Annotated in this window: 52 protein-coding genes and 10 pseudogenes (1 of these 62 only partly in view); 16 read left to right on the top strand and 46 right to left on the bottom strand. The window is 67.4% G+C overall.

Translation table 11 applies throughout. The features are described from left to right. Window positions 1–190 precede the first annotated feature (190 nt). The gene (locus ABFB10_RS17440; protein WP_347167468.1) at window positions 191–475 is read left to right on the top strand and encodes a DUF6477 family protein; all 285 of its coding nucleotides are present in this window, start codon (window positions 191–193) and stop codon (window positions 473–475) included. A gap of 84 nt (window positions 476–559) precedes the next feature. Here the strand turns inward: ABFB10_RS17440 and ABFB10_RS17435 are convergent, their stop codons facing one another. Next, a complete protein-coding gene (locus ABFB10_RS17435; RefSeq protein ID WP_347167467.1) occupies window positions 560–2,104 on the bottom strand; it encodes a trimethylamine methyltransferase family protein in 1,545 nt (514 codons plus the stop codon). 189 nt (window positions 2,105–2,293) lie between these two features. On the opposite strand from ABFB10_RS17435, the gene ABFB10_RS17430 reads away from it, so the two are divergent. The 11 genes and pseudogenes from ABFB10_RS17430 to ABFB10_RS17385 all read left to right on the top strand — a co-directional run bounded on the left by ABFB10_RS17430 (window position 2,294) and on the right by ABFB10_RS17385 (window position 10,754). Continuing rightward, window positions 2,294–2,965 carry a DUF2270 domain-containing protein gene (locus tag ABFB10_RS17430; protein WP_347167466.1) on the top strand — a complete coding sequence of 224 codons (672 nt, stop codon included), beginning with the start codon at window positions 2,294–2,296 and terminating at the stop codon, window positions 2,963–2,965. A 278-nt stretch (window positions 2,966–3,243) separates the two neighbouring features. Continuing rightward, window positions 3,244–3,507: a hypothetical protein gene (locus tag ABFB10_RS17425; protein WP_347167465.1), complete on the top strand. Its 264-nt coding sequence runs from the start codon at window positions 3,244–3,246 to the stop codon at window positions 3,505–3,507. A 136-nt stretch (window positions 3,508–3,643) separates the two neighbouring features. Next, window positions 3,644–5,206, top strand: coding sequence for a glutamine-hydrolyzing GMP synthase (guaA, locus tag ABFB10_RS17420; protein WP_347167464.1), 1,563 nt, complete (start codon window positions 3,644–3,646; stop codon window positions 5,204–5,206). Continuing rightward, a pseudogene (locus ABFB10_RS24250) lies at window positions 5,197–5,508 on the top strand (ElyC/SanA/YdcF family protein); the annotation flags it as partial. The gene guaA and the pseudogene ABFB10_RS24250, both read left to right, overlap by 10 nt. 70 nt (window positions 5,509–5,578) lie before the next feature. Further along, window positions 5,579–5,836 carry a YdcF family protein gene (locus ABFB10_RS24245; protein WP_430523029.1) on the top strand — a complete coding sequence of 86 codons (258 nt, stop codon included), beginning with the start codon at window positions 5,579–5,581 and terminating at the stop codon, window positions 5,834–5,836. A gap of 5 nt (window positions 5,837–5,841) precedes the next feature. After that, on the top strand, window positions 5,842–6,153 hold the full coding sequence (locus ABFB10_RS17410) for a putative quinol monooxygenase (RefSeq protein WP_347167462.1): 312 nt from the start codon (window positions 5,842–5,844) through the stop codon (window positions 6,151–6,153). 72 nt (window positions 6,154–6,225) lie between these two features. After that, entirely contained in the window at window positions 6,226–7,242 is a 1,017-nt protein-coding gene (gene bmt, locus ABFB10_RS17405; protein WP_347167461.1) for a betaine--homocysteine S-methyltransferase, read from the top strand. 46 nt (window positions 7,243–7,288) lie between these two features. Next, a complete protein-coding gene (locus ABFB10_RS17400) occupies window positions 7,289–7,519 on the top strand; it encodes an N-(5'-phosphoribosyl)anthranilate isomerase (protein WP_347167460.1) in 231 nt (76 codons plus the stop codon). A 411-nt stretch (window positions 7,520–7,930) separates the two neighbouring features. Continuing rightward, a pseudogene (locus tag ABFB10_RS17395) lies at window positions 7,931–9,150 on the top strand (NAD-dependent epimerase/dehydratase family protein). Beyond that, window positions 9,147–9,941 (top strand): glycosyltransferase, encoded by a 795-nt coding sequence (locus ABFB10_RS17390; RefSeq protein WP_347167459.1) that lies wholly within the window; start codon window positions 9,147–9,149, stop codon window positions 9,939–9,941. The pseudogene ABFB10_RS17395 and the gene ABFB10_RS17390 overlap by 4 nt, the downstream one beginning before the upstream one ends. Before the next feature lie 156 nt (window positions 9,942–10,097). Further along, a complete protein-coding gene (locus ABFB10_RS17385; RefSeq protein WP_347168052.1) occupies window positions 10,098–10,754 on the top strand; it encodes an NAD-dependent epimerase/dehydratase family protein in 657 nt (218 codons plus the stop codon). Between the two features lie 446 nt (window positions 10,755–11,200). Here ABFB10_RS17385 and tgt read toward each other — a convergent pair. Further along, a pseudogene (tgt, locus tag ABFB10_RS17380) lies at window positions 11,201–12,236 on the bottom strand (tRNA guanosine(34) transglycosylase Tgt); the annotation flags it as partial. Window positions 12,237–12,406: 170 nt separating this feature from the next. On the opposite strand from tgt, the gene ABFB10_RS17375 reads away from it, so the two are divergent. The 3 genes from ABFB10_RS17375 (at window position 12,407) to ABFB10_RS17365 (ending at window position 16,712) form a co-directional block, all read left to right on the top strand. Continuing rightward, window positions 12,407–14,149: a glycosyltransferase family 2 protein gene (locus ABFB10_RS17375; protein ID WP_347167458.1), complete on the top strand. Its 1,743-nt coding sequence runs from the start codon at window positions 12,407–12,409 to the stop codon at window positions 14,147–14,149. Continuing rightward, window positions 14,146–15,120: a glycosyltransferase family 2 protein gene (locus tag ABFB10_RS17370; protein ID WP_347167457.1), complete on the top strand. Its 975-nt coding sequence runs from the start codon at window positions 14,146–14,148 to the stop codon at window positions 15,118–15,120. Before ABFB10_RS17375 ends, ABFB10_RS17370 begins: the two co-directional genes overlap by 4 nt. A gap of 161 nt (window positions 15,121–15,281) precedes the next feature. Continuing rightward, window positions 15,282–16,712, top strand: coding sequence for a DEAD/DEAH box helicase (locus tag ABFB10_RS17365; protein WP_347167456.1), 1,431 nt, complete (start codon window positions 15,282–15,284; stop codon window positions 16,710–16,712). 104 nt (window positions 16,713–16,816) lie between these two features. Here the strand turns inward: ABFB10_RS17365 and ABFB10_RS17360 are convergent, their stop codons facing one another. From ABFB10_RS17360 to ABFB10_RS17210, 31 genes and pseudogenes are all read right to left on the bottom strand, one after another. Continuing rightward, window positions 16,817–17,242, bottom strand: a complete 426-nt coding sequence (locus ABFB10_RS17360) for an OsmC family protein (RefSeq protein ID WP_347167455.1) — start codon at window positions 17,240–17,242, stop codon at window positions 16,817–16,819. Between the two features lie 461 nt (window positions 17,243–17,703). Beyond that, window positions 17,704–19,372 (bottom strand): annotated as a pseudogene (locus ABFB10_RS17355) (ribonuclease J). A 5-nt stretch (window positions 19,373–19,377) separates the two neighbouring features. Next, window positions 19,378–20,152, bottom strand: a pseudogene (locus ABFB10_RS17350) (type III pantothenate kinase). A 26-nt stretch (window positions 20,153–20,178) separates the two neighbouring features. Next, entirely contained in the window at window positions 20,179–20,913 is a 735-nt protein-coding gene (locus tag ABFB10_RS17345; protein ID WP_347167454.1) for a biotin--[acetyl-CoA-carboxylase] ligase, read from the bottom strand. A gap of 75 nt (window positions 20,914–20,988) precedes the next feature. Continuing rightward, window positions 20,989–22,431: an NADH-quinone oxidoreductase subunit NuoN gene (gene nuoN, locus ABFB10_RS17340; protein ID WP_347167453.1), complete on the bottom strand. Its 1,443-nt coding sequence runs from the start codon at window positions 22,429–22,431 to the stop codon at window positions 20,989–20,991. Window positions 22,432–22,443: 12 nt separating this feature from the next. Further along, a pseudogene (locus tag ABFB10_RS17335) lies at window positions 22,444–24,022 on the bottom strand (NADH-quinone oxidoreductase subunit M). A gap of 69 nt (window positions 24,023–24,091) precedes the next feature. Beyond that, a pseudogene (nuoL, locus tag ABFB10_RS17330) lies at window positions 24,092–26,179 on the bottom strand (NADH-quinone oxidoreductase subunit L); the annotation flags it as partial. 12 nt (window positions 26,180–26,191) lie between these two features. After that, entirely contained in the window at window positions 26,192–26,338 is a 147-nt protein-coding gene (locus ABFB10_RS17325; RefSeq protein WP_347167452.1) for a hypothetical protein, read from the bottom strand. Between the two features lie 4 nt (window positions 26,339–26,342). Further along, window positions 26,343–26,648: an NADH-quinone oxidoreductase subunit NuoK gene (gene nuoK / locus ABFB10_RS17320; RefSeq protein WP_023849383.1), complete on the bottom strand. Its 306-nt coding sequence runs from the start codon at window positions 26,646–26,648 to the stop codon at window positions 26,343–26,345. Between the two features lie 182 nt (window positions 26,649–26,830). Then, window positions 26,831–27,022, bottom strand: a complete 192-nt coding sequence (locus ABFB10_RS17315; RefSeq protein ID WP_347167451.1) for a hypothetical protein — start codon at window positions 27,020–27,022, stop codon at window positions 26,831–26,833. After that, the gene (locus ABFB10_RS17310) at window positions 27,019–27,621 is read right to left on the bottom strand and encodes an NADH-quinone oxidoreductase subunit J (RefSeq protein WP_023849385.1); all 603 of its coding nucleotides are present in this window, start codon (window positions 27,619–27,621) and stop codon (window positions 27,019–27,021) included. Before ABFB10_RS17310 ends, ABFB10_RS17315 begins: the two co-directional genes overlap by 4 nt. Continuing rightward, window positions 27,618–28,025 (bottom strand): carboxymuconolactone decarboxylase family protein, encoded by a 408-nt coding sequence (locus ABFB10_RS17305; RefSeq protein WP_206564876.1) that lies wholly within the window; start codon window positions 28,023–28,025, stop codon window positions 27,618–27,620. The genes ABFB10_RS17310 and ABFB10_RS17305 overlap by 4 nt, the downstream gene beginning before the upstream one ends. A 69-nt stretch (window positions 28,026–28,094) precedes the next feature. Continuing rightward, a complete protein-coding gene (nuoI, locus tag ABFB10_RS17300) occupies window positions 28,095–28,589 on the bottom strand; it encodes an NADH-quinone oxidoreductase subunit NuoI (RefSeq protein WP_347167450.1) in 495 nt (164 codons plus the stop codon). Next, entirely contained in the window at window positions 28,589–28,954 is a 366-nt protein-coding gene (locus ABFB10_RS17295; protein ID WP_347167449.1) for a hypothetical protein, read from the bottom strand. Before ABFB10_RS17295 ends, nuoI begins: the two co-directional genes overlap by 1 nt. A gap of 137 nt (window positions 28,955–29,091) precedes the next feature. Then, window positions 29,092–30,129 (bottom strand): NADH-quinone oxidoreductase subunit NuoH, encoded by a 1,038-nt coding sequence (gene nuoH / locus ABFB10_RS17290; RefSeq protein ID WP_347167448.1) that lies wholly within the window; start codon window positions 30,127–30,129, stop codon window positions 29,092–29,094. Between the two features lie 7 nt (window positions 30,130–30,136). Continuing rightward, on the bottom strand, window positions 30,137–30,490 hold the full coding sequence (locus tag ABFB10_RS17285; RefSeq protein ID WP_347168051.1) for a hypothetical protein: 354 nt from the start codon (window positions 30,488–30,490) through the stop codon (window positions 30,137–30,139). Between the two features lie 48 nt (window positions 30,491–30,538). Next, window positions 30,539–32,564, bottom strand: a pseudogene (nuoG, locus tag ABFB10_RS17280) (NADH-quinone oxidoreductase subunit NuoG). A 219-nt stretch (window positions 32,565–32,783) separates the two neighbouring features. After that, window positions 32,784–33,176, bottom strand: coding sequence for a DUF5333 domain-containing protein (locus ABFB10_RS17275; protein WP_347167447.1), 393 nt, complete (start codon window positions 33,174–33,176; stop codon window positions 32,784–32,786). Window positions 33,177–33,280: 104 nt separating this feature from the next. Next, window positions 33,281–33,628: a hypothetical protein gene (locus tag ABFB10_RS17270; protein WP_347167446.1), complete on the bottom strand. Its 348-nt coding sequence runs from the start codon at window positions 33,626–33,628 to the stop codon at window positions 33,281–33,283. Window positions 33,629–33,970: 342 nt separating this feature from the next. Beyond that, window positions 33,971–34,396, bottom strand: coding sequence for a hypothetical protein (locus tag ABFB10_RS17265; protein WP_347167445.1), 426 nt, complete (start codon window positions 34,394–34,396; stop codon window positions 33,971–33,973). 376 nt (window positions 34,397–34,772) lie between these two features. Next, window positions 34,773–36,071: an NADH-quinone oxidoreductase subunit NuoF gene (gene nuoF / locus ABFB10_RS17260; protein ID WP_347167444.1), complete on the bottom strand. Its 1,299-nt coding sequence runs from the start codon at window positions 36,069–36,071 to the stop codon at window positions 34,773–34,775. A 3-nt stretch (window positions 36,072–36,074) separates the two neighbouring features. Further along, window positions 36,075–36,293, bottom strand: a complete 219-nt coding sequence (locus tag ABFB10_RS17255) for a DUF5337 domain-containing protein (RefSeq protein WP_347167443.1) — start codon at window positions 36,291–36,293, stop codon at window positions 36,075–36,077. A gap of 14 nt (window positions 36,294–36,307) precedes the next feature. Continuing rightward, on the bottom strand, window positions 36,308–37,135 hold the full coding sequence (locus ABFB10_RS17250) for a hypothetical protein (protein WP_488175603.1): 828 nt from the start codon (window positions 37,133–37,135) through the stop codon (window positions 36,308–36,310). Between the two features lie 140 nt (window positions 37,136–37,275). Continuing rightward, entirely contained in the window at window positions 37,276–38,355 is a 1,080-nt protein-coding gene (locus tag ABFB10_RS17245; RefSeq protein ID WP_347167441.1) for an NADH-quinone oxidoreductase subunit E, read from the bottom strand. Window positions 38,356–38,428: 73 nt separating this feature from the next. After that, a pseudogene (locus tag ABFB10_RS17240) lies at window positions 38,429–39,575 on the bottom strand (NADH-quinone oxidoreductase subunit E). 305 nt (window positions 39,576–39,880) lie between these two features. After that, window positions 39,881–40,198, bottom strand: coding sequence for a hypothetical protein (locus ABFB10_RS17235; RefSeq protein ID WP_347167440.1), 318 nt, complete (start codon window positions 40,196–40,198; stop codon window positions 39,881–39,883). Between the two features lie 59 nt (window positions 40,199–40,257). Beyond that, complete coding sequence (locus ABFB10_RS17230; protein ID WP_347167439.1) at window positions 40,258–40,656, bottom strand: hypothetical protein; 399 nt, start codon at window positions 40,654–40,656, stop codon at window positions 40,258–40,260. Window positions 40,657–40,821: 165 nt separating this feature from the next. After that, on the bottom strand, window positions 40,822–42,042 hold the full coding sequence (locus tag ABFB10_RS17225) for an NADH-quinone oxidoreductase subunit D (protein ID WP_347167438.1): 1,221 nt from the start codon (window positions 42,040–42,042) through the stop codon (window positions 40,822–40,824). Window positions 42,043–42,159: 117 nt separating this feature from the next. Further along, a complete protein-coding gene (locus ABFB10_RS17220; protein WP_206564859.1) occupies window positions 42,160–42,768 on the bottom strand; it encodes an NADH-quinone oxidoreductase subunit C in 609 nt (202 codons plus the stop codon). A gap of 21 nt (window positions 42,769–42,789) precedes the next feature. After that, window positions 42,790–43,407, bottom strand: a complete 618-nt coding sequence (locus ABFB10_RS17215; RefSeq protein ID WP_347167437.1) for a NuoB/complex I 20 kDa subunit family protein — start codon at window positions 43,405–43,407, stop codon at window positions 42,790–42,792. Further along, window positions 43,398–43,763: an NADH-quinone oxidoreductase subunit A gene (locus tag ABFB10_RS17210; protein WP_206564858.1), complete on the bottom strand. Its 366-nt coding sequence runs from the start codon at window positions 43,761–43,763 to the stop codon at window positions 43,398–43,400. The genes ABFB10_RS17215 and ABFB10_RS17210 overlap by 10 nt, the downstream gene beginning before the upstream one ends. 183 nt (window positions 43,764–43,946) lie before the next feature. On the opposite strand from ABFB10_RS17210, the gene ABFB10_RS17205 reads away from it, so the two are divergent. Beyond that, the gene (locus ABFB10_RS17205; RefSeq protein ID WP_347167436.1) at window positions 43,947–44,726 is read left to right on the top strand and encodes a MauE/DoxX family redox-associated membrane protein; all 780 of its coding nucleotides are present in this window, start codon (window positions 43,947–43,949) and stop codon (window positions 44,724–44,726) included. A 5-nt stretch (window positions 44,727–44,731) separates the two neighbouring features. Here ABFB10_RS17205 and ABFB10_RS17200 read toward each other — a convergent pair whose 3' ends face one another. The 13 genes and pseudogenes from ABFB10_RS17200 to ABFB10_RS17140 all read right to left on the bottom strand — a co-directional run. After that, on the bottom strand, window positions 44,732–45,517 hold the full coding sequence (locus tag ABFB10_RS17200; protein WP_347167435.1) for a crotonase/enoyl-CoA hydratase family protein: 786 nt from the start codon (window positions 45,515–45,517) through the stop codon (window positions 44,732–44,734). A 1-nt stretch (window position 45,518) separates the two neighbouring features. Continuing rightward, the gene (locus tag ABFB10_RS17195; RefSeq protein ID WP_347167434.1) at window positions 45,519–46,034 is read right to left on the bottom strand and encodes a P-loop nucleotide/nucleoside kinase family protein; all 516 of its coding nucleotides are present in this window, start codon (window positions 46,032–46,034) and stop codon (window positions 45,519–45,521) included. Beyond that, the gene (locus tag ABFB10_RS17190; RefSeq protein ID WP_347167433.1) at window positions 46,031–46,492 is read right to left on the bottom strand and encodes a DUF6653 family protein; all 462 of its coding nucleotides are present in this window, start codon (window positions 46,490–46,492) and stop codon (window positions 46,031–46,033) included. Before ABFB10_RS17190 ends, ABFB10_RS17195 begins: the two co-directional genes overlap by 4 nt. Before the next feature lie 292 nt (window positions 46,493–46,784). Continuing rightward, window positions 46,785–47,639, bottom strand: coding sequence for a hydroxymethylglutaryl-CoA lyase (locus tag ABFB10_RS17185; RefSeq protein ID WP_347167432.1), 855 nt, complete (start codon window positions 47,637–47,639; stop codon window positions 46,785–46,787). A gap of 142 nt (window positions 47,640–47,781) precedes the next feature. Beyond that, on the bottom strand, window positions 47,782–48,489 hold the full coding sequence (locus ABFB10_RS17180; protein ID WP_347167431.1) for a glutathione S-transferase family protein: 708 nt from the start codon (window positions 48,487–48,489) through the stop codon (window positions 47,782–47,784). A 25-nt stretch (window positions 48,490–48,514) separates the two neighbouring features. Next, window positions 48,515–50,465 (bottom strand): annotated as a pseudogene (locus ABFB10_RS17175) (acetyl/propionyl/methylcrotonyl-CoA carboxylase subunit alpha). Window positions 50,466–50,639: 174 nt separating this feature from the next. Next, window positions 50,640–52,265: a carboxyl transferase domain-containing protein gene (locus tag ABFB10_RS17170; protein WP_347167430.1), complete on the bottom strand. Its 1,626-nt coding sequence runs from the start codon at window positions 52,263–52,265 to the stop codon at window positions 50,640–50,642. Then, window positions 52,262–52,753 (bottom strand): hypothetical protein, encoded by a 492-nt coding sequence (locus tag ABFB10_RS17165; protein ID WP_347167429.1) that lies wholly within the window; start codon window positions 52,751–52,753, stop codon window positions 52,262–52,264. Before ABFB10_RS17165 ends, ABFB10_RS17170 begins: the two co-directional genes overlap by 4 nt. A 178-nt stretch (window positions 52,754–52,931) precedes the next feature. Beyond that, window positions 52,932–53,531 carry a hypothetical protein gene (locus ABFB10_RS17160; RefSeq protein ID WP_347167428.1) on the bottom strand — a complete coding sequence of 200 codons (600 nt, stop codon included), beginning with the start codon at window positions 53,529–53,531 and terminating at the stop codon, window positions 52,932–52,934. Beyond that, entirely contained in the window at window positions 53,528–55,078 is a 1,551-nt protein-coding gene (locus tag ABFB10_RS17155; RefSeq protein WP_347167427.1) for an AMP-binding protein, read from the bottom strand. The genes ABFB10_RS17160 and ABFB10_RS17155 overlap by 4 nt, the downstream gene beginning before the upstream one ends. After that, complete coding sequence (locus ABFB10_RS17150; protein ID WP_347167426.1) at window positions 55,078–55,554, bottom strand: lysozyme inhibitor LprI family protein; 477 nt, start codon at window positions 55,552–55,554, stop codon at window positions 55,078–55,080. The genes ABFB10_RS17155 and ABFB10_RS17150 overlap by 1 nt, the downstream gene beginning before the upstream one ends. Further along, entirely contained in the window at window positions 55,551–55,865 is a 315-nt protein-coding gene (locus ABFB10_RS17145) for a hypothetical protein (RefSeq protein ID WP_347167425.1), read from the bottom strand. The genes ABFB10_RS17150 and ABFB10_RS17145 overlap by 4 nt, the downstream gene beginning before the upstream one ends. A 138-nt stretch (window positions 55,866–56,003) precedes the next feature. After that, window positions 56,004–56,164: the end of an isovaleryl-CoA dehydrogenase gene (locus ABFB10_RS17140; protein ID WP_347167424.1), read on the bottom strand. It continues 1,003 nt past the right edge of the window; the window shows 161 of its 1,164 coding nt (coding positions 1,004–1,164); the start codon falls outside the window, past its right edge; the stop codon is at window positions 56,004–56,006.

The following is a 56,164-nucleotide window of genomic DNA, read 5'->3' as shown; positions in this document are numbered from 1 at the left end:
GCGGGACGCAACCTTCGCGTGTGCCAGTTACCTATTCGTTAACAAAGACCCCTTAAAACGCGTCATTGTTGACGAAACCTAAGAAAGAATAACGATTCCTGAATCGCTCGCGCGCGGTGTCGGCGCCTGCGCAACACCCGCTTCGGATGTGCCTAAGCTTGACCCATCCGCCTAACGAGAGGGTTCCCCCATGAAGGATGTTCTGGGACTGTTGACCGAAATGCGCCGCCCGCGACTGTTGATCCGCGCCGCCCGCATCGGGGCCGAGGACTACCGGCGCACCCCGCAGCTGCACCGCCTGCTCGGGCAGGGATCCCTGCCCCGCCCCGGTGCCGCGCTGATGAAGCTGATCGAGATCGAGGCCCTGCTCGACGACTGCCGCCGGGGCGATGATGCCGCCTATTCGGTCAGCCGCCATGTCGAGGTTCTGACCGCCATGATGGGCGAGGCCCGCATCCTGAGCGACGCTGGCTGAGCGCCGGACAGCCAGATACCGCGCCGGACGGCCGTCCAAACCCGCGCGGGTCGTCGGCCCGGGACGAATGCCCCGGGCGAGGGGTCAGGCGAAGGCGTCCGGAAGCTCTTCCTTGCGCTTCGCCACATAGGCCTGAAGCGCCTCTGCGGTGGCCGGGTCCATGGCCGGCTGCTGGTAGCTGTCCAGAAGCTTCGCGACCCGCGCCTGCGCCAGCACGACGGTATCGCGGCCACCGTCTTCCGCCCATGTCTCGAAGGGCTTGTAGTCCAGCAGGTCCGAGCGCCAGAAGGCCGTCTTGAAATTGGCCTGCGTATGCGCGCAGCCAAGGTAGTGGCCGCCCGGACCGACCTCGCGGATCGCGTCCATCGCCAGCGTGTCGGCGTCGACGCGCACACCCTCGGCCATCTTGTGCAGCGCGCCAAGCTGGTCGGCGTCCATCACAAACTTCTCGAAAGAAGCCACAAGGCCCCCTTCCAGCCAGCCGCAGGCGTGCAGCATGAAGTTGACGCCCGACAGAAGGCCCATGTTCAGCGAATTCGCAGTCTCGTAGGCGGCCTGCGCGTCCGGCAGCTTCGATCCGCAGAACGATCCCGCCGAGCGGAAGGGCAGCCCCAGTCGCCGCGCCAGTTGCCCGGCGCCATAGGTGATCTGGCTGGCCTCGGGGGTGCCGAAAGTGGGCGCGCCCGAGTTCATGTCGATCGAGGTCACGAAGGCGCCGAAGATCACCGGCGCGCCGGGCCGCACAAGCTGCGAATAGGCCACGCCCGCCAGCACCTCGGCCAGCACCTGCACCAGCGTCCCCGCCACCGAGACCGGCGCCATGGCGCCGCCGACGATGAAGGGCGAGACGATGCAGGCCTGCATGTTCGCGGCATAGACTTCCAGCGCGCCCATCATCACGTCGTCGAAGGTCAGCGGCGAGTTGATGTTGATGAGCGAGGTCATCACCGTGTTGTCGCGCACGAAGTCCTGCCCGAACAGCACCCCGCACATGTCGACGCTGTCCTGCGCCCGGCTGGGTTCGGTGACCGAGCCCATGAAGGGCTTGTCCGACAGGGTCATATGGGCGTGCAGCATGTCGAGGTGGCGCTTGGACACCGGGATGTCGGTGGGTTCGCAGACCGTGCCGCCGGAATGGTGCAGCCACTTGGACATCTGCCCCAGCTTCACGAACTTGCGGAAATCCTCGATGGTGGCATAGCGCCGCCCGCCGTCGAGATCGCGCACGAAGGGCGGGCCGTAGACCGGTGCCAGAACCAGGTTGCGCCCGCCGATCTCGACGTTGCGCGCCGGGTTGCGGGCGTGCTGGGTGAAGGTCGCGGGGGCCGTGGCACAAAGCTGCCGCGCAAGACCGCGCGGGATGCGCACCCGCTCGCCCTCGACATCGGCGCCCGCGTCGCGCCACCGCTGCAGCGCGGCGGGATTGTTGACGAAATTGACGCCGATCTCCTGCAGGACCTGCTCGGCGTGATCCTCGATCAGCGCCAGCGCCTCTTCGTCCAGCAGCTCGAAGTTGGCGATATTGCGCTCGATGTAGCGCGCGGTCTCGATCGCGGTCGAGGTTCGCTCGGCCCGGCGCGCGGCACCGCCGCCGCCCCTGCCCCGTCTGCGCACTGCTGCTTCTGCCATGGCCCCTCGTCCTCGCTGAATCGTGGCGGAGGCGCCCAGTGGCGCCCCGCTGTCCGTTTCTAGCGCCTCTGCCCCGAAGCGCATCGACGAATTCCGGCAGGCGCGGGGCAAAAGCGACATCCCGGACGGCTGGCCCGACTTGGCAAGGGCCACGGCGGGCGGCTAGGCTGGCCACAGGGAGGACGGACCGTGGCCGAAGAGGAACGCGAACGGTTCACCACGGCGGAAATCGGCGCCGTGGCGCATCTGTACCGCGGCGAGGTTTATCGCAGCACGATCTGGCGCACGCGGCTGGACACCACGACCAACTGGTCTGTGGTCACGCTGGGCGTGGCGCTGTCGATCTCCTTTGCCTCGCCCGAGGCCTCGCCGCTGCCTCTGGTGCTGGTCGGCGTGCTGATCGTCTTCTTCCTGGTGCTCGAGGCCCGGCGCTACCGCTATTTCAACGTCTGGCGCGCGCGCTGCCGCTGGATGGAAACGCATTTCTACGCCCCCATGCTGCTGGAGGGCGACCTTCATCTCGAAGAGAACTGGCAGGAGGTGCTGGCGAAGGACTACCTGCGCCCCGAGTACCACGTCAGCTTCGCCTCGGCGATGGGGCGCCGCATCCGGCGCAACTACCTGTGGATCCTGCTGATCCAGACCGTGGCCTTTGCCGGCAAGGTCGCCGTCCACCCGACGCCGGTCGAGACCTGGGGGCAGGCGCTGGAGCGCTCCGCCGTCGGACCGCTGCCGGGCTGGGTGGTGATCGCCGTGGGCGGCCTCTACATCCTGTGGTGGTCGGGCATGGCCTACTGGAGCTGGCGCCGGGACAATGCCCGCGCCCGCCGCCGCGGCAATGGCGGATCAGGCATGGGCTAAGCGGCACAAAGCGGGCCAGACGGGCACGGCCCCGGCTCCGGCAACAGCACAGAAATCCATCCATGGATTTCCCGCATCCCGTCCACGGGATGCCCCCGCCATCAGCCACGCATCACACCCCGCAGCACAGGCGAACCCGTCATACCGCCTCGCACCCAAATCCATCCATGGATTTGTCGCATCCCGTCCACGGGATGCTCCGCCGCCTGCCGCACCCCGCAGAGGCCCCCGGAACTTGCGCCGCACCGGTGGTGTTTTGCCTGAAAGGAGACCGGATCATGACAGGCTTTTCTAAGACATCCGCCGGCAAATGGGCCCTCTACGCCGTGCTTGCCGCCGGGATCGCCGTGGCGCTGATCGGCTTTCTCGCCGGCGCTTTCCTTTTCGGCATCTCCATCGCCGCCTGCGTCCTGACCTGGATCCTCGGCGGGTGGTCCGTCAGTCGCCGCCAGCGCCAACAGGACCGTGCCCTCCGCCGCGCCGTCGCGGCGCAGCGCAGGGCCGGTGCGCTGGCGGACAGGGATGCGCCGCCCACTCGCTGACCGCCCGCGCCACCCCGGGCAACAGCCCACCCACCGGCGGCACACAGCCGCCGCCGTCACCTGTCGTCCCTGCCGTAGCGGCGGGCCTGCGCCGTCGCCTCTTGCGCAGTCCCGCCGCTGGGCCTATTCCGCCAGCATGACCCAGCATGACCGCCTTCTGATCATCGACTTCGGCTCTCAGGTAACGCAGCTGATTGCGCGCCGCCTGCGCGAGCTGAACGTCTACTGTGAAATCCACCCCTACCAGAACGTCACCGACGCCTTCCTCGCGGATTTCGCGCCCAAGGCCGTGATCTTCTCGGGCGGGCCCGACAGCGTCACCCGCGAGGGCAGTCCGCGCCCGCCACAGGCGGTCTACGACCTCGGCGTGCCGATCCTCGGGATCTGCTACGGCCAGCAGGTCATGATGCAGGACCTCGGCGGCCGCGTCGTCGCGGGCGAAGGCACCTCGGAGTTCGACCGCGCCTATGTCGTGCCCTCCGACGACCGGATCGAGCTGCTGACCGGCTGGTTCCTCGACGGCTCGGGCCGCGAGCAGGTCTGGATGAGCCACGGCGACCACGTCTCGGAGATCGCGCCGGGCTTCGCGGTCTACGGCACCTCGCCGGGCGCCCCCTTCGCCATCACCGCCGATCTCGACCGCCGCTTCTTTGCCGTGCAGTTCCACCCCGAGGTGCATCACACGCCCAATGGAGCGACGCTCTACGAGAACTTCGTGCGCATGGCGGGCTTCAAGGGCGACTGGACCATGGGCGCCTACCGCGAAGAGGCGGTGGCCAAGATCCGCGAACAGGTGGGCGACGCCAAGGTCATCTGCGCGCTCTCCGGCGGCGTCGATTCCTCGGTTGCGGCGGCGCTGCTGCACGAGGCGGTTGGCGACCAGCTGACCTGCGTCTTCGTCGACCACGGTCTCCTGCGCCTGAACGAGGCCGAGGAAGTCGTGGGCATGTTCCGCGACCACATGAACCTGCGTGTCATCCACGCGCAGGAGCAAGAGCTGTTCCTCGGCGAGCTCGACGGCGTCAGCGACCCCGAAACCAAGCGCAAGATCATCGGGCGGCTCTTCATCGACGTCTTCCAGAAATACGCCGACCAGATCGAGGGCGCGCAGTTCCTCGCGCAGGGGACGCTCTACCCGGACGTGATCGAGTCGGTCAGCTTCTCAGGCGGCCCCTCGGTGACGATCAAATCGCACCACAACGTCGGCGGCCTGCCGGAAAAGATGGGCCTCAAGCTGGTCGAGCCGCTGCGCGAGCTGTTCAAGGACGAGGTCCGCGCGCTGGGGCACGAGTTGGGTCTTCCGGCCAGCTTCATCTACCGCCACCCCTTCCCCGGGCCGGGTCTTGCGATCCGCTGCCCCGGCGAGATCACTCGCGAAAAGCTGGAGATCCTGCGCAAGGCCGATGCGGTCTATATCGACCAGATCCGCAAGCACGGGCTTTATGACGAGATCTGGCAGGCCTTCGTGGCCATCCTGCCCGTCCGCACCGTCGGCGTCATGGGCGACGGACGCACCTACGACTACGCCTGCGCCCTGCGCGCGGTGACCTCGGTCGACGGCATGACGGCGGATTTCTACCCCTTCAGCCACGACTTCCTTGGCGAGACCGCGACGCGGATCATCAACGAGGTCAAGGGCATCAACCGCGTCACCTACGACGTCACCTCGAAGCCCCCCGGCACCATCGAGTGGGAGTGATCCTGCTCCCGCTGCGCCTCTGCCTCGCCTATGTGCTGCTCTGTGCGGTGCTGGGCTTCGGATCGGCCTTCGTGGTGCCCTCCTGCGCCTCTGTCACCGGCGCGCGCGACGTGGCGCTGGTGCTGGGCGCCGGCATCCGCAAGGACGGCACCCTGTCGCCCGACAGCGCCACCCGCACCGAGGCGGGCGCCGAGCTTTACCGGCGCGGTCTTGTCTCGGCGGTCCACCTCAGCGGCGGCGGCGCCGTGGGCGGCACCACCATCGCCGAGACCATGGCCCGGCACGCCATGGACCACGGCGTGCCGGAAAGCGCGCTGTCCTCGGGAGGGCCGCTCTCAGTCCACGCTGCAGAACGCCCTCTTTTCCTTGCCCATGCTGCCCGAAGACGCCACCATCCGGGTCGTGACCGAACCCTATCACGCCCTGCGCGGGGCCGCGTCGTTTCTGGCGGCGGGCCGCCCCTCTCCGGTCTGCGCCGCGCCGCGCGGCGACACCGGCGCCCATGACTGGGCCCGCGACCGGCTTCGCGAGACCGCCGCCTGGGGCCTGAACATCCTGCGCGGCAGCGCCTACGGGATCTCCGCCCTGCTGGGACGGGCGGACACCCTGCCCGACTGGGTGCTGGAGTAGAGCCCGTGGCCGTGACCCTGACCGGATATCTGACCGTCCCGCTGGACCGGCTCGAAGAGGTCCGCGCCGCCCTGCCCGAACACATCGCCCTGACCCGCGCCGAACCCGGCTGCCTGTCCTTCGACGTGATGGAAAGCGTGTCGGACCCCGGGCGCTTCGCGGTGTCGGAACGCTTCCTTGGCCGCCCCGCGCTGCAGGCGCACCGGCTGCGCACCGAGGGCTCAGAGTGGGGCCGCCTGACGCAGGGCATGACCCGCGCCTACCAGATCGCGGAGGACGTGGACGGCGACGAAGACGGCAGGGATGACGCGAACTGACGCGCATTCAATTTGCACCGCCCCCACAGAACGGCTATCGCCTGCGCCATTGAGGGAAAGAGGGCCTATTTCATGACCGACGCACTGACCGACCTGCTTTCAACGCGCGACTGGCTGCTGGCCGACGGCGCCACCGGGACCAACCTCTTCAATATGGGCCTGTCCTCGGGGGACGCGCCCGAATTCTGGAACGAGCAGGAACCCGACAAGATCCGCGCGCTCTATCGCGGCGCGGTCGAGGCCGGGTCGGACATTTTCCTGACCAACTCCTTCGGCGCCAATGCCTCGCGGCTGAAACTGCATGATGCCGCCGATCGCGCCTACGACCTGTCGAAGCTGGCCGCCGAACTGGGCCGCGAGATCGCCGAGGCCGCTGGCCGCAAGGTGATCGTCGCGGGCTCCGTCGGCCCGACCGGGGAAATCATGGGCGCCGCCGGCACGCTGTCGCACGAAAGCGCCGTGGCGATGTTCGAAGAGACCGCAAGAGGCCTGATGGACGGCGGCGCCGATGTGCTCTGGGTCGAGACGATCTCGGCCCCCGAGGAATACCGCGCCGCCGCCGAGGCCTTTGCCAATGTGGGCGCGCCCCGGTGCGGCACCATGAGCTTCGACACCGCCGGGCGCACGATGATGGGCGTGACCTCGGCCGACATGGTCAGGATGGTCGAGGGGCTGGGCAATCCGCCCATCGCCTTCGGCGCCAACTGCGGCGTCGGCGCGTCGGACCTGTTGCGCACGGTGCTGGGCTTCGTCGCCCAGGGCACCGAACGCCCGGTGATCGCCAAGGGCAATGCGGGCATCCCCAAATACGTCGACGGCCACATCCATTACGACGGCACGCCGGAACTGATGGCCGATTACGCCTGCCTGGCACGAGACGCGGGCGCGCGGATCATCGGCGGCTGCTGCGGCACGATGCCGGTGCACCTCAAGGCCATGCGCGAGGCGCTGGAGACACGGCCCAAGGGACCGCGCCCGACGCTGGACCAGATCACCGAGGCGCTCGGCGGGTTTTCCTCGGACAGCGACGGCACCGGCGACGACGACGGCCCGCAGCGCGAACGCCGGGGCCGCCGCCGCAAAAGCTGAGAGCGGTGTTAGGGAAGGATTAACCAAGCCATGGCAAAGATCGGCCATGGCAGGTGTTCCCGATCATATCCGACCCGACGACTGGCTGCGCACGGTCTTCTCCGCCCGCGCGGTCTCGGAAGGCGGTGTGATCCGGCGCAAGACCCGGGATATCGAACGCATCGTCTACCGCGACCGCTTCCTGATGGAGCTGAACAGACGGGGGTTCCGCGCGGTGCAGAACGGCGGGCAGACGGTGATCTTCTGCAACGCAGAGCCCGTCCGCATCCTGCGCTGATCCAATTCCATCCATGGAATTGATGCATCCCGTCCACGGGATGCCCGGCCCCTGATCGAACCGGCACACCCGCCCCACGCCGCCAATTCCATCCATGGAATTGGCGCATCCCGTCCACGGGATGCCTGTCGCGGTGCGCCGATCCACATAACGCGGTCGTCGCCAGTCGCCTCTGCAAGCACCCTCATTCCATCCATGGAATGAGCCAATCCCGTCCACGGGATTTCCCCCACCCCCGTGAAATCGGGATCAACACATGTATCAATTTCAGATCAATAACGAAAAAGATGGCTGATTTCTGCCAATTTTCCCGAAACCCCTTGTATCAATCTTTGCAAAACCTTCATTTTACAGGGAACCCGAAAGCGCCTACCGCGCTTCCAGAGAAGACCATCAGGACAGGATACCCCCATGCGCATCGCGATCCTCGGCGGCGACGGCTTCGTCGGCTGGCCCACCGCCCTCCACCTCTCGAACGCCGGCCATGAGGTCCATATCCTCGACAACCTCTCGCGCCGCTGGATCGACACCGAACTCGGCGTACAGTCCCTGACGCCGATGGATCTCGATCCAGTGAACGCTGCCGCATCTGGAAACAGACCTCCGGCGAAACCATCCGCTTCCACCTGATCGACCTCGCCAAGGAATACGAGCGCCTCAAGGCCTGGCTCACCGAGCACGCCCCCGACGCGATCATCCACTTCGCCGAGCAGCGCGCCGCGCCCTACTCGATGAAGACCGACCGCCACAAGGTCTACACGGTGAACAACAACACCAGCGCCACGCACAACCTGCTGGCCGCCATGGTCGAGGCCGCCCCCGAGGCTCATCTGATCCACCTCGGCACCATGGGCGTCTACGGCTATTCCTCGGTCGGCGCGCCGATCCCCGAGGGCTACCTCGACGTTCAGATCGACACGCCCACCGGCCCGAAAGAGCAGCAGATCCTCTACCCGACGAAGCCCGGCTCGGTCTATCACATGACCAAGTCCCTCGATCAGATCCTCTTCCAGTTCTACGCCCAGAACGACGGGCTCCGGATCACCGACCTGCATCAGGGCATCGTCTGGGGCACCCACACCGACCAGACCCGTCGGCATGAGCAGCTGATCAACCGCTTCGACTACGACGGCGATTACGGCACCGTGCTGAACCGCTTCCTCATCCAGGCCGCCATCGGCTACCCGCTGACCGTGCACGGCACCGGCGGCCAGACCCGCGCCTTCATCCACATCCAGGATCCGGTGCGCTGCATCGAGCTGGCTCTGGGTGACGCGCCGCAGCAGGGCGACCGGGTGAAGATCTTCAACCAGATGACCGAAACCCACCGTGTCCGCGACCTTGCCGCGCTGGTGGCCGAGCTTGCCGGGGCAGAGGTCCGCAACCTGCCGAACCCCCGCAAGGAAGCGCCCGAGAACGACCTGATCGTGAACAACGACCAGTTCCTCGCACTGGGTCTGAACCCGACCACCCTCGCCGAAGGCCTGCTGTCGGAAGTCGTCGACGTGGCGAAGAAATACGCCCACCGCATCGACCGCTCGCGGGTGCCCGCCGTCTCGGCCTGGACCAAGGACATCGCCAAGACGGTCGAGCACGACCCCGAAGCCAAGGCCCTGCGCGCCGTCTCATGAGAAACGCCTATGTCACCCTTGTCACCAACGCGGACTTCGCGTTGGGGGCAAGGGCGCTGCTCCACGCGCTTGCCACCACCGGCACAACGGCGGATCGAGTCGTCTTGCATACAGGCGGTGTGCAGGACGCCGATCTCGCGCCCCTGCGCGCGCTTGGTGCACAGCTTGTATATGTCGATCCCCTGCCGGTCTCGGACGCCTTCGTCGCGGCCCATGCCAAGGACCAGATCCATGGCCGCAACCCCTTCACCAAGGGCGAGAAGCCAGCCTTCCACACGCCGCTCGACAACTTCTGCAAGCTGCGGCTCTGGCAGCTGCCCTATGACCGGGTGGTCTTCCTCGACGCCGACACGCTGGCGATCCGCAATATCGACCGGCTCTTCGACTACCCGGAATTCTGCGCCGCCCCCAACCTCTACGAGGGCCTCGGCGACTTCCATCGCCTGAATTCCGGCGTCTTCACAGCCCGCCCCTCGGCCCGGACCTTCGAGGCCATGCTGGCCCGCCTCGACGCCCCCGGCGCCTTCTGGAAACGAACCGATCAGACCTTCCTCGAAAGCTTCTTCCCCGACTGGCACGGCCTGCCGGTCAACTACAACATGCTGCAATATGTCTGGTTCAACCTGCCCGAGCTCTGGCACTGGCCCTCGGTCAAGGTCATCCATTACCAGTACGAAAAGCCCTGGCAGGAGCATGCCAAGCTGGACCGCCTGAGCCCCCTCGTCGACCTCTGGCGGGCCTATGCCGCCGGTCAGACGCCGGACCTCGCCAAACTGCAAGACCCGTCGTGACCGGCCTCATCGCCCTCACCGGCGCCACCGGCATCGCCGGAGAGGCCCTGACCCCGCTTGCCGACCTCACGCTGGGCCGTCGCCCCCTGCCCGGCAAGCCACACCGGCCCTTCGACCTGACCGGCTCCGCGCCGGACCTCGGGTGGCGTCGACACCCTGATCCACGCCGCCTTCTCGCACCTTCCGGGCAAGTACCGCGGCGGCGAGGGCGACGACCCCACGGGCTTTCTCACCGCCAACCGCGACGGCACCCAACGCCTCTTCGACGCCGCCGCACGGCAGGGCGTGAAACGCGTGATCTTCCTCTCCTCGCGGGCGGTATTCGACGGGTTGCCCCCCGGCACCGACCTGCCCGAAGACCGCGCACCGGATCCGCAAAGCCTCTACGGCCAGGCCAAGCTGGCGGCAGAGACCCACCTCGCGACGCTCCCGCTCACCGGCCTCAGCCTGCGCGCCACCGGCCTCTACGGCCCGGGCCGCGCGCACAAATGGCAAGACCTCTTCGCCGATTACCGCGCTGGCAAGACCATCGCGCCCCGCCGCGCCACAGAGGTCCACACCGCCGACCTCGCCCAGGCCGTCCGCCTGCTGCTGACCGAAACCACGCCCGGCCCGGTCCACCTGTCCGACATCCTGCTCGACCGCCACGACCTGCTCGCCGAGGTCCAGCGCCTCACCGCCTGCCCATACCCGCTTCCCGCAAAGGCCAGCACAGCGGTCAGCCAACTCCGCTGCGCCCGCCTCGCCAGCCTCGGCTGGACCCCCGGCGGCACGGCCCTCCTGCACCGGACCCTCGCGTCCCTCCTGCCCTGAGGCGCGCGCCCGGGCTTTGTCCCTGCGAGAATACTCAGGCCCGCCGCACGCCCGTCACAGCCGCTCCGCGCAGCCCGCAGCTTCTTCTTGGTCCAAATACCTAATCCGACCGCCGCCAAGGGGCGCCTTGCTGACCACCTTCAGAAACACCGCGCAACAGACCGGTTCCGCCGGGCCTCAAGCCCATGAAACCCGGCTGTGCCGCTCCGCCCGGCAATGGCCGGAAGCTGCCGCGCAACCATGGCAGTCCGACAGCTCCGGTCCCACAAACACCACAGCCCGTCCAACCGGTCGGCGCCTCCCCCGGCGCGGAAGCCCGGGCAAAGCCCCTCGACACATCCGTCGCAAGCCCCTCAGAGCGGCGGAATATCCCCGGCTTCGAAGACCTGCTGGAAACCCGCCTCCCATTCGGCAAAGCGGCCCTCGGCGATCGCGCCGCGCATGCCCTGCATCAGCTCCTGGTAGTAATGCAGGTTGTGCCAGGTCAGCAGCATGCCCGCGATCATCTCTCCGGTGCGATAGACGTGATGCAGGTAGGCCCGCGAATAGGACCGGCAGCAGGGGCAGGTGCAGGCTTCGTCCAGCGGCCTCGGATCGTCCGCATGGCGGGCATTCTTCAGGTTGACCTGCCCCCGCCGGGTCCAGGCCTGCCCGGTGCGCCCCGACCGGGACGGCAGGACGCAATCCATCATGTCGATGCCGCGCGCCACGGCCCCCACGATGTCCTGAGGCTTGCCCACCCCCATCAGGTAGCGCGGCTTGTCCTCGGGCAGGAACCCCGGCGCGTAGTCGAGACAGGCGAACATCGCCTCCTGTCCTTCGCCGACCGCAAGACCGCCCACCGCGTAGCCGTCGAAGCCGATGGACACCAGCGCCTTGGCGCTTTCCTCGCGCAGATCGCGTTCCAGCCCACCCTGCATGATGCCGAACAGCATATGCCCCGGCTCGGTCGCCAAAGGCCTCGCGCGAGCGCGCCGCCCACCGCATCGACAGCGCCATGCTCTCGGCGATCCGGCCCCGGTCGGCGGGCAAGGCCGGGCATTCGTCGAAGGCCATGACGATATCCGACCCCAGAAGCCGCTGGATCTCCATGCTGCGCTCGGGCGTCAGCATGTGCTTCGACCCGTCCACATGGCTGCGGAAGGCCACACCTTCCTCGGTCAGCTTGCGCAGGTCGGCCAGGCTCATCACCTCGAACCCGCCCGAATCCGTCAGGATCGGCCGTTCCCAGTTCATGAAGCGGTGCAACCCGCCCAGCCGCGCGATCCGCTCGGCACCGGGCCGCAGCATCAGGTGGTAGGTATTGCCCAGCAGGATATCCGCGCCGGTCTCGCGCACGCTTTCGGGCATCATGCCCTTCACCGTCGCCGCCGTACCCACCGGCATGAAGGCCGGCGTGCGAATCTCTCCGCGCGGGGTGCGGATCACGCCCAGTCGCGCCTGCCCGTCGCGGGCCTGAACCGTATAGGATGTCTGTGTCATGAGGCTTCATGGCAAACCCCGCGCGATTTGAAAAGGCCCGCAACGCCCGCCCCGCGCGCCAACCCGAGGAGAAGGCCAAGGGCCGCCCGACGAGACCCCTGCGCGCGCAGCGCCCCTTTGGATGAAATGCCCGCTTGCCCCGGCGCGCGGGCTTCGCCAATCATGCGCTTATGAGCAGAACCCCGGTCTACAAGGGCGGCATGGATGCCGTCATCGCCCAGTACGAAGGCCGCCGAGACCCCTTCGAGCACCGCGCGGACGAGGGCCTGCCCCCCGCCGATCTCGACCTCGGGCCGCTGACGCAAAGCCGCATCACGCCCCCCGGGGAAGATCCGCGCCATGCCCCGCCGTTCCGATCCGCCCTGCATCGCAAGACCTTCCAGATCCGCGAGGAGCTGACCGGCGCCTCGGACCTCTGCGCGCTCAACGCGCTTCTGATCTCGCACCTGCGCAAGCGCAGCGCTCCGCCCGAGGCCGCCGTGCTGTTCCAGCGCCTCTGGGCCGAACAGGGTGCGCATTTGCTGGCCGAGCTCGATCCGCGCTGGCTGGTGTCGTCCATCACCACCTTCGGCGACCACGGCACGACCACCGTGCAGCGGTCCGTCGGGCTGGCGCTGACCGTGCTTTTCGGGATGATGAAACTCTACGAGACAGAGCGGCTTTATTCCGGCACCCCCTCGGACAAGGCCTTTGTTCTCGATGGGAAAATTCGCGGCACCCTGCCGATGGAGATGAACAGCTACAGCCTTGTGAACGGCGGGCTCGACGTCAACCTGCTGGGCCGTCTCTGGCAAGAGGCCGAGGATGACGTCGTCATCCAGCCGCTCGCGCATCACCTCTTGGACATGCTGATCCACGACCCCAACACGCTGTTCCGGCGCCTGCGGGTCATGAGCCAGCGCAAGACCCGGCGCGAAAAGGACGACCCCGCCGCCAAGCCGCGCCGGTCGAACATCGCCCCGGTTCCGGCCACGCCGCTGGACCCGCGCACCCTGCGCTGGGGCCTCGTCTCGACCGTCAAGGCGCCGCTCGACCGCATCGCGCGCTTCGCCGCCTACCATCTCGACCTCGGCGCCCATGCTCTGCACCTCTACCTCGACGAACCCGATGAGGCCGCGGCGCGCTACCTCACGCAGGTTCCTCGCGTGACGGTTACACAATGCGACGCAACATATTGGGAAAACACGGGAAAGAAGAGGCCAGAGGCACACCAGCTTCGGCAGGCCCACAATGCGACCCGCAGCCTGCGCGCCTCCGCCGGAGACCTCGACTGGCTGGGTCACATCGACGTCGACGAGTTCATCCTGACCGACCGCCCGATGCCCGAGACCCTTGCCGCCGTCCCGCCCGGCACCGCGATCACCCGCCTGCCGCCGGCAGAGGCGTTGGCCCTGCTCGAAGGTCTCCCGCGCCACTTCAAGCTGACCCACAAGCAGGCCGGCGTGAAGAAGGCACAGCTGCAGGATATCTACCCGACCTTCGGCCTGCACCTCTACGGCGGGTTCCTGTCGCATACCTCGGGCAAGGTCTTTGCCCGCACCGGCATTGCCGACACGCGGCTGGGCATCCACACGCTGAAACACATGGGGGAAGACGCCACAAACCGCTTCAAGCCCGCCGGGCTGTACCTTGCCCACCTGCATGCGCCAAACTGGGAGCATTTCCGCAACCACCTGAAATTCCGTCAGGAAAAGGGATCCTACCGCGCCCGCGCCGACCGGCCCGAACTGGGACAGGCAGAGCTGTTGCGCTTCCTCTCCGAAGAGGGCGAGGAAGCGCTGCGCAGCTTCTTCGACGAGGTCTGCGCCGATACACCGAGGCTGCGCGAGGCGCTGTCGGCGCACGGCATGCTGCTGACCCGCGACCTCGACCTCGACGGCGCGGTCCGGCGGGTCTACGGGGCGCTGCCATGACCACATGGGGCACCGTGACCACCGTGAAGGCGCCGCTGCGCACGATCCTGACCTTCGCCGCCTGGCATCTTGAACAGGGCGCGCACCGGCTGTTCTTCTACCTCGACGAGGACGCGCCAGAGACGCTGGCCGTGCTGAAGGCGCACCCGAAAATCCGGGCCTGGCACACCGATGCCGCCTGGTGGGCCAAGCGCAAGGGTCGCCCCGACAAGCATCAGGCACGGCAGGGGCTGAACGCGCGCCACGCCAACAATCGCAAGGCCGAAACGGACTGGCTGGCGCATATCGATATCGATGAATTTCTATTATCAGACAAACCGATAACAGAACATCTTCACGCTCTGCCTGAGGATTGCCTCTGCGCCCGCCTGCGCCCGGTCGAGGCCTTGGCGCCCGGTTCCGGCACGGCACCGGGAGAGACCGCCTTCAAGGCCTTCCACCTTGCGCAGGGTCCCCGGCAAGAGGCGGCAGAGGACTGCTTTCCCACCTGGGGCCCGCATCTGTCCGGCGGTTTTCTCAGCCATGTCGCGGGCAAGCTGTTCTTCCGCGCGGGCACGCCCGGCCTGCAGATCAAGATCCACAATCTCAGCCTGAACGGACAGGACAACCTGTGGCAGCAGGCCCTTCCCGGTATCGAGCTTGGCCATTTCCATGCCGCCGACTGGCAGCATTTCATCGACGCCTACCGCTTCCGGCTGGCCCGCGGTTCCTACCGGTCAGAGCTGAAGCCGCAGGTCCGGCGCGACGGGGCCGTGAACCTGCATGACCTCTTTGCCATGATAGAGGACACCGGCGGCGAACCCGCCCTGCGCGCCTTCTTCGACGAGGTCTGCACCGCAGGCGCCGACCTCTGCGCCCGGCTGGACCGCCACGGCCTGCTGCGCCGCCACCGCATGGATCTTGACGGGATCCGGGACAAGCACTTCCCCGGCGTTCCGGTGGCCCCGGACAGCACCTCAAACGCACCCTAGCCCCGGCGCCTGCGCTGTGATCACGCACGGATTGACCTTTCCGGGGTTTTTCCCTATAGCGCCGCCACGGGGTATCAAGCGACTTCACGCCGGGCCAGCCGGGTCCGCCCCCTGACAGATGTGCGGGCCAGGCCACCAGTGTCCGCAAACTACGGACACACATGACAAAATTTTCTGACCTGAACCTCAGCCCCAAAGTCCTGAAAGCCATCGAAGAGGCGGGATACGAGACGCCGACGCCGATTCAGGCAGGCGCCATTCCCCATGCCCTCGAAGGCAAGGACGTTCTCGGGATCGCCCAGACCGGCACCGGCAAGACCGCCTCCTTCACCCTTCCGATGATCTGCAAGCTGGCCCGTGGCCGCGCCCGCGCCCGGATGCCGCGCAGCCTTGTGCTGTGCCCCACGCGCGAACTGGCCGCGCAGGTCGCCGAGAACTTCGACACCTATTCCAAATACGTGAAGCTGACGAAGGCGCTGCTGATCGGCGGCGTGTCCTTCAAGGAACAAGACATTCTGATCGACAAGGGCGTCGACGTGCTGATCGCCACGCCCGGTCGCCTGCTGGACCATTTCGAGCGCGGCAAGCTGCTGTTGACCGGCATCGAGATCATGGTGGTCGACGAAGCCGACCGCATGCTCGACATGGGGTTCATCCCCGATATCGAGCGCATCTTCAGCCTGACGCCCTTCACCCGGCAGACGCTGTTCTTCTCGGCCACCATGGCGCCCGAGATCGAGCGCATCACCAATACCTTCCTGTCGGCCCCGGCACGGATCGAGGTGGCGCGCCAGGCCACCGCCTCCGAGACCATCGAACAGGGCGCCGTTGTCTTCAAGCCGTCGCGCCGCGACCGCGAAGGCACCGAAAAGCGCAATGTGCTGCGCGCGCTGATCGACCAGGAAGGCGAGGCCTGCACCAACGCGATCATCTTCTGCAACCGCAAGGTCGATGTGGACGTGGTCGCCAAGTCGCTGAAGAAATACGGCTATAACGCCGCGCCGATTCATGGCGACCTTGACCAGTCGACCCGGATGAAGACGCTCGACGGCTTCCGCAACGGCGAGGTGCGTCTGCTGATCGCCTCTGACGTGGCGGCGCGGGGCCTCGATATTCCGGCGGTCAGCCACGTCTTCAATTTCGATGTGCCCAGCCATGCCGAGGACTACGTCCACCGCATCGGACGCACCGGGCGCGCCGGACGGTCCGGCAAGGCCTTCACCATCAGCACGCCGCGCGACGAGAAGTATTTCGAAGCGGTCGAAAAGCTGATCCAGAAGGAAATCCCGCGTATCGACAACCCGGTGAAGAGCGCCCCCGCGCCCGCCGCCGAACCGGAAGAGAAGCCCGAGGCCCGCAGCGACGAGGGCGAAAGCCGCTCGCGGTCGCGCACCCGCAGCCGGTCCCGCAAGGACGAGCCGCGCAACGACCGCCCCGAGCGCAGCCCGCGCGCAGATCGGGGTGACCGGTCGGTCCGCAATGACCGGCCCGAGCGCGGCGACCGCCGCGGCGGCGGCAGCAATGTCGTGGGCATGGGCGATCACATGCCCGAGTTCATCGCGCTCAGCTTCGACGAGCGTCGCGCCTCCTGACAGGTCGGAGGGGCCGCCAAGGGCGTCCCCTCGTCACCCGGCGCCGGGCAATCGCTACCATTGTAGAACCCAACATCCCGACGCGCCCGGGATTACGCGTACCATCAGGCCAGCGTGGCCTGCATCGTGATCTCGCAGTTCAGCAGCTTCGAGATCGGGCAGCCGGCCTTGGCCGCCTCTGCCGCCTTCATGAAGTCTTCCTCCGACGCACCGGGGACCTTGGCGGCCACCGTCAGGTGACTTTTCTTCACGGCGAACCCCTCACCGTCCTTGTCCATCGACACCTTGGCCGTCGTCGAGATCTCTTCCGCGGTCAGGTCGCTTTGCCCCAGGATCATCGACAGCGCCATGGAAAAGCAGCTGGCATGGGCGGCGGCGATCAGTTCTTCGGGGTTTGTGCCCGCCTGCCCTTCGAACCGGGTGTTGAAGCCGTAGGGCTGATCCTTCAAAGCCGTGCTTTCGGTCGAGACGGTGCCCTTGCCGTCCTTGAGGCCACCCATCCATTTCGCGGAACCGGCTTTCGTGATCATGGTCTTGCTCCTTTTGTCCATTTCGCGACAAACGCGATACAGAAGGAACGTGGCCCGCGTGGCCCGAGTTCCCCCAGCCGCGTCAGACTTCGCGATTTGTTAAGACAGGCCGTGCAAGCCTTGCACCACGCGGCCTGCCCCGCGACAGGGAACGCTTCATGACGCCTACGTTGGCGCCTTCGTACGCTGCCCCGTCCCGCTCCGGGCGCAGGCCAGTCAGGAGGGGTTCGACTGCCCCTGCAGGGTCCGCGACACCTCGGCCCGGGGCGCAAGGCTGTCGGTCGCACCGCGTCCTTCCGCAGGCCCGGCCACCGGCTTTGCAGCGATAGGCTGCGCACAGACCCCGGCATCCAGCGGAGGAAGGTCCGCCCGTCGCCGGGGGCAGTCAGATCTGGCGCAGGCCGTCCGCGCCGCCCCTTATTACCCGCTGGCGGCGCGGTTCGGCAGCCCTGCGTCGCGGCTCAGCTCAGGCGGCTGACGACAACGGTGACCTCGGGCTTCTTGCCGATCTCGTTCAGGGTGCTCTGGCGCGTGACGCGGCGCAGCCCCTCTTCCAGCTTGTCGTCGTCGGTCAGGGTCTTGTCCCCGGCCCGGCCCATGAACTGCGACAGATCCTCTTCCAGAACGTCGACCAGCGGCGCATGGCTGCGCCCCATCTCGGGCAGGCCCATGGTCTCGCACCAGGGCTCGCCCAGCGGCTGGTCGTCCTCGTCCAGGATCACGGTCACGATCACATGCCCGTTCAGCGCCATGCGGATGCGGTCGCGTACGATGCCGTCCAGCGCGCCGATCTGCACAGAGCCATCGAGGTAGGTGCGCCCGGTCTCGATGTATTCGACCACCCCGGGCTCGTTGCCGGAAAGGTCGATCATCATGCCGTTGACCGCCAGCACCCCCTTGCGCCCCTTGGCAGAGGCGATGCGCGCGTGTTCGCGCAGGTGCCGGTGTTCGCCGTGCATGGGCACCACGACCTGCGGCTGCACCACGTCGTGCACGGTCTCAAGGTCCAGCTCGGTTGGCGTGGCCCGAGACGTGGTAGTCGCCCATGCCGTCATCGACCACGTCGACGCCCTTTTCGGACAGCTGGTTCATGATGCGGAACACGTCCCGTTCGTTGCCCGGGATGGTCTTGGAGGAGAACAGGAAGAGGTCGCCCTCCTGCAGCTCGATGCCATTGTACTTGCCACGCGCCAGCTGCGCCGAAGCGGCCCGGCGCTCGCCCCGGCTGCCGGTGACCAGCAGCATGACGTTTTCGCGCGGGATCGAGGTCACATCCTCGGGTCCGATCACCTTGGGGAAGGACGACAAGACACCGGTCTCGACCGCCGCCTCGATCATCCGCCGCATGGCGCGACCCAGAAGGCAGATCGACCGGCCCGCGCGGTCGCCCGCCTCGGCCAGCGTCTTCACCCGCGCCACGTTCGACGCGAAGGTGGTGGCCACGACCATGCTTTTTGCCTCGGCCACCAGCTTTTCCACCGCCGGGCCGACAGTCGCCTCGGACCGGCCGGGATGGCGCGAGAACACGTTGGTCGAATCGCAGACCAGCGCCTTCACCCCGTCCTTCGACACCTCGGCCCAAAGCTCGGGATCCCAAGCCTCGCCCACCAGCGGCGTGCGGTCCAGCTTGAAGTCGCCGGTGTGGATGACGCGGCCCGCAGGGCTGTCGATCACCAGCCCCGAGCTTTCGGGGATCGAGTGCGAGATCGGCAGGAAGCCCACGGTGAAGGGCCCCAGCGTCACGGTTTCCGGCCAGGCCGACACGGTGCGCACGGCCTTCCCTTCGACCCCGTATTCCGCCAGCTTGTGCCGCGCGATATTCGAGGTGAAGGCCCGCGCGTAGATCGGCGCGCCCAGCTGTTCGAAGGTGTGGCCCACGGCGCCGACGTGGTCCTCATGCGCGTGGGTGATCAGCACCGCCTCGATCCGGTGGCGGTTTTCTTTCAGCCAGCTGATGTCGGGGATGATCAGGTCGACGCCCGGTGTGGTGTCCATGTCCGGGAATGTCACGCCGATATCGACGACGATCAGGCGCTCTTCGCCCGGTTTGCCGTAGCCGTAGACGTAGCAGTTCATGCCGATTTCCCCGGCGCCGCCGAGGGGAAGATAGATCAGTCTGTTGTCGCTCATGTGCCTCAATCCTGTAAGCTGTTGTATTTATGGATCTCGGTCAGCCCATGCATCGTCAGATCCTCGCGGAACTCATCGAAAAGGTCCGCCGATTGCTGGAATAGGGGCGCCAGCCCGCCCGTCGATATCACCCGCATCGGGCGGTCGCGCTCGCCCTTGATGCGGTCACAGATCTCGCGCACGAGACCCACGTAACCCCAGAAGATGCCCGACTGCATGCAGGCAACCGTATTGGTGCCCACGACCCCCTGCGGGCGGGATATGTCCACATGCGGCAGCGCCGCCGCGGCCTGATGCAGCGCCTCCAGCGACAGGTTCACGCCGGGCGCGATCACGCCGCCGACATAGGCGCCGTCGTGATCCACCACGTCGAAGGTCGTCGCGGTGCCAAAATCCACGATGATCAGGTCGCCGCCGCACAGGCTGTAGCCCGCCACCGTGTTCACCAGCCGGTCCGGGCCGACCTGCGTGCCCGCATCGACACGCACGTCGATGGGCAGCAGGCAGTCGGGGCGGCCCACCACCAGCAGTACGGGTGTTGAAGTAGCGATCCGCCAGAACCCGCAGGTTGAAGACCACGCGCGGCACGGTCGAGGACACGATCATGTCGGTGATATCCGCCTCGATGCCCTGAAACTCCATCAGGGTCGACAGCCAGACGTAATACTGGTCCGCCGTGCGCCGGTGTTCCGTCGAGGTGCGCCAGGTCGCAATGAAGCGTTCACCGTCCCAGATCGAGAAAACGGTGTTGGTATTGCCGCAGTCAATGGCAAGAAGCATGGGCGTCCCGATTCAGGCAGGTGGGTTCAGAAGAAGACGTCCGCGGCAGCGATGGCCACGCGGCCCTTGGGCGTCTTTAGGACAAGTCGACCGGCCTCGTCCACCGTCTCGAAGGTTCCGGTCAGGGTCTCGCGCCCGGTCCGCGCGGTGATCTCTTCGCCCAGGCGCGCGGCCCGCGCCAGCCAGGCCTCGCGGATCGGGCCGAAACCATAGGTCACCAGACGTTCCTCGTGGCTGGCCCAGGCCACGGCCAGGGCCTCCAGCAGCGCCTCGGGTGTCACGCGCACGCCGGTCTCCGCCAGCACCGACACCGGCAGGACGGCGCCGCTCTCGACCTCTGCGGCCTCGGGCGCGGCCACCAGGTTCACCCCGATGCCCACCGCCAGCGCGCCCTGCCCCAGCCCCTCCAGCAGGATGCCCGCCACCTTGCCGTGGTTCATCAGCACATCGTTCGGCCACTTCAGCGCAAGACCCGCCGCCGTGCCCGTCACCGCCTCCAACCCGTCGTATAGCGCCAGCGCCGCCACGAAGGACCGCAGCGCAACCCGGTCCGGCGGCTCGTCCAGCCGCACCACCAGCGTCGCCGCGAAATTGCCGGCGGGCATGACCCAGCCGCGCCCGCGCCGCCCGCGCGCCGCGGTCTGCCGCAGGCCCAGGATCCACTCGGGCCCGACCAGCCCGGGGGCCAGCCGCGCGGCCTCGGCATTGGTGCTGTCGACCTCCGCCAGCACCCGCCGCCCATAGCCCGATGGCCAGCCCATCAGGATCGGCCCCCGGCTTCTTCTTGGCAAAAATACCCTCCGCCGGAGGCTCCTGCCGCCGCGACCCGTGCAGCCCTATCGGACAAGCGTCACCGCCGCGGCCTGCGCCGCGCCCTCGATCCCGAAGAGGTTCACCACGCCCGCGACCATGATGATCGCCGAGGCCATCAGGAAGCCCGTCAGCACCGGCGACCGCCCGCCGTCCAGCGCATCCTCGCGGTCCTCGCCGAAGTACATGTAGTAGACGATCCGCAGGTAGTAGAAGGCGCCGATGACCGAGGCCACCACCCCCGCCACCGCAAGCCAGGCCAGCCCGGCGTCATAGGCGGCGCGCAGCACGTAGAGCTTGCCGAAAAAGCCCACCAGCGGCGGCACACCGGCCAGCGAGAACAAGAGCACCAGCATGGCCAGCGCCTTGCCGGGTTCCTTGCGGGAATACATTCCCAGCGCCTCGATATCCGTGACCGGGTGTCCGTCCCGCTCCATCGAGAGGATGAAGGCGAAGGTGCCGACGTTCATGGTGACGTAGATCGCCATGTAGATCAGCATGGCCTGCACACCCAGCGCGGTCCCGGCGGCCAGCCCCATCAGCGCATAGCCCATATGGGCGATCGAGGAATAGGCCATCAGCCGCTTGATGTCGCGCTGCCCGATCGCCGCCACCCCGCCAAGGAACATCGACAGAAGCGACAGAAGCGCCACCACCTGCCCCCAGTCCGAGGTGACGGTGCCGAAGGCGTCGAACATCACGCGTGCAAACAGGCCCATGGCCGCAACCTTGGGCGCGGTGGCGAAGAAGGCGGTGACCGGCGTGGGCGAGCCCTCGTAGACGTCCGGCGTCCACATGTGGAAGGGCACGGCAGAGACCTTGAACGCGAGGCCCGAGATCAGCAGCACCAGCCCCAGCAGCAGCCCGATGGAGATCTCCCCGTCAGAGGCCGTGGCGATGATGCCCGAGAACAGCGTCGTGCCGGCATAGCCGTAGACCAGCGAGGCGCCGTAAAGCAGCAGGCCCGAGGACAGCGCGCCCAGCACGAAATACTTCAGCCCCGCCTCGGTCGACTTGGCGCTGTCCCGGCGCAGCGCCGCGACGACGTAAAGCGCCAGCGACTGCAGTTCGAGCCCCATGTAAAGCGCCATCAGGTCGCCCGCAGAGACCATCATCATCATGCCCACCGCGGCCAGCGCGATTAGCAGCGGGTATTCGAAGCGCAACAACCCGCGTCTTGCCATGTAGCCCTCGGACATCAGCAGCACGCAGGCGGCGGACACCAGGATCACGATCTTGGAAAACCGCGCAAAGCCGTCGTCGTTGAACATGCCGCCAAAGGCGGTGCGCGTGCCCTCTCCGGTTGTCCCGATCCAGAAGGCCACCGCGAGGAACAGCCCCGAGGTCAGCCAGACCAGCAGCGGCGCCGCCTTGTCCTTGCCGGTGTAGACCGCCGCGACCAGCGCCACCATGGCATAGATGGACAGCAGGATTTCCGGCAGGATGATATTGAGATCAGCCGTCAGCATGGCGCCCTCTCCTCAGTGGTCCGCATCCGCGACCTGCGTGGTCGCGGGCGAAAGATCGGCGGCGGCGACCGCCTTGTCGTATTGGCTCAAGAGCGCTTCGACCGAGGGGCCGATGCGGTCGAGGATCGGCGCCGGGTAGACCCCCATCCAGATCGTCATGACCACCAGCGGTGCAAAAATCGCCTTTTCGCGGGTCGTCATGTCCTTGATGGTGCGCAGGCTTTCCTTGATCAGATCGCCCATGACCACGCGGCGATACAGCCACAGCGCATAGCCCGCCGACAGGATCACCCCCAGCGCCGCGACGGCGGCGACCCAGGTGTTGACCTGGAAGATCCCCATCAGCGTCAGGAACTCGCCGATGAAACCGCTTGTCCCCGGCAGGCCGACATTGGCCATGGTGAACAGCATGAAGATCAGCGCATAGGCGGGCATCCGGTTCACCAGGCCGCCGTAGGCGTCAATGTCTCTGGTGTGCATGCGGTCGTAGATCACGCCCACACAGAGAAACAGCGCGCCCGAGATGAAGCCGTGGCTGATCATCTGGAAGATCGCCCCGTCGACGCCCTGCTGGTTCGCCGCAAAGATCCCCATGGTCACGTAGCCCATGTGGGCCACCGACGAATAGGCGATCAGCTTCTTCATGTCATCCTGCACCAGCGCCACGAGCGAGGTGTAGACGATGGCGATGGCCGACATCCACAGGACCAGCGGCGCCATGACCTCGGACCCGACCGGGAACATCGGCAGCGAGAAGCGCAGGAAGCCGTAGCCGCCCATCTTCAGCAGGATCGCCGCCAGCACCACCGACCCGGCGGTCGGCGCCTGAACGTGGGCGTCGGGCAGCCATGTATGCACAGGCCACATCGGCATCTTCACCGCGAAGCTGGCGAAGAAGGCCGAGGAACAGCATGGTCTGCATGCCGCCGATGATCTGGATGCCGAACAGGCTGAAGGTGCCGCTGTCGAAGCTGTGCGTCAGCAGCGCGGTCTGGCCCTCGCCGCAGGCGCCGATGCAGGTGGTGCCCGCCTCGGTATACATCGCCACCATGGCCACCAGCATCAGCACAGAGCCGAGGAAGGTGTAGAGGAAGAACTTGAAGCTCGCGTAGATGCGGTTCTTGCCGCCCCAGATGCCGATGATCAGGAACATCGGGATCAGGCCCGCCTCGAAGAAGAGGTAGAAGAGCACCAGGTCCAGCGCCATGAAGACGCCCAGCATCAGCGTTTCCAGCAGCAGGAATGCGATCATGTATTCCTTCACCCGGGTCGTCACGCCCCAGCTGGCCGCGATGGTCAGCGGCATCATGAAGGTCGTCAGCATCACGAAGAGCACCGAGATGCCGTCGACGCCCATGCGGTACTTCATGCCCAGAAGCCAGTCCGCCTCGTCCACCATCTGGAAGCCGGTGTCGGAGGGGTCGAACTGGAACAGGATGAACAGCGAGATCAGGAAGGTCGCCGTCGTGGTGATCAGCGCCAGCCAGCGGGCATTGCGGTCTGCCGCCTCGTCCCCGCCGCGCAGGAACAGCGCCATGATCAGCGCCGCAAGGGCGGGCAGGAAGGTGACGATGGAAAGTAGGTTGCCCATCAGTGCGCCCCCGGTCATGGTCATCCAGGTGATGAAGACGGCGATGCCGATCACCATGGCGAAAGCGTAAGTGAAGATATAGCCGGACTGCGCGCGCCCCGCGAGACGGGTGAAGAAGGGCACGATGCCCATGGCAATCCCGTTGATCCCGCCGTCGATGACATCGCCGTCGCCGCGCTTCCACAGGATGCGGCCAAGGCTTTTGGCAGGCCGCACGAAGAGGAAGTCATAGATCTCGTCGAAATACCACTTGTTCAGGAGGAACAGGTACAGCGGGCGCTGGCTTTCGGCCAGGCGCTTGGGCAGCGCCGGGTTCACGATATAGAAGATATAGGCCGTCACCAGACCGATCAGCATGGCGATGAAGGGGCTGATCTTGACCCATGTGGGTGCGTGGTGCGCCTCGTCCATGACGTGGTTGTCGGGGGCCATGTAGATCGCCCCCTCGGGTGCCATGGCGGGCAGCGCGGCATGGGTGCCGTCGGCCAGCGTCGCGTGATCGCCGGACGGATCGACCGCCTCGGCACCATCCGCTGTGGGCACTGCGCCCTCGGCCAGCTCCGCGTGCTCGGCCCCGTCGCCATGCTCCGCCCCTGCGCCCTGCTCGGCGGCCTCGGCGTGATGCGCGGGAATGCCGAAGAAGGCGTTGACCCGGTCGTGGTCCCCGAAGAAGGAGCCGTACCAGACCATCCCCGAGAAGACCGCGCCCAGACCCAGCACGCCCGGGGGCACCAGCATGACCGTCGGGCTTTCATGCGCGTGCTCATGCTTGTGCTTGTTGCCGCGCGGCTCGCCGTAGAAGGTCATGAACATCAGGCGCCACGAATAGAACGAGGTAAAGAGCGCCGCGATCACCAGCATCCAGAAGGCATAGCCCCCCGCCGTGCCGGCCCATGCGCTCTCGATCACCGCATCCTTGGACAGGAAGCCGGCAAAGCCGATGTGGGTCAGCGGGATGCCGACACCGGTGATGGCCAGCGTGCCGACCATCATCGCGGCAAAGGTATAGGGGATCTTCTTCCGCAGCCCGCCGTAGTTCCGCATGTCCTGCTCGTGGTGCATCGCGTGGATGACCGACCCGGCACCGAGGAAGAGCATCGCCTTGAAGAAGGCATGCGTGAAGAGGTGGAACATGGCGACCGAATAGACGCCGACGCCCGCCGCCACGAACATGTAGCCCAGCTGCGAACAGGTCGAATAGGCGATCACGCGCTTGATGTCGTTTTGCACCAGACCCACGGTCGCCGCGAAGAAGGCGGTGGTCGCGCCGAGGATCGTGATGAACATGGTGGCGTGCGGCGCGAACTCCATCAGCGGCGACATGCGGCAGACAAGGAAGACGCCCGCCGTCACCATGGTGGCCGCGTGGATCAGCGCCGAAACCGGCGTCGGGCCTTCCATGGCGTCGGGCAGCCATGTGTGCAGCAGCAGCTGCGCCGACTTGCCCATGGCGCCGATGAACAGCAGCACCGCCACCAGCTCTGCCGCGTTCCACGAGGTCCAGAGGAAGGTGATCTGCGTCTGCGCCAGTTCGGGCACGGCGGCAAAGACATCGTCGAAGCGCACGGAATCCGTGAGGTAGAACAGCGCGATGATCCCAAGCAGGAAGCCGAAGTCGCCGACCCGGTTGACGATGAAGGCCTTCATCGCCGCCGCATTGGCCGAAGGCTTGCGGTAGTAGAAGCCGATCAGCAGGTAGGAGGCGACACCCACGCCCTCCCAGCCGAAGAACATCTGCACGAGGTTGTCCGAGGTCACCAGCATCAGCATGGCGAAGGTGAAGAAGGACAGGTAGGCGAAGAAGCGCGCCTTGTAGCTTTCCTCGCCCTCCTTGAAGTTCTCGTCATGGGCCATGTAGCCGAAGGAGTACAGGTGCACGAGCGCCGAAACCGTGGTGACGACGATCAGCATGATCGAGGTCAGGCGGTCCAGCCGGATCGACCACTCGGTCGACAGCGTGCCGCTTTCGATCCAGCGCATCACCGGAATCTGCTGCGTTTCCGGCCCGTGGGTCAGGAAGACGATCCACGAGAAGGCACAGGCGAGGAACAGCAGGCCGGTGGTGACCCATTGCGCGCCCCGGATCGAGATGAAGCGCCAGCCGAAGCCCGCGATCAGGCTGCCCAGCAGGGGCGCGAAGAGGATGATGGTTTCCATGGTATTGTCCTCTCAGCCCGCGATCATTGAAATCAGCAACAAAAGCTGCGGATCGGGATAGGGCAGCATCATGAACTTGGGGGCAGCCCATGCGATCGCATTTGCGGGTGTTCCTCCAATCAGAAGCATGAAACCCGGCAGACCAACGTTGGTGATCATCGGCTTAACCCTTCATCACGTTGACGTCTTCAACCGCGATGGTGCCACGGTTGCGGAAGAAGCAGACGAGGATCGCAAGGCCGATGGCCGCCTCGGCGGCGGCGACGGTCAACACAAACAGCGTGAAGACCTGCCCCACCAGATCGCCCAGATGGGTCGAGAAGGCCACGAGGTTGATGTTCACCGCCAGAAGCATCAGCTCGATGCTCATCAGCAGGATGATCACGTTCTTGCGGTTCAGGAAAAGCCCGAAGATGCCGATGACGAAAAGCACCGCCGCCACCGTCAGGTAATGTTCCAGTCCGATCATCTGTCCCCCTCGGGCCGCTCCGCCCGATTTGTGGTCTTGTCCGTCAGGGGCCGGTTCGCCGGTCCCTTGCTTGCGCGCCCCTGAAAGGCCGCGTTTCGTGGCGGCCTAGCCGCCGAAGTCGCCGCAGGCCACCGGAACCGCCGTCACGATGCCCACCGCGACCGCTGTCCAGGTCACTGCGTTCACGGCAGCCGCCCGCGCCGCAGAAGCCGCCAGCCGGGCATCCGGCTGCGCCAGCCCTCGCGCACATGCACGGGCACCAGCCGCATCGCCCGCCGCAGCAGCCATGCGCCCAGTGTCAGCTTGAAGGCCCAGAAGGCCGCATAGGCCGCCAGCCCTGCGGGCGACAGCATGAAGTCGAAGAATGCGCTCACAGCCCCTGCCCCGGTTTGACGTCGCGCAGCTCCATGGCCTTGGCCGGGTCGCGGTACATCTGCGCCAGCACGTCCTGGCGCTTCACGTCCTGGCGGTGGCGCAGCGTCAGGACGATGGCCCCGATCATCGCCACCAGCAGGATCAGCCCGGCCAGCTGGAACAGCAGGAAGTAGCGGTCATACAGCAACATGCCCAGGGCCTGCGTGTTGTGCATCTCGGTGCCGATGGGCGCGGCGCGCTGCGCCTCGGCCATGTCCGAGGCGTCCCATGCGCCGAAGGCCATGACCAGCTGCATCAGGATCACCAGGCCGATCAGCAGCGCGAGCGGCATGTATTTCGCCATCTCGGCCTTCAGTTCGGCGAAATCCACGTCCAGCATCATCACCACGAAGAGGAACAGCACCGCGACCGCGCCGACGTAGACGATGACCAGCAGCATGGCCACGAACTCGGCGCCCATCAGGACAAAGAGCCCCGCAGACGACAGGAAGGCGAGGATCAGCCAGAGCACCGAATGCACCGGGTTGCGGCTGACGACGGTGAACAGCCCGCCCGCGATGGCACCGATCGCAAAGAGATAGAAGGCAAAGACGGTCATGTTTCGTCGTCCTTTCGGTCTGTCATGACCTCGCGCGCAAGGTCCATGGCCCGGGTCATGGCGGGAATGCCCGCGAACATCGACATCTGCGCGATGGTCTCGGCCACTTCCTCGTCGGTGGCGCCCGCCTCGAGCGCGTGGCGCACCGCCATGCGGAAGGGCGTTTCGGCCTGCGCGCCCTGCATGGTCATGCCCGCGATGGTCAGGAGCAGCCGCGTCTTGGCGTCCAGCCCGGACTGCGACATGCCCTTGCCGAACCACATCTCCATCGCGTCCTTGGACATGGTCGGCCAGAGCTTTTCAAAGCCCTTTGGATCGAAGGAGGAGAGCGCCGGGTTGAAGGCCTTGGCCATCTCCTGCGCCTGCTGCATCATCAGCTCGAAGGGGGTCTTGGCGTCAGACATCGCGGCTCTCCCGACCATGGATTTTGGAAAATCCATGGCAAAAATCCTCGAAGATTTTTGCGTCGTGGGTCATCGGTAGGGGGCGTCCAGTTCGAGGTTGCGGGCAATCTCGGCCTCCCAGCGGTCGCCGTTCTCAAGCAGTTTCTGCTTGTCGTAGAACAGTTCCTCGCGGGTCTCGGTCGAGAACTCGAAGTTCGGACCCTCGACAATGGCATCGACCGGGCAGGCCTCCTGGCAGAAGCCGCAGTAGATGCATTTGGTCATGTCGATGTCGTAGCGCGTCGTGCGGCGCGAGCCGTCGTCGCGCGGTTCGGCGTCGATGGTGATCGCCTGCGCCGGGCAGATCGCCTCGCAAAGCTTGCAGGCGATGCAGCGTTCCTCGCCATTCGGGTAGCGCCGCAGGGCATGCTCGCCGCGGAAACGCGGGCTCAGCGGGCCCTTTTCATGCGGGTAGTTGACCGTGGCCTTGGGCGAGAAAAAGTATTTCAGGCCCAGCTGGAACCCCTTCACGAAGTCCGCGAGCAGGAAGTATTTCGCGGCACGGTCGTAATCCATGGTGGCCATCAAGAACTCCCCTGTGTCTGCGGCGCGCCCTGCGTCCGGGCCTCGAGGCGCTCGGCCTCGGAGGCGTCCATCAGCGGATCGCCGTTGGCGTCGTATTCCTGAAACCCGGTGCCGGCGCCGGGCGCCTGCATCGGCTGCTCGGCGTCCTGCTCCGGCTGCGCCGGGGCCCCGGCGGCTTTCTTCGCCTCGGTGGCCTGAACGTCGGCGGCCCAGCGGAACAGGGCGGCGGCGATCTCTGTCGCCTGCGGCATCAGGTTGCCGTCGCTGTCCACATCCGGCAGGCCGGTGTCGCGGACGACGAAATCGCCCAGTTCGATCATGTCGATGTATTTCGCGTCGAGGATCGCATTCTTGAGGTCGCTCATCGGGGTTCTCCCATGTCAGAGGCGACGGACGTCAGGCCCGCCGCTCTGCACAGCATAGCACCGAACGCCCGCCCCTTCTCGGGAAAGGCCGGGGCGCCGGTGCGGCAGACCATGCGTGTCGCTGTCGGACCCAAGGCCTAGCCCCCCACCGCCCAGCGGGCCCAGAAGCCGCCGAGCACCTCGAATTTCGCCAGGAAGGCCACCACGACGACCCAGGCCAGCGAGAGCGGCAGGAAGACCTTCCAGCCGATGCGCATCAGCTGGTCATAGCGGTAGCGCGGGGTGATCGCCTTCACCATGGCGAAGAGGAAGAAGAAGAAGGCCATCTTCGCGACCATCCACAGCGCGCCGTCCGGCAGGCCCGGGATGGGCGACAGCCAGCCACCGAAGAACAGCAGCGTGGTCAGCGCGCACATCAGGAAGATCGCGATGTATTCGCCCGCCATGAACAGCAGGAAGGGCGTCGCCGAGTATTCGACCTGGTAACCCGCCACCAGTTCCGATTCCGCTTCTGGCAGGTCGAAGGGCGGACGGTTGGTTTCCGCCAGCGCGCTGATGAAGAACAGGAAAACCATCGGGAAATGCGGCAGCCAGTACCAGCCGAAGAAGCCCCATCCTGTGTCCTGCGCCTTGACGATGTCACCGAAGTTCATCGAGCCGGTCGAGAGGATCACGCCGATGATGATCAGCCCGATGGAAACCTCGTAGGAAATCATCTGCGCGGCAGAGCGCAGCGAGCCGAGGAAGGGGTATTTCGAGTTCGAGGCCCAGCCGCCCATGATCACGCCGTAGACCTCCAGCGAGGAGACGGCGAAGACATAGAGGATGGCGACGTTGAGGTCCGAGATCACCCAGCCGTCGGCAAAGGGGATCACCGCCCAGGCGATCACCGCCAGGACAAAGCTGGTCAGCGGCGCGAGGATGAAGACGGTGCGGTCGGCGCCCGCCGGGATCACCACTTCCTTGACCACGTATTTCAGCGCATCGGCCACCGATTGCAGCAGGCCCCATGTGCCCACCACGTTCGGGCCGCGCCGCATCTGCACCGCCGCCCAGATCTTGCGGTCGCCGTAGACGAGAAACAGCAGCGAGATCATGACGAAGCCCAGCACCGCAAGGCATTGCGCAAGGATGATCACGAAGGTGCCCGAGGGCGTGGAGAAAAATGTGTCCATCAGGTCCTCACACCATCGGTATTCCGCTTTCCGCGCAGGCCAAGGCGGTGACCTCCGCGTCGATTGTCTTCAGCCCCGCGGGCAGCGCGGCCGAGATCGTGTAGACCGCATCGCCGCGCCAGAGGCCAGCCTCTTCCGCGACCGTCGTGCGCAGATGCCGCGCAAAACCGTAGCCGCGAATGATCGCATATTGCGCCGCCGCGCATTCCGCGTAGCGTTCGACGTCCTCCGGGTCGCGCGCGCCGCGCATCGACACAAGGAAGCTGACGAGATCCCCGTCCAGCAGCCGCGTTTCCACGCCCTCGTAGACCGGGGTGAAGGGCAGGCTGTCCCGCGGCACCGGCTCTGCCTCGCAGGCCAGAAGCGCGCAGGCCGATACCAGCGCCGCTATGGATCTGGAAACGCTCACTCATTCCGCCGCAAGCGGGGCTTCCGCGCGCGCCTTAGCCCGGCGGCTGAGGTCGGCCATGACCTCGGACGACCGGGCGATGGGGTTGGTCAGGTAGAAATCCGCGATGGCGGTGCGGAAGCTCGCATCGCCCAGCGTACCCGCGTCGAGCGGCTGCCAGGCGTTTTCCGGCACCGCGTCGATCTTCTTCAGATGCGGCACGTCCTTCACCAGCGCCTGCCGCAGCTGCGCAAGGCTGTCCCAAGGCAGCGCCGCGCCCAGTTCGGCAGAGAGCGCGCGCAGGATGGCCCAGTTCTCCTTGGCCTCACCCGGCGCGAACCCGGCGCGCAGCGCCAGTTGCGGGCGGCCTTCGGTGTTCACGAAAAGCCCGTGCTCTTCGGTCCATGCGGCGGCGGGCAGGATCACGTCGGCGCGATGCGCGCCCCGGTCGCCATGCGAGCCCTGGTAGATGACGAAGGCACCCGGGGCGATTTCGACCTCGTCGGCGCCGAGGTTGTAGATTACATCCGCCTCGGCGACGGCCTGCATGCCACGGTCGGTCACGGCGCCCACGTCCATGGCGCCAACCCGGGCGGCGGCGGTGTGCAGGATCAGCAGCCCGGCCTGACGCGCCTCGGCGATCTGCATGGCCATGGCCAGCACCGCCGCGCCGTCGGCCTCGCCAAGGGCGCCCTGCCCGACGATGACGATGCCGCGTTCGCCCTCTTCGACCGGCTCGCTGCGCGCGAGCTCCAGATGGTCGGCCAAGGCCTTGCGGTCCGTGCCGAAGCCCTGGACGTCATAGGTCAGATCCGCGACCGGCCCGATCACGCCGACCTGCGCGCCGCGCGCCCAGGCCTTGCGGATGCGAGCATTCAGCACCGGCGCCTCGACACGCGGGTTGCAGCCGATCAGCAGGATGCCAGTCGCCTCGTCGATATCTTCGATGCGGGCCGTCCCGACATAGGCCGAGCGATTGCCCGCGGGCAGCTTGACGCCATCGGTGCGGCACTCGACCACGCCGCCCTGCCCCTCGACCATCTGCTTGAGGCTGTAGGCCGCCTCGACCGGGGCCAGATCGCCGACGATCCCGGCCAGTGCTCTTGGCGCCCTTGATCGCCCCGGCGGCCTTTTCCAGCGCCTCGGGCCAAGTCGCGGGGCGCAGCTTGCCGTTCTCGCGCACATACGGGCGGTCGAGACGCTGGCGGCGCAGACCGTCCCAGACAAAGCGCGTCTTGTCGGAAATCCATTCCTCGTTCACGCCGTCATGGTTGCGCGGCAGGATCCGCATCACTTCGCGGCCCTTGGTATCCACGCGGATCGAAGAGCCAAGCGCATCCATCACGTCGATGGTCTCTGTCTTGGTCAGCTCCCACGGGCGGGCGGTGAAGGCATAGGGCTTGGACACCAGCGCCCCCACCGGGCAGAGGTCGATGATATTGCCCTGCAGTTCGGAATCGAGCGTCTGGTTCAGGTAAGAGGTGATCTCGGCATCCTCGCCGCGCCCGGTCTGACCCATCTGGGTGATGCCCGCGACCTCTGTCGTGAAGCGCACGCAGCGGGTGCAGGAAATGCAGCGCGTCATATGCGTTTCGACCAGCGGGCCGAGATCCAGATCGTCGACGGCGCGCTTGGCCTCGCGGTAGCGCGAGAAGTCGACGCCATAGGCCATGGCCTGATCCTGAAGGTCGCATTCGCCGCCCTGATCGCAGATCGGGCAATCCAGCGGGTGGTTGATGAGCAGGAACTCCATCACCCCTTCGCGGGCCTTCTTGACCATCGGAGAGTTCGTCTTGACCTGCGGCGGCTCGCCGTCCTTGCCGGGACGCAGGTCGCGGACCTGCATCGCACAAGAGGCGGCGGGCTTCGGCGGGCCGCCCACGACCTCGACAAGGCACATGCGGCAGTTGCCCGCAATCGACAGACGCTCGTGGTAGCAGAAACGCGGCACCTCGATCCCGGCCTGCTCGCAGGCCTGAATCAGGGTCATGGCGCCATCCACTTCCAACTCGATTCCGTCGATGTTGATCTTGCGCAAATCGGACATGCTGGCGCCTTTCCAGTTCCATGGCTGGCAGCGCTCATCCGCAGATGAGCCGCGGTCGAGGGCGTTCTACCGCGCATCCCTGTCCGATACCAGATGCGCGACCGCCCAAAAGCGGGAAAAATCGACGCGGGCGCGGGTGCGGACGACCCGCGCCCCGCAATTTAACGATTTGAAAAGAATGCGGTAATTTCCGATTAAATCAGTCAGAAATACGGGACCTCACCGCAGGAAGCTGCCCACCGGCCCGCCGCGCGCGATATCGGCCTTGCCATAGGCACACAGCGCCGCGCGATCCTTGGCATTGACGCCCTGACTGGACAGATAGGCCTCGGCCTTCTTGCGCATACGCTCCTTCTCCGCCTTCGATGTCACGTAGTCGTCGATCTCGTCGTTGGAGTACCCCATGTCCCCGGCCATCCCCTTCAGGGTGTTGAGCTGTGACATGGCCCGGACAAGGCGCGGCTCGATGCCGTCGCATTTCTTGCGGATCTCGTCGGCGATCGCGATGGCCATGAGGCCGTTGTCGATCTGGGGCACATCGCGCAGCGGCGGCTTGGCCTGCGCTTGGACAGCCGTCATGGCAAGGATCAGGGCGGCGGGAATCAGGCGCATTGGGGTGCTCCTTTGGATTGGACGTCCCCCTGAATGAAGGTCACACGCGCCGGCTATTCAATAACCGGACCCCCGACTTGTGCTTTTCGGCGGAAATTCCCCGATCAGCCGGCATCGCGGCAGGAACCGCGCAGCGTCACCGTGTTCTTCGTGATCGGCAGCGAAGAGCGCGGCGTGTCCGGCCCCACCCGCCAATCGATGTCCGAGGTGCCGTAGAAGGTGATGCAGTGGCGGATGCCTTCGTATTCGGCAGCGGCGATGGCGCCTTCCAGCGATTTCGCAACGGGGCGCGCGGTAGCCACGAAGTTCTGCCGGTCCGACCGGGCAACCGCCCGCGCGGTGCTGTTGTAGCGCTGACCGTCGAACAGCGGCTTCGAGCCCTGGCCGAAACCAAGACGCCCGCAGCCCGCCACAGAGACCACCATCAGCAAAAGACAGATCACGCGCACCATGGCTTGTTCGTTCCCTTCGCGCTCAACGCTTCGATTGCGGCAGCCCGGTGCTGCGCCGGCGCACTCTCTCCCCTGCGCGGCCCAAGGTCAAGCCGCACAGGGGGAAATCCCCGGACCCGCCGCGCGGCGCCGGTGATTTTCCGGCGCCGTGACAGAGCCAACGCGACCAGAGGCCGTCACCGCCCCACCCTGTCCGGGGATAACCGCAGCCCAGTGCGACCGCGTCACCGACAGGCGGACCCCCGAGACCCCGGACGGCATTGCCGGAGGCAGGCCCGGAACGGACCGCGAGGACCTGCAAGCAGAGACCGGCAGCCCGTAGGCCATTCGGCCCCGCCCCGGTCAGGAGCCCTGCACGCCCGGCGTATCCAGGCAGAGGTTCCGGAAGGTCCAGACCCCGTTGGCCTGAAACCGCGATTCGGCGTCGACCGCGACGGTCAGGCCATGGTGCGCGCAGAAGGCCTTGGCCAGGTCGCGCGCCAGCGTCCGGTCCCGCGGACCAAGGCCGGGCGCCCCTTCGCTGCGCACATGCACGGTGCTTTCCGGCTCTGGCGCCGGACGGGTGAGGGCCTTCCCGGCAAGACCGATCACGCCGTCGGTGGCGCCGGTCCTGCCCTCGTATTGCGCGAAGGTCACGCCATAGGCCTGATCTTCGTAAAGCATCATATCCATCAGCCGGGCGGCGGCCTTGTCCGCCTGTGCCGTTCCGGCGAGGGTGGCGCCGCAGAGGCATGCGCCGATCAAAAGAGCCTTGGTCGTCTGGATCATCTTGCCATCTTCCCTTGCGCTGCTCGTCTACCGGACGCCCCGCATGGACCGGCCTGCGGGACCTGTCGGGGCCGGCCTGTCCGCCCCCTGGAAGGGCAAGGGCCGGTTAATTTCGCCCGCCGCCCTTGACTGACATCCCCTGCGCCCCAAATCGCCTTTTAAGAAGCTGTTAGCCCCGCCCGGATCTGTCCTGTCAGGATTTCCGGGCAATGTGGCTTTGTAAAGTTACCATGACGTGAACGCGGGCCCGGCGTGGCCGTCCGCCCACATCTTGAGCACATCCCGCCACACGCCCCCATAGAAGCGAAACCCCGCCGCGCACGGCAGGGTTGTAACAGTCATTGAATAAGGCGCGGTCTATCCCGGGAAAGCGCGGTTATTCCGCAGCAACCGCGCTGACGCGACCGGCCTTCTGCGCCTTGATGCGGTCCTCGATCTCGTCCCGGAAGTTGCGGATCAGACCCTGGATCGGCCAGGCCGCCGCGTCGCCGAGCGCGCAGATGGTATGGCCCTCGACCTGCTTGGTCACGTCGAAGAGCATGTCGATTTCCTCGACCTCGGCCTCGCCGCGCACCAGCCGGTCCATCACGCGCATCATCCAGCCCGTGCCCTCGCGGCAGGGCGTGCACTGGCCGCAGCTTTCGTGCTTGTAGAATTTCGCCAGCCGCCAGATCGCCTTGATGATGTCGGTGGACTGATCCATCACGATCACCGCCGCCGTGCCAAGGCCGGACCCCAGTTCGCCGCGCAGGTAGTCGAAATCCATCACCGCATCGCGCATCTTCTCGCCGCGCACGCAGGGCACCGAAGAGCCGCCGGGGATCACCGCCTTGAGGTTGTCCCAGCCGCCGCGAATGCCGCCGCAATGCTTCTCGATCAGTTCCTCGAAGGAAATCGACATGGCCTCTTCGACGACGCAGGGCCGGTTCACGTGGCCCGAGATGGCAAAGAGCTTGGTGCCCGCGTTGTTCTGGCGCCCGAAGCTGGCGAACCACTCCGGCCCGCGCCGCAGGATCGTCGGCACCACGGCAATCGATTCGACGTTGTTCACCGTGGTCGGGCAGCCGTACAGCCCCGCCCCCGCCGGGAACGGCGGTTTCATCCGGGGCATGCCCTTCCTGCCCTCAAGGCTTTCCAGCAGCGCGGTTTCCTCGCCGCAGATATAGGCGCCCGCACCGTGATGCAGGAAGAGTTCGAAGTCGTAGCCCGAGCCGCAGGCATTCGGGCCGATCAGACCGTCCTCATAGGCCTCGTCGATGGCGCGTTGCAGCGCCTCGCGCTCGCGGATGTATTCGCCACGGATGTAGATGTAGCAGGCATGGGCCTGCATCGCGAAGCTGGCGATCAGGCAGCCTTCGATCAGCGTATGCGGATCGTGGCGCATGATCTCGCGGTCCTTGCAGGTGCCGGGCTCGGATTCGTCCGCGTTCACCACCAGATAGGCCGGGCGACCGTCCGATTCCTTGGGCATGAAGGACCATTTCAACCCGGTCGGGAAACCCGCCCCGCCGCGACCGCGCAGGCCAGAGGCCTTCATCTGGTCGACGATCCAGTCCCGCCCCTTGTCGAGGATGCCCGCAGTGCCGTCCCAATGGCCGCGCTTCTTGGCGCCTGCCAGCGTTCGGTCGTGCATCCCGTAGAGGTTGGTAAAGATCCGGTCCTGGTCCTGAAGCATCTGTTAATCCTCATGTTCCCGGCGATCCCGCCACAAACCGTATATCATCCAAATCGCCCAGATGAAGCCCGCCCCGGCGGCAAGATCCATAAAAGCGCGCAGACGCTGGCTGAGTTCCAGCATCTGCCCGATGATCGTCGCGGCGATCCAGAACAGGCCGGTCCCCGCAATGACCAGCGCGATCATGCGTCCGCGCCGGTTGAAGTCCTTGTTATCCGCCATTGCCGCGCGTCAGGTCACTTGGCCAGCGCGGCGGCCTGAGCCACCCAGCCGTTGCGCGAGGCCCGGCCCCGCACGCCCGGCAGGTTCTCGTCGACCCAGGCCACGTTGGACTCGGTCCAGGCGGCGATCTGGCTGTAGTGCCAGATGCCCTGCGCGTTCAGCGCCTCGGCCAGCTTCGGGCCAACACCGTTGAGCGCGGTCAGATCGTCCGCCTCGCCCTTGGGCGCGGCCAGCTTCACCGGCTCGACGAAGGCCGCGACCGGGGTCTCGGTCGCCTTGGCGGCGGCGACCGGAGTTGCCGGAGCCTTGGCCGCCTGGGCCTGCGCCGGGGCGGCGGGTTCTGCCTTGGCGGCGGCGGGTTTGGCGGCGGGCGCCGCCGGTGTCGCGGCGGGCTTGACCGGCGCGGCGGCCGGTTTCACGGATGCGGCAGGTTTGGTTTCGACGGGCTTCGCCTCGGCGGCGGGCGCCGTGACGGCGGCCTTTGCCTGCGGTTCCGGCGCGGGCGCGGCCAGCTTCGTCACAGCCTCGGCCTTTTCGGCATCGGCCTCGGTCTTCTCGGCGGCGGCCTCGATCACCGCCTCCGCCCTTTCGGCGACCCGGCGCGCTTCCTTGACCACCTCATCGACGGTCGAGGGTGCCTCGGGCATGGCCTTGACGGCGGTCGGGTTCGACACGCACAGCCCGGCGCGCATCAGGCCATAGGGCGTCGGCATGCCCTTCCAGGGCAGCATCGCCAGTTCCAGCATTTTCTGGGTCGTCTCGACGGCGAAAACGGTCTGCATCGCCATCATCCTGACCACCGGGGAATAGTCGGGGGTCATGGTGAAATACGGGGTCTTCATGGTCACTCCATCGCTCCACATGCGGGATCGACACGCGCGAAGGCGCGCGCCGGTTCAAGCGCCGTTCCTCCCCAACAGTGCCCGTATGGGAGGCCTCGCACAGGATCGGTTCCCGTGCAAGGCATGGCGTTGTCGCAGGGTCAGTAGACGTCCCCGTCGTCGACACGCCTTGAAAATTCGGTATCGCCCCCGGCGGCGAGGATCCTGGCCTGATCGACCCATCGGTCGCGCGACACGCGCCCCCGGAAGCCTTCAAGGTTGGCGTCCATCCACGCCACCTCTTCGGCGGTCCAATTGGCGATCTGGTCGAAGTGATAGATGCCCAGACTGTGGCACAGGGCTTCGAGCTTTGGCCCGATCCCCTTGATTTCCTTCAGGTTGTCCGGCCCGCCCGCGCGCGCACCCTCCAGCATGGCGGGTTTGCTGCCCTCGCCCGTCCCGTCCGGCACACCGTCCCTGTCGTCGCCGGGGGTCCCGGCGCCGTCCGGGGCCGTGCGGTCAGAGGGGCCTTCGTATCGCCACGCCCCCTTGCGGCTGGCAAGCTCCTGCTGACCTGCCAGCGCTTTACTCGGTTTGACCAGAATGCGGGCATCCTGCGGATCGGCGGCAGAGGCCGAAGCCGGTGCGGAAGCGGGCTCTTCGGCAGCCGTCGCGGCCTGCTCTGGTACGGGATCCGCAGCCGGGACCGTTTCGGCGGCGGCTTCGGAGCCGCGCTCGTATGTCCATGTGCCCTTGCGGCTGTCGAGATCGGCCTCGCCCGCCAGCGCGGCGCTGGGTTTCACCCGCGATCCGGTCTGACCGGCGCTTTCAGCGGCCCCTGCCGCCGCCACCGGTTCCGGGGCCGGGTCTGGGTCCGCCCGCGGCGCATCCTGCGCGGCGCCGGCACCCGCAAGCGCGGTTCCCGCCGCAGCGACCCCCACCGCCGACGCGGCGCCCGCCGCCCCCGCCGCGGTGGCCGAACCGGAAGAGGCCGCCGCCGAGGTCGGGGCGGTGACCGGTGCCGCGGGCGCGGCCTCGCGCGGTGCCGGGGCCGCCTTGCTGTCGGCACAGAAGAGCCACGTGAAGAGGAGGCCCAGCAGGACCGCCGCCAGAATGCCAAGCACCGCCGCCGCCGCGAAGGACTTGTCGCCCGCCGTCAACAGCATGAGGAAGGTCAACGCGCCGATGATCGCCGCAAGCCCCCAGCACCGCGTGGTGCAGCCTTCTCCTGAATGTGCCATTCCACTCTCTCCCTGTTCTGTCGGTTTGGCTTGAGTTTGCACAAACCTAGACAGGTTGGGAAAGGGAAAGAAATCAGGCTTTGGTCTCGTTCGACAGGTCGCGGGCCTGGGCGATCCACTCGTCCCGGGTCACGCGGCCCTTGAAGCCTTCGAGATTGTCATCGACCCAAGCGACCTCTTCGCCGGTCCAGGCCGCGATCTGGTCGAAGTGATAGAACCCCATGGAATGCAAAAGCTTTTCCAGCTTCGGCCCGACACCCTTGATGCGCTTGAGGTCGTCGGGTTTGCCGCCGCGAGGGCCGTCGATGCCCTGCGGTTTCGTCCCGGACGAAGCCTCTTCCGCCGCGACCTCGGCCGCGCCTTCGCTGGCCTCTGCCGGTTCCGACTTGCCTTCGGGGCGACCGGGGCGATCCGCCGGATGCTCGCGCTTGTCGATGCCGGTGGCATCCGCCGGGCGTCCCTGCGACAGATCCGGCCCGCCACTGGGGTTCCGCATCGCCACGGCGGCCCGACTGGTCGGTCCAGGGCGCGTCCAGCGGCACCTCGGTGCCGTCGATGCGCTTGATCGTGTCGCCGATGTCATGCGCCAGCTGGGCGCTGGCGTTCAGTGTGATCGAGCCGTTCACGAACTCGGTCAGCGTGGTGATCCCGCCCTCGGGCTCGGAGGCGAAGCGCCCGTTCTGCGGACCCACCTGCGGCACTTTCCCGGCGGCGAGATCGTCCAGCAGCGCGCCCAGCTTCTCGGCGGTCAGGTCCTCGTAGTAATCCTTGCCGATCTGCGCCATCGGCGCATTGGCGCAGGCCCCGAGGCATTCCACCTCTTCCCACGAGAAGCGGCCATCGGCGGACAATTCGTGCGGGCGCTCTGCAATCTTCTCGCGGCAGACCGCGACCAGATCCTCTGCCCCGCAGATCATGCAGGAGGTGGTGCCGCAGATCTGGATATGTGCCAGCGCGCCGACCGGCTGAAGCTGGAACATGAAGTAGAAGGAGGCCACCTCGAGCGCGCGGATATAGGCCATGTCGAGCATGTCCGCGATGGTCTCGATGGCGGGCCGGGTCAGCCAGCCCTCCTGTTCCTGCGCGCGCCACAGCAGCGGGATGATCGCGCTGGCCTGCCGCCCGGCGGGATACTTGGTGATCTGCTCCTGCGCCCAAGCCATGTTGGCATCGGTGAAGGCGAAAGAGGCGGGTTGTTCGGGGTGCAGGCGTCTTAGCATCGGCGGAAACTCATGCAGGTTGCTTCGGGATCGAACCTGGCGCTCGGCACCGCCGCCAGTTCACACATCATGTCGGTCAGGAAGGCCGACCCGGGCCGCGGCGCAAGGCCCCGGGCTGGCCCGCCCGCGCGCCCCCACCGGGGGAGGAAAGGGAAAGAGCTTTCGACGGCGCGCAAAGCATGGCGCAGCGACCCCCGGCCAGACGGGCAGAGCGCCGTTGCGCCGCCACGGGCCGCGCGGCGAAGGCCGACCCGGCCAGACCAGAGGCAAAGCGAAGCGTCATGGTCCCTTTCCTTCCCGGGCGGTCAGCCCGCCTGCGCCACCTGTTCAACCGCCGGGGCAGCCTCCGGCGTGCAGGCCCCCGACACAAGCCGGATGCCGCCGTTCGACAGGTTCACCGCGTTCTTCTGCGTGACGCGGTACTGGGCGACCTCGATCACCTTTTCGCGCGGCAGGCCGGTCTGAAGCTCCACGGGCAGATAGTCGCTGCTGTCCACCAGATCGCAGCCGATCGAGGCCACGGCGGCGTCGAACGTGGCAAGGTCCTGATCGGTCACGCCTTCGGGCGCGATGCATCCAGCAAGAGCCCCGGCAAGCGCCAGCGCAAGGAATCGAGTCTTCATCTTGGTCTTGTCCCTCATGTCCCGCCGCGTCTTTTGCCGCACGGCTCCGTCCCTTGTCCTTACGGGCAATCGGCCAGCCGCGCCACCCGTGCCTCGCGATCCAACGTGATCCGGCCCTGATCGATCATCCGCTCCGCGGCGTCCTCGGTGATCTCGCCGATCTCGTCCACGGCCTCGGCAGACAGAAGCCCGCCAAAGCCCGCCTGATCCGCCACCCGCTCTGCCAGCGATCTCAGGAAGGCGTCTTCGGCATCGCCACCCATCGGCACGGCGCAGGCGTAATCCTCGCGCATGGTCGCCTCGATCGCGGGCATGAAGGCCACCTCGGGCATGGCGTCGAGCGCCGCAAGGAAATCCTCTTCGGTGCTGGCCGTGGCCATCCGCGAGGCCTGGTAGGCCTCGACCGCCGAGGGTCCGAGGATCGGCAGGCAGACCTCGGAAGTACAGGTAGGTTTCACCCTCGGCGTCATCGACCTCGCAGTAGAAGGTGTTGCCGTCGTTCTTCAGGATCAGCCCGTCGTCGGCGGTGCCGATCACCTCGAAGCCGAGCCTGTCGTCGAACTGCGGCAGGCCTTGCGCCGTGGCGGCTCCCGCCAGAAGGGCAAGGGCAAGGGTCGCGCGGATCATCTGTCGATCTCCCCGAAGACGACGTCCATGGTGCCGATGATCGCCGCCACATCCGCCAGTTGGTGGCCAGAGGCCACGTGATCCATCGCCTGCAAGTGCAGGAACCCGGGCGCGCGCAGCTTGGCGCGATAGGGCTTGTTGGTGCCATCCGCCACGAGGTAGACGCCGAATTCGCCCTTGGGCGCCTCGACGGCGCAATAGACCTCTCCCTCGGGGACGTGGAAGCCTTCGGTGTAAAGCTTGAAGTGGTGGATGAGCGCCTCCATCGAGGTCTTCATCTCGGCCCGTTTCGGCGGGGTGATCTTGCCCCGCGACAGGATATCACCCTGCCCCTCCGGCGCGCGCAGCTTCTCGATGGCCTGATGGATGATCTTCACGCTCTCGCGCATCTCGGCCATGCGACAGAGGTAGCGGTCGTAACAGTCGCCGTTCTTGCCGACCGGGATCTTGAAATCGAACTCGTCGTAGCATTCGTAGGGCTGGGCGCGCCGCAGGTCCCGGGCCGGGCCAGAACCGCGCACCATGACGCCGGAGAAACCCCACTCGTTGATCTCGGCCTCTGTCACCACGCCGATATCGGCGTTGCGCTGCTTGAAGATGCGGTTCTCGGTCAGCAGGCCGTCGATGTCATCCAGCTTGGCCGGGAACTCCCGGGCCCAATCCTCGATGTCGTCGATCAGCTTGGGCGGCAGATCCTGATGCACGCCGCCGGGGCGGAAATAGGCCGAGTGCAGCCGCGCGCCGCAGGCCCGCTCGTAGAAGATCATCAGCTTCTCGCGTTCCTCGAAACCCCAGAGCGGCGGCGTCAGCGCGCCCACGTCCATGGCCTGCGTGGTCACATTCAGCAGGTGGTTCAGGATGCGCCCGATCTCGCTGTAAAGCACCCGGATCAGGCTGGCGCGGCGCGGCACCGGCGTGCCGGTGAGCTTCTCGATGGCAAGGCACCAGGCGTGTTCCTGGTTCATCGGCGCGACGTAATCGAGCCGGTCGAAATAGGGCAGGTTCTGCAGGTAGGTCCGGCTCTCCATGAGCTTTTCCGTGCCCCGGTGCAGCAGGCCGATATGCGGGTCGCAGCGCTCGACGATCTCGCCGTCCAGCTCCAGAACCAACCGCAAGACCCCGTGCGCCGCAGGGTGTTGCGGGCCGAAGTTGATGTTGAAGTTGCGGATCTTCTGCTCGCCCGTCAGGGCGTCATCGAAGCCTTTGGAGCCGTCCATCTTACCTGGCCTCGCTGTCTGAACCGCGCCGTTCACGCGCAACTGCAGGATCTTCGACCGAAGATCCTGCCCCCGGAAGATCTCTCGGACGAGAGATCTTCGCTTCCCTACCGCCGATCATTTTTGCACCTCCCCCTTCTCGTCGCCGGGCAGCACGTATTGCGCGCCTTCCCAGGGGGACATGAAATCGAACTGCCGGTATTCCTGCACCAGCGACACCGGCTCGTAGACCACGCGCTTCTGCTCTTCGTCGTAGCGCACCTCGGTGTAGCCCGTGGTCGGGAAGTCCTTGCGCAGCGGGTGGCCGCGGAACCCGTAGTCGGTCAGGATGCGGCGCAGGTCCGGGTGCCCCGAGAACAGGATGCCGAACATGTCGTAGACCTCGCGCTCGAACCAGTTGGCCGAGGGATGGACCGAGACGATGGAGGGCACCATTTCCTCTTCGCGCACCGAGACGCGCAGGCGGATGCGGTGGTTCTGGTACATCGACAGGAAGTGATACACCACGTCGAAGCGCTTGGGCCGCGCCGGGTAGTCGACGGCGGTGATATCCACCAGCGTCGAGAAGCGGCAGGTCGGGTCGTTGCGCAGGAATTCCACCAGCCCGCGGATATTCGCGGGCGCCACGTCGACGTTCAGCTCGCCATGGGTCACGTCGTGGCCGATCACGCAGTCCGGGCGCTTGACCTCGATATGGCCACCGAGTTCCAAAAGGGCTTGGGTCATGTCACGTCCTTCCGGCGCCCTTCAGCGCACGATTGTCCCGGTGCGGCGGATCTTCTTCTGCAGCGCCATGATGCCATAGACCAGCGCCTCTGCCGTCGGGGGGCAGCCGGGCACGTAGATGTCCACCGGCACGATGCGGTCGCAGCCGCGCACCACGCTGTAGCTGTAATGATAGTAGCCCCCGCCATTCGCGCAGGAGCCCATGGAGATCACGTAGCGCGGTTCCGGCATCTGGTCGTAGACCTTGCGCAGGGCCGGGGCCATCTTGTTGGTCAGCGTGCCGGCCACGATCATCAGGTCCGACTGGCGCGGAGAGGCGCGCGGTGCCACGCCGAAGCGTTCCAGATCGTAGCGCGGCATGGACGAATGCATCATCTCCACCGCGCAGCAGGCCAGACCGAAGGTCATCCAGTGCAAAGACCCGGTGCGCGCCCAGTTGATGATGTCCTCGGTCGAGGTCACAAGGAAACCCTTGTCCTGCAACTCGCGGTTCAGGGTCTGGGTCGCCACCTCGCGGTCGGGGCCCGCCGTATTGGTGCCGTAAGGCGCCAGCGCCGAGGGGCCGGCCTTCACACGGTCGGTCTGCGGGCCCGTGCCCTGCACCTGCGTGACCATCGGCCCGTTATCCGTCACTCCCATTCCAGCGCCCCCTTCTTCCATTCGTAGGCAAAGCCCGCCGTCAGCACGCCCAGGAAGATCATCATCGACCAGAAGGCCGCCATCGAGATCTCGCCGAAGGCCACCGCCCAGGGGAAGAGGAAGGCGATTTCCAGATCGAAGATGATGAAGAGGATCGCCACGAGGTAGAAGCGCACGTCGAATTTCATCCGGGCGTCGTCGAAGGCGTTGAAGCCGCATTCGTAGGCCGACACCTTCTCGGGGTCGGGGCGGCGCACCGCCAGGACCACGGCGGCGAGGATCAGGACGACCCCAAGGCCCACGGCCACGGCAAGGAACACGAGGATGGGAAGATATTCCCGAAGCATCTCTTCCAAGAGGTGGCTCCCATTCATCATCCGGGGGCCATGGAGTCACGCGCCCGGACTGGTTGCATCGGTGGCTCGTCTTGCGGTGTAAACCCGTGTCCCGGTGCGGTCAATATTCGCCCCTGCGAAACATCGCCCCACGTGGTCTTGCCGCCCGCGATGGAACCCTGTTTTCCACCAAGACGTTAACGCATGGCAACCGACACCCCGAAAGGGAGTTTACCATGCCCCGCGACGGCCCCGCCGGGACTCGCCCGCCTGTACCGGATGGTCATGCCCGACCACCTCTGCCCCTTCGGCCTGAAATCGAAATGGCTGCTGGAGCGCAATGGCTACGACGTCGAAGACCATCGCCTGACCACCCGGGCAGAGACGGACCGCTTCATGGCGCAACACGGGGTGGAAACCACGCCCCAGACCTTCATCGGCGACAAGCGGGTCGGCGGCTATGAAGACCTCCGCCGCTTCTTCGGGCAGACACCGCAGTCGGACAAGGACACCAGCTACACCCCCGTGATCGCCCTCTTCGCCATGGCGGCGCTGATGGGCCTTGCGGCGGGTTGGGCCGGGGCCTTGGGCTGGGCGGGCACGCTGCGCGCCGTGCTTGCGATGGCCATGGCGCTGCTGGCGGTGCAGAAACTGCGCGACGTCGAAAGCTTTTCGACCATGTTCCTGAACTACGACCTGCTGGCGCGGCGCTGGGTGCCCTATGGCTACCTCTACCCCTTCGCCGAGGGTGGCGCGGCGATCCTGATGCTGGCGGGCGTGCTGCCCTGGCTGTCGGGGCCTGTGGCCCTGTTCATCGGCACAGTGGGCGCGGTCAGCGTCTTCAAGGCGGTCTACATCGACAGGCGCGCACTGAAATGCGCCTGCATGGGCGGCAACTCCAACGTGCCGCTGGGCTTTGTCTCGCTGACCGAAAACCTGGTGATGGTGGCGATGGGCCTGTGGATTCTGGCGACGCTGGCCTGAGCCGGTCAGTCCCCGCCAGCCCAGGGCGCGGTCCGCTTGTCGAAGAAGGCCGCGATGCCCGCGCGCGCCTCGTCGGTCTCCCAGCGGTCGGCAAGCGCGTCGGTGGCCGCATCCACGGCGTCCGCATCGACCCCGCCCGACAGCCGCCGCAACAAGGCCTTGCCGTCGCGCACCGCCCCCGGCGCGCAGCTCAGGTAGGGCGTGACCTCGTCCTCGACCGCCGCGTCCAGCGCATCCGCCGCCACCACCCGGTTCAGCAACCCCAGCCGCCGCGCATCCCCTGCCCCGAACAGGCGGGCGTTCATGAAGACCTCTGCGGCGTTGACCGCGCCCATGCGGGCCACCACGTAGGGCCCGATATTGGCGGGGATCAGGCCCAGCTTCACCTCGGTCAGCCCCATCTTCAGGCTGTCGGCGCCCACCGCCACGTCACAGACCGAGACCAGCCCGACCCCGCCGCCGAAGGCATTGCCCTGCACCCGCGCGATCAGCGGCTGCGGCAGCGCGTAAAGCGCCCCCAGCGCATGGGCGATGCGCGCCGATTCCGCCCGCCGCGTGGCGCGGTCCATGGCGAATTGCGCCTGCATCCAGCCAAGGTCGCCCCCGGCACAGAAGCTGCGCCCCTCCGCCGCAAGGACCACCACGCGGACGCTGTCGTCGCGGGCCAGCGCCTGGGCCGCATCCTGCAGTTCGGTCATCATCTGCGCCGACAGCGCATTGTGCTTCTCGGCCCGTGCCAGCCAGAGCGTCGCCACCCCGCGCCCGTCGCGATCCACCCGGATCAGATCCATGTCAGTTCTCCCTCATCCTCTCGGCAATCCGCGCGACGGCATCTTCCAGTGCCACCGCACCCGTATCGATATGCAGATCGGCCCCGTCGAAGGGGCTCCAGTCGCGGGCCATGACCGCCGCCCAGTCCGGCAGCCCCAGCCCCGGCACCTCGGGCGCCCGCCCCTCGACCCGCGCCCTGTGCTTGTCCCGGTCGGCACAGGTCAGGGCCACGTCCAGATGCCGCGCCCCGGTCCGGGCCGAGACCGCCTGCCAGCCCACCCGGGTTTCGGCGACGGGGTTCACGCAGTCGGCCACCACGTCGAAGCCCTGCTCCAGCGCCGCAGCGGCCACCGCCTGCAGGGCCGCATAGCCCCCGTCGGCCAGGTCGCCCACGACGGTCATGTGGCTGTCGCGCATCGCCTGTTCGACCGCGTCGACCCGCAGCCATAGCGCCCCGACCCGCGCCGCCAGATGCCGCGCAATGGTGCTCTTTCCCGTGCCCGGCAGACCCGAGAGACAGACCAGCGTCACGGTCATGGCGCCTCCCACTCGGACCGGCCCGCCGCGCGCCAGTCCGCCAGCAGCCAGCCCATGCGGTCGATGAACCAGAACTTGGGAAGCGCCGCCAGCGCGCCGCCCAGCACCACCCAATCCAGCCGCAGGGTCCAAAGTCCGGCTGCAAAGACAAGCGCCCCCGGCAGGCCGGCCAGTGCCAGAAGCCGGGCCATCCGGCGATGGGCCACGGGGATGGCATCGGGGAAACTGACAAGGATGCGCTCGCCCAGAACGCCGCGCGCCATCCAGCCGTCGAAACGGCGCGGCGCGGGGAACAGGCGCGGGTTCAGCCAGAGCCAGAGCGCCACCAGAACGCAGGGGATCAGCGCCGCCCAGCCCAGCCAGACCCGGCTCCAGACCGCCAGCGCGATCAGCGGCAGCCCGGTCGCCGCGCGGCTCCAGCCCGACCGAGGGGTTGGCGTGGCGGCGCCAGGTGGCATCGTCCATCGCGAAGGCCTGCGCCACGACCCGTAGTATCATGCTCTCCTCCCGTCCCCCGCCCGATCCACCGGCATCCCGATGCGAACCGAAGCCGCTTCCAATCGCCGGGACGACCGGCCCGACACACAGACCCCGCGCCCCGTCACCCGGCCCCACCTCAGCCCCCGGTGTCCACCCCGCCCGGCCAAACGCGTGGCCCGACCATGCAGCGCTTTGCCCTGCGCCGCCTCGCCATGGCATGCCCGCACCCGGCCCATGCCTCTCAGCCGCCAGCCGCCCCGCAAGGCGAGGTCAGCCGGTCCGCATCCGCACCGCCATGCGCGCCGCCTCGGCCAGCACCGCGCCATCCAGCCCGGTTTCGTAGCCGAGCGCCGCCGGGCGCTCGGCCACCGCCTCGGTCGCCACATTACCCGCCGCGCCCGGCGCATAGGGGCAACCGCCCAGCCCGCCCACGGCGGCATCGAAGACCCGCAGCCCCCGGGCAAGCGAAACCTCGACATTGTCCAGCGCCCGCCCGGCGGTATCGTGAAAATGCCCGGCAAGACGATCCGCCCCGATCTCTCCCAGCACCGCCGCCAGCATGGCATCGACGGCCTCGGGCGTGCCGCGACCGATGGTATCGCCCAGCGAAACCTCGTAGCAGCCCAGGTCGCGCAGGGCCGCCACCACCCGGGCCACGGCGCCGGGCGCCACCGCGCCATCGTAGGGGCATTCGACCACGCAGGACACGTAGCCCCGCACCGGCAGCCCGGTCGCGCGCGCCGCCTCGACCACCGGCCCGAAGCGCTCCAGCGACTCGGCCACAGAGGCGTTGATATTGGCGCGGCTGAACCCCTCCGAGGCGGAGCCGAAAATCGCCACCTCGTCCGCCTGCGCCGCGATTGCCCGCTCCAGCCCCTTCAGGTTCGGCGTCAGGGCCGCGTAGGACACGCCCGGCGCGCGGGCGATTGCCGCCAGAACCGCGTCGGAATCGGCCATCTGCGGCACCCATTTCGGGCTGACGAAGGACGCGCATTCGATCCGCCGGAACCCCGCCCGCGATAGGCAGTCGACCAGCGCAACCTTTTCCGACGCCGGGATCATCCGCGCCTCGTTCTGCAAACCGTCCCGGGGTCCGACCTCGAAGATCTCGACCGCCCGGCTCATTGCCCTGCCCGCGCCATGCCCATGCCGCCCCCTTTCGTCACCGCGACGCCCGCGCCCTCTCGCAGGGAACGGGCTTCTTCTTGGTCCAAATACCCTCCGCCGGAGGCATCCGACCGCACCCCACGCGACCCGGCCCGCCGCATCACGCCTCGGGCACCGGGTAGAAATCCTGCGTATAGAACCGCTGCGCGCCCTCGCGGGCACAGGCGCGCCGATGCGCCGCGCGCGTCTCCAGCAGCGCCTTGTAGGCCCGCACCTTCGGAAAGGGCGCGAGATCCACGAAGTAGGGGATTGCGAACAGGTTGAAGCCCATCATCACATCCGCCCCCGAGAAGCCCGAGGGCAGAAGGTAGCCCGCGCCCAGCCGGGCCTCCATCCCCGCAACCGTCTGCCTCAGCCGCGCCACGGTCAGCTTGACCACCACCGGCGACGGCTTCGCCGGGGGCGCAGGAAGACCATCTGCAGGTTGAGGTTCTCGACAAGACTGGCCTGCGTCTCGGCGAAATGGATCCACTGCAGGAAGGCGGGCCGCTCCGCATCTCCAACCGGTACGGTCGAGCGCGGGCGCGCAGGTCTCGCAGAGATGCTGCACGATGGCACCGGATTCGGACATCTCCAGCCCGTCCAGCTCGATCGCCGGAATGCGCACCGCGGGCGACAGCCGCGGCAGGTCGCTTTCCCGCATTTCCTTCGAGCCGATCCGGTGCTCGACGATCTCCAGCGGCCCCAGCACCGCCTCGCCGATCTCTTCATAAAGCCAGAGCACGCGGAATGACCGCCCGTATTGCACGTGGTGCAGCCGCATCATCGCCCCGCCCTCCGCGCCGCGCAGGCGCGCGGGCCCAGCCACGCCCGACATCCCGGTCCACAAGCCCTCATGCCTCCACCTCCTCCAGCCTGACCAGCGGCGCCCCGGCCTCGACCTGATCGCCCTCGCGCACCAGCACCTCGGCGATGGTGCCGTCACGGGCGGCGGTCAGCGTGTGTTCCATCTTCATCGCCTCCAGCACCGCCAGCCTGTCACCGGCCTCGACCGCCTGTCCGCCCCGGACATGCACCGACACCACGCGCCCCGGCATCGGCGCCAGGGTGACGTCGGAACCGGCGGCCTCGGCCCCGCCGCGCGACAGCGGATCGACCCGGTCGAAGACCAGCCCCGGCCCGGCAAAGACGGTGATCCTCTGGCCGTCGTCGGCATGATCCGCCGGCAGCGCGCCGTTCAGGCGCCAGCCGCCCGCCCCGCGCCGCGCCTCGACAACCGTGCCGTTGCAGGACACCGTGACCGCATCGGGACCAAGCACCGCCAGCGCGACCTCGACGTCATCACCGTCATGCAGCAGCGGCACCAGCCGGGAAAGCGGCCCCCACAGAGTGAAGCCGGTGAAGGCATCGCTGGCCTCCCACAGCTCCGCCGCCACAAGGGCCGCCTGCGCGGTGGCCCGCGCCCTGCTGTCGTCGGACAGGTCCGGGGCGGTCAGGGCCTCGAGATCCCGCGCGATCAGCCCGGTATCCACATCGCCGCGCGCAAAGCCTGCGTGGTTCGCCAGCGCCCCCAGGAAACCAAGGTTGGTCACGGTGCCCGCCACCTGCGTGCCCGCCAGCCCGCGCGCCAGCTGCCGCAGGGCCACCGCGCGGGTCGGCCCGTGCACCACGATCTTCGCGATCATCGGATCGTAATGCGGGCTGATGACATCGCCGGCACGCACGCCGCTTTCGGCCCGGACACCGGCGGGAAAGGACAGATGCGACAGCCGCCCCGTCGCCGGCAGGAACCCGGCGGGCACGTCCTCGGCATAAAGCCGTGCCTCGAAGGCATGGCCGCGGATCGACAGATCCTCCTGCCGGGCGGGCAAGGGCTCGCCCGAGGCGACGCGGATCTGCCATTCCACCAGGTCGACGCCGGTGATTTCCTCGGTGACGGGATGTTCGACCTGAAGCCGGGTGTTCATCTCCATGAACCAGAACCCGTCCGGGCGCAGCCCCTCCGCCCCGTCAACGATGAACTCCACCGTGCCCGCGCCACTGTAGCCGATCGCCTCGGCAGCACGCACGGCGAGCCGAGCCCATGGCAGCGCGCATCTCTTCGGTCATGCCGGGCGCGGGCGCCTCCTCGATGACCTTCTGATGACGGCGCTGCAGGGAACAATCCCGCTCGAACAGATGCACCGCGCGGGTGCCGTCGCCAAAGACCTGCACCTCGATGTGGCGCGGCTGCTGGATGTATTTCTCGACCAGCACATGGTCGTTGCCGAAGGCGCCCAGGGCCTCGGCCTTGGCCCGTTCCAGCGCGTCGACGAAATCCTCGGCCCGCGAGACCAGCCGCATGCCCTTGCCACCGCCCCCCGCGACGGCCTTGATCAGCACCGGATAGCCGATCTGCGCGGCCTCGACCTCCAGATGGCCGGGATCCTGATCCTCGCCCATGTAGCCGGGCACCACCGGCACCCCGGCCTCGGCCATCAGCCGCTTGGCGGCATCCTTAAGACCCATCTTGCGGATGGCCGCTGCCGATGGCCCGATGAAGGTCAGCCCGGCGGCCTCCACCCGCTCGACGAAATCCGGGTTCTCAGACAGGAACCCATAGCCCGGATGGATTGCCTGCGCGCCGGTGTCCCGCGCCGCCTGGATGATCGCCTCGCCCCGCAGATAGCTCTGCGCCGGTGCGGCCCCGCCGATATCCACCGCCACATCCGCCAGGGCCACATGCAGCGCGCCCGCGTCCACGTCGGAATGCACCGCCACCGTGCGCAGCCCCATGGCGCGCGCGGTGCGGATCACCCGGGCCGCGATCTCGCCCCGGTTGGCGATCAGGATTGTGTCGAACATGGGCTTCTCCTTCCGGGCCGTCCCGCGTTTGTCTTGCGTCGGATGCGAGGGGCCAGCCCCTCGCGCTCCCCGGGATATTTGCGGACAGAAGAAAACCGGACCCTCGTTTCTTCTGTCCCGAAATATCCCGGGGTGAATGCTCCGCAGGAGCAGAGGGGCAGCGCCCCTCCTCCGCTACATCCGGAATACGCCAAAGCGCGTCTCCTCGATGGGCGCGTTCAGGGCGGCCCGCAGCGACAGCGCCAGCACCTCGCGGGTCTTGCGCGGGTCGACGATGCCATCGTCCCAGAGCCGTGCCGAAGCGTAGAGCGGATGCGACTGGCGCTCGAACATCTCGATCGTGGGGCGCTTGAATTCGGCCTCTTCCTCGGCGGACCAGTCCTGCCCCGCGCGCTCCATCGCGTCGCGTTTCACCGTCGCCAGCACCCCCGCCGCCTGGGCGCCGCCCATGACCGAGATGCGGCTGTTGGGCCATGTCCAGAGAAAGCGCGGCTGGTAGGCGCGGCCCGCCATGCCGTAGTTGCCCGCGCCGAAAGAGCCGCCGACCAGCAGCGTCACCTTGGGCACCGAGGTCGTGGCCACCGCCGTCACCATCTTGGCGCCATGGCGGGCGATGCCCTCGTTCTCGTACTTGCGGCCCACCATGAAGCCGGTGATGTTCTGCAGGAAAACCAGCGGGATGCGGCGCTGCGAGCAGAGTTCCACGAAATGCGCGCCCTTGGCGGCGGCCTCGGAGAAGAGCACGCCGTTGTTGGCGACGATGCCGACGTCCATGCCGCAGACGCGGGCGAAGCCGCAGACCAGCGTCTCGCCGAAGCGGGCCTTGAACTCGTCGAAGTAGGAGCCGTCGACCACCCGCGCGATCACCTCGCGGATGTCGTAGGGGGTGCGCAGGTCGGCGGGCACCACGCCCAGCATCTCGGCGGGGTCATAGGCCGGCGCTTCGCCCGTCGGGGCGGCGTTCCCGCCACCGCCCGCAAGCGGCCCTCCCGCGCCGCCCTGCCCCAGCGAGCGCACCGCCCGCCGCGCCAGTTCCAGCGCATGGGCGTCGTCCTCGGCGAGGTAATCCGCCACGCCCGACAGCCGCGTGTGCACGTCGCCGCCGCCGAGATCCTCGGCGCTGACGACCTCGCCTGTCGCGGCCTTCACCAGCGGCGGCCCAGCAAGGAAGATGGTCCCCTGTTCCTTCACGATGATCGAGACGTCGGACATGGCGGGCACATAGGCGCCGCCCGCCGTGCAGGAGCCCATGACCACGGCGATCTGCGCGATGCCCCGGGCCGACATCTGCGCCTGGTTGTAGAAGATTCGGCCAAAGTGGTCGCGGTCGGGAAAGACCTCGTCCTGGTTCGGCAGGTTCGCGCCGCCCAGATCCACCAGGTAGACGCAGGGCAGCCGGCACTCGGCGGCGATCTCCTGCGCGCGCAGGTGCTTCTTCACCGACATCGGGTAGTAGGTGCCGCCCTTCACCGTGGCGTCGTTGCAGACCACCATGACCTGCCGCCCCGCGACAAGGCCCACCCCGGCGATCATCCCCGCCGCGGGCGCCGCGCCCTCGTACATCCCATGCGCCGCCGTGGCGCCGATCTCGAGAAAGGCAGAGCCGGGATCGAGCAGCGCCGCGACGCGCTCTCGCGGCAGCATCTTGCCGCGCGACAGGTGCCGCTCGCGGGCCCGCGCCCCGCCGCCTTCCGCCGCCGCCTCGGCGGCCTCGCGCACCACGCGCAGCGCCTCGAGATGGGCCGCCTCGTTGGCGCGAAACCCCTCGGACCCGGCAATCGCTTGGGATGTCAGTTTCATTCGGCCTCCCTGCCTGTCACCGCGTCGAAGGCGCGGATCAGCTCGCGCGCCTCGACCCATTGTTCCGCGACGTGGCGGTACAGGCATTCCGCCCCCGCGTCGCCCTTGGGGCAGCCCGGCCAGTCCGGTGCCGCCACAAGCGTCCGCCGCATCTGGCGGTATTCGTCCTGGGGCATCCCCAGTTCCGCGGGCACCCGGCGCGGCAGACCGTCCAGCAGTCCCGCCACGTCACGCGCCAGCGCCGCCCGCGTGCCGTCAAGGCACAGCGTCAGCGGCCGTTCCAGCCGCCCGCCGATGGCGCAGGCGACATAGGCTTCCTCGGCGCAGCCATAGTCGGTGGTCACGCGGGCGGCCTTGCCCACCTCTGCGACGCAGGCCTGCACCGCCAGAAGGCCCGGCGTCAGGGCCGGATCGTCCGAGGCGGCCAGCGCCGCCTTTCCCGTCAGGCCCATGGACAGCCCCAGAACACACACAGAGATCGCTTTCATCTTTCCCTCGCACAGGTTGGCAGCAACGCGACCGGCGCCCGGCAAAGGGCACCGTGATCGGCGGCCAAAGCCTGCAACCTGCCGGAAAGCCACGCAATACCGGTGCCCGGTACGGTCCGGCGCCTTTGTGCGGGATTTTCGCGATTTCCAGAGATTTCCTGTGGATAACGGCATGGGGTCAGCTTTCGTCCGCACGCGCGCGGGGCCGGACGGGGGGCGGGCTGTCGGCCCAGCCCGCCTCTGTCGCCGGTTCGGCCAGGCCCATGAAGCGCGCCAATTGCCGGGCCAGAACGGCGGTCGAGAGGCGGTTGTTGGCCTCCCATGCGGTGCACCAGGCCTGAAAGGCGGCTTCGGCCCCATCGCAGTCGGGGCCTGCCGAGATGCCCTCGGCCAGCGCGTAGACCTGCGGATAGAGGGCCTGCTCGAAGGCGCCGCCGGTCTGGACCGCCTCGGGATCGGGCAGCGTGTCGCGGACCTTTGCGGCCAGCGCCAGCTGCTCTGCGGCGAGGGCCAGCTGGCAGTCCTGGACCTGCTCCGGCACCTCCAGCCGGTCGCAGAGGACGATGCCCACCGACCCGCAATAGCCGGTGCCGCGTTCGTCGCCGATCTCGAACTCCGGCGCGTCGGGCATCTCGCGCAGCCGCTTCAGCGCACGCTCGTAGCGCGCCGCCTCCATATCCATGCAGGTGGCGAAATCCGGCAGCGGTTCGCGCGCCTCCTCCTGCGCGTGGCAAGGGCAAATGCCAAGGCTGGCGGTCAGGGCAAGCGCGCGGATCATGCCGAAACCTCCGCCGCGGCGCGGGCCTTCAGGTCCTTGCGGATCAGCTTGCCGGTGACGGTCATGGGCAGCGCCTCGACGAAGGCGATTTCCCTTGGGTAGGAATAGCTTGCAAGGCGCTCCTTCACCCAGTGCATCAACTCTGCCTCACCCGGTGCGGCGCCCGGTTTCAGCACCACATAGGCCTTGACGATCTCGGTGCGCAGGGCGCAGGGCTTGCCGACGACCCCCACGGTGGCGACCGCCGGATGGCTCATCAGGCAATCCTCGATCTCGGCGGGACCGATGCGGTAACCGGCGCTGGTGATCACGTCGTCCTCGCGGCCCGGGAAGCGCAGAAAGCCGCCCTCTGCGACGCCCCGGTCGCCCATCAGCATCCAGTCGCCGCGGAACTTCTCTGCCGTGGCCTCGGGACGGTTCCAGTAGCCGAGGAACATCGAGGCCGCCCCGCGCCGCACGGCGATGTCGCCCTCTGCGGCGGTCGGCTGCCCCTGCGCATCGATCACCGCCACATCAAAGCCCGGCACGGCGCGCCCGATGGCGCCGGGCCGCGAAGGGAACAGCGCCCCGCAGGACGAGGCGACCATATTGCACTCGGTCTGGCCGTAGAATTCGTTGATCCCGACGCCAAAGGCCTGCCGTCCCCAGGCCAGCATCTCGGCCCCCAGCGGCTCGCCGCCCGAGGCGACGGAACGCAGCCCCGGCAGCGTGGCATCCGCCGCCTTCAGCATCCGCAGCGCGGTGGGCGGGAAAAAGACGTTGCGCACCCCCGCCTCTGCCACGATGCGCTGACATTCGGCCACGTCGAAACGCGGCATCCGTGCGGCGACCACGGGCACACCCAGCGCCAGCCCCGGCATCAGCACGTCGAAAAGCCCACCGATCCAGGCCCAGTCGGCGGGCGTCCAGAGGACGTCGCCCGGCTGGCCGAGGAAATCGTGGCTGACCGCGACCCCCGGAAGGTGGCCGGTCAACACCCGGTGGCCGTGCAGCGCGCCCTTGGGTGTGCCCGTGGTGCCGCTGGTGTAGATCAGCACGGCAGGGTCCTCGGGGCCGGTCGGTTCCGGCGCGGCGGGTGCGGCGTCGGTCGACAGCGCCGCGCCGGTCAGCGCCGAGACGCCCAGCCCGTCCAGCATCGCGGCGCCTTCGTCGTCTGTCACCACCACCGCCGCGCCGCTGTCGCCCACCCGGCTGGCCAGCGCGTCCCGGCGGAACAGCTTGAACAGCGGCACCGAAACCGCCCCCATGCGCCAGATCGCCAGATGCGCGGCGGCACAGAACGGCGATTGCGACAGCAGCACACCCACCCGGTCGCCGCGCGACACATCCCGCGCGCACAGCGCTGCCTGTACCCGCCGGGACAGGTCGTGAAGCGCGCCGTAACTCCAGTCGCGGCGCGCGCCCCCGCTGAGGTCGATAAGCGCCAGCCGGTCCGGCGCCCGTGCCACCCAGTCATCGCAGGCCTGCGCGGCAAGGTTCAGCCGGGCGGGGATCTCCCACCGGAAGCCGTCGCGCAGCGCCTGATATGATCCGGGGTTTTGCAGCATCAGTACTCTTGCGTTGCGCTTTCGAGGAACAGCGCCTGCCGCGCGGTCAGGGTCATCAGGCATTCCAGCGAGGCGGGCCCGCCGCCGGTGCCGCCGCCCCACTGGCTGCGGACATAGTCGCACTGCCCGTCGCGGTAGGGAATCCACAGCCGCTGCATCGCCTGAAGGGCCTCGGTCTGCGAGGGGGCAAACTCCATCTTGTCCGCGTCCATGGACTTCGCCTGCGCCATCGCCTCGCCGTAGGCGGCATTCAGGCGGTTGTCCCAATACTGCCATTCCGCATCCAGACAGCCGCCCATCCCGGCGGTCGACTCGCCGCCGAACGTGTCGGTCATGCACTGGTTGGCCGAGAGGCCGATGCAATCCTCGGCATAGCCTTCCTCTGCGAAACAGGCCTCGGTCGCCTGCGGCGAGAACACCATCCCGTCCTGCGCGAAGGCCGCGCCGGGCAGAAGCATCAGAGCCATCCATTTCATGTTTTCGGTCCTTCCAAGATATCGCGCCCCGCGGGGCCTGTGATGCGCTTCAGCCAGCCGAAGCGGCTGACGTGATATTCCATCACCGGCCCACGCCCGCAGCGGATCACCAGCCACGCGGCGCCGCCCGGTTCCGCCGTGCAGTCCGATGGCCGCGCCCCCGGCCCCGCCTGCGCCACGTAGCGCTGCGCATAGGCGGCGATCACGTCACCCTCGGTCATCGTCACGAAAGCGCGCCCCTCGCGCCAGCCCAGCACGGCTGTCAGCCCCAGAAGCCCCCAGACGGGTGACCAGACCAGCCAGCGCGGCATCTCAGGGCCGGGCCCCGCTGCCCTGAGGCAACGCCCGATGCCGCTGCCGGCGCTTCGCCGTCACGGCGCGATCCGGGCAAAGGCACGTGACCCCGGCAGCGGCGGGTCCACCCGCAAGCGCAGGAGGCAGCGGTGGCCTCATCCCATGGCCCCCATCAGCTCGCGGCCCACCAGCATCCGGCGGATTTCCGAGGTTCCGGCGCCGATCTCCATCAGCTTGGCGTCGCGGAAGAGGCGCGCCACCGGCGCGTCGTTCAGGAAGCCCGCGCCGCCCATGGCCTGCACCGCCTGATGCGCCT

The organism is Ponticoccus litoralis, from assembly GCF_039769985.1.
Taxonomy (GTDB): Bacteria; Pseudomonadota; Alphaproteobacteria; order Rhodobacterales; family Rhodobacteraceae; genus Ponticoccus; species Ponticoccus litoralis.
The sequence above is the reverse complement of the archived record's forward strand: the minus strand, read 5'-3'. Positions and strand labels throughout refer to the sequence as shown.

Bases quoted from the DNA above. Each gene is read 5' to 3' on its own strand.
- ABFB10_RS17440 (WP_347167468.1), top strand. From the start codon at position 191: ATGAAGGATGTTCTGGGACTGTTGACCGAAATGCGCCGCCCGCGACTG.
- ABFB10_RS17435 (WP_347167467.1), bottom strand. From the start codon at position 2,104: ATGGCAGAAGCAGCAGTGCGCAGACGGGGCAGGGGCGGCGGCGGTGCC.
- ABFB10_RS17425 (WP_347167465.1), top strand. From the start codon at position 3,244: ATGACAGGCTTTTCTAAGACATCCGCCGGCAAATGGGCCCTCTACGCC.
- guaA (WP_347167464.1), top strand. From the start codon at position 3,644: ATGACCCAGCATGACCGCCTTCTGATCATCGACTTCGGCTCTCAGGTA.
- ABFB10_RS24245 (WP_430523029.1), top strand. From the start codon at position 5,579: ATGCTGCCCGAAGACGCCACCATCCGGGTCGTGACCGAACCCTATCAC.
- bmt (WP_347167461.1), top strand. From the start codon at position 6,226: ATGACCGACGCACTGACCGACCTGCTTTCAACGCGCGACTGGCTGCTG.
- ABFB10_RS17400 (WP_347167460.1), top strand. From the start codon at position 7,289: ATGGCAGGTGTTCCCGATCATATCCGACCCGACGACTGGCTGCGCACG.
- ABFB10_RS17390 (WP_347167459.1), top strand. From the start codon at position 9,147: ATGAGAAACGCCTATGTCACCCTTGTCACCAACGCGGACTTCGCGTTG.
- ABFB10_RS17375 (WP_347167458.1), top strand. From the start codon at position 12,407: ATGAGCAGAACCCCGGTCTACAAGGGCGGCATGGATGCCGTCATCGCC.
- ABFB10_RS17370 (WP_347167457.1), top strand. From the start codon at position 14,146: ATGACCACATGGGGCACCGTGACCACCGTGAAGGCGCCGCTGCGCACG.
- ABFB10_RS17365 (WP_347167456.1), top strand. From the start codon at position 15,282: ATGACAAAATTTTCTGACCTGAACCTCAGCCCCAAAGTCCTGAAAGCC.
- ABFB10_RS17360 (WP_347167455.1), bottom strand. From the start codon at position 17,242: ATGATCACGAAAGCCGGTTCCGCGAAATGGATGGGTGGCCTCAAGGAC.
- ABFB10_RS17345 (WP_347167454.1), bottom strand. From the start codon at position 20,913: ATGGGCTGGCCATCGGGCTATGGGCGGCGGGTGCTGGCGGAGGTCGAC.
- nuoN (WP_347167453.1), bottom strand. From the start codon at position 22,431: ATGCTGACGGCTGATCTCAATATCATCCTGCCGGAAATCCTGCTGTCC.
- ABFB10_RS17325 (WP_347167452.1), bottom strand. From the start codon at position 26,338: ATGATCACCAACGTTGGTCTGCCGGGTTTCATGCTTCTGATTGGAGGA.
- nuoK (WP_023849383.1), bottom strand. From the start codon at position 26,648: ATGATCGGACTGGAACATTACCTGACGGTGGCGGCGGTGCTTTTCGTC.
- ABFB10_RS17310 (WP_023849385.1), bottom strand. From the start codon at position 27,621: ATGACCGTCTTTGCCTTCTATCTCTTTGCGATCGGTGCCATCGCGGGC.
- ABFB10_RS17305 (WP_206564876.1), bottom strand. From the start codon at position 28,025: ATGTCTGACGCCAAGACCCCCTTCGAGCTGATGATGCAGCAGGCGCAG.
- nuoI (WP_347167450.1), bottom strand. From the start codon at position 28,589: ATGGCCACCATGGATTACGACCGTGCCGCGAAATACTTCCTGCTCGCG.
- ABFB10_RS17295 (WP_347167449.1), bottom strand. From the start codon at position 28,954: ATGAGCGACCTCAAGAATGCGATCCTCGACGCGAAATACATCGACATG.
- nuoH (WP_347167448.1), bottom strand. From the start codon at position 30,129: ATGGACACATTTTTCTCCACGCCCTCGGGCACCTTCGTGATCATCCTT.
- ABFB10_RS17275 (WP_347167447.1), bottom strand. From the start codon at position 33,176: ATGCGCCTGATTCCCGCCGCCCTGATCCTTGCCATGACGGCTGTCCAA.
- ABFB10_RS17270 (WP_347167446.1), bottom strand. From the start codon at position 33,628: ATGGTGCGCGTGATCTGTCTTTTGCTGATGGTGGTCTCTGTGGCGGGC.
- ABFB10_RS17265 (WP_347167445.1), bottom strand. From the start codon at position 34,396: ATGATCCAGACGACCAAGGCTCTTTTGATCGGCGCATGCCTCTGCGGC.
- nuoF (WP_347167444.1), bottom strand. From the start codon at position 36,071: ATGCTTCAGGACCAGGACCGGATCTTTACCAACCTCTACGGGATGCAC.
- ABFB10_RS17255 (WP_347167443.1), bottom strand. From the start codon at position 36,293: ATGGCGGATAACAAGGACTTCAACCGGCGCGGACGCATGATCGCGCTG.
- ABFB10_RS17250 (WP_488175603.1), bottom strand. From the start codon at position 37,135: ATGAAGACCCCGTATTTCACCATGACCCCCGACTATTCCCCGGTGGTC.
- ABFB10_RS17245 (WP_347167441.1), bottom strand. From the start codon at position 38,355: ATGGCACATTCAGGAGAAGGCTGCACCACGCGGTGCTGGGGGCTTGCG.
- ABFB10_RS17235 (WP_347167440.1), bottom strand. From the start codon at position 40,198: ATGAAGACTCGATTCCTTGCGCTGGCGCTTGCCGGGGCTCTTGCTGGA.
- ABFB10_RS17225 (WP_347167438.1), bottom strand. From the start codon at position 42,042: ATGGACGGCTCCAAAGGCTTCGATGACGCCCTGACGGGCGAGCAGAAG.
- ABFB10_RS17220 (WP_206564859.1), bottom strand. From the start codon at position 42,768: ATGACCCAAGCCCTTTTGGAACTCGGTGGCCATATCGAGGTCAAGCGC.
- ABFB10_RS17215 (WP_347167437.1), bottom strand. From the start codon at position 43,407: ATGGGAGTGACGGATAACGGGCCGATGGTCACGCAGGTGCAGGGCACG.
- ABFB10_RS17205 (WP_347167436.1), top strand. From the start codon at position 43,947: ATGGCAACCGACACCCCGAAAGGGAGTTTACCATGCCCCGCGACGGCC.
- ABFB10_RS17200 (WP_347167435.1), bottom strand. From the start codon at position 45,517: ATGGATCTGATCCGGGTGGATCGCGACGGGCGCGGGGTGGCGACGCTC.
- ABFB10_RS17195 (WP_347167434.1), bottom strand. From the start codon at position 46,034: ATGACCGTGACGCTGGTCTGTCTCTCGGGTCTGCCGGGCACGGGAAAG.
- ABFB10_RS17190 (WP_347167433.1), bottom strand. From the start codon at position 46,492: ATGCCACCTGGCGCCGCCACGCCAACCCCTCGGTCGGGCTGGAGCCGC.
- ABFB10_RS17185 (WP_347167432.1), bottom strand. From the start codon at position 47,639: ATGAGCCGGGCGGTCGAGATCTTCGAGGTCGGACCCCGGGACGGTTTG.
- ABFB10_RS17170 (WP_347167430.1), bottom strand. From the start codon at position 52,265: ATGAAACTGACATCCCAAGCGATTGCCGGGTCCGAGGGGTTTCGCGCC.
- ABFB10_RS17165 (WP_347167429.1), bottom strand. From the start codon at position 52,753: ATGAAAGCGATCTCTGTGTGTGTTCTGGGGCTGTCCATGGGCCTGACG.
- ABFB10_RS17160 (WP_347167428.1), bottom strand. From the start codon at position 53,531: ATGATCCGCGCGCTTGCCCTGACCGCCAGCCTTGGCATTTGCCCTTGC.
- ABFB10_RS17155 (WP_347167427.1), bottom strand. From the start codon at position 55,078: ATGCTGCAAAACCCCGGATCATATCAGGCGCTGCGCGACGGCTTCCGG.
- ABFB10_RS17150 (WP_347167426.1), bottom strand. From the start codon at position 55,554: ATGAAATGGATGGCTCTGATGCTTCTGCCCGGCGCGGCCTTCGCGCAG.
- ABFB10_RS17145 (WP_347167425.1), bottom strand. From the start codon at position 55,865: ATGCCGCGCTGGCTGGTCTGGTCACCCGTCTGGGGGCTTCTGGGGCTG.